The organism is Leptospiraceae bacterium (genome assembly GCA_024233835.1).
GTDB lineage: Bacteria > Spirochaetota > Leptospiria > Leptospirales > Leptospiraceae > JACKPC01.
Genome location: JACKPC010000001.1, coordinates 922,743 through 980,413, shown reverse-complemented (window position 1 = coordinate 980,413; position 57,671 = coordinate 922,743). Strand labels below are relative to the sequence as shown.

General features: G+C 37.1%; 49 protein-coding genes and 2 tRNA genes (2 of these 51 cut by a window edge). 28 read left to right on the top strand and 23 right to left on the bottom strand.

What is annotated here, in order from left to right:
• Together H7A25_04525 and H7A25_04520 are read left to right on the top strand one after the other, a co-directional pair.
• Positions 1 to 329, top strand: the end of a protein-coding gene (locus tag H7A25_04525; protein MCP5499141.1) for an SH3 domain-containing protein. It extends 1,105 nt beyond the left edge of the window; the window shows 329 of its 1,434 coding nt (coding positions 1,106–1,434); the start codon falls outside the window, past its left edge; the stop codon is at positions 327 to 329.
• Between the two features lie 14 nt (positions 330 to 343).
• Complete coding sequence (locus H7A25_04520; GenBank protein ID MCP5499140.1) at positions 344 to 2,188, top strand: OmpA family protein; 1,845 nt, start codon at positions 344 to 346, stop codon at positions 2,186 to 2,188.
• Between the two features lie 28 nt (positions 2,189 to 2,216).
• Here H7A25_04520 and H7A25_04515 read toward each other — a convergent pair whose 3' ends face one another.
• Positions 2,217 to 3,305: a quinone-dependent dihydroorotate dehydrogenase gene (locus tag H7A25_04515; protein MCP5499139.1), complete on the bottom strand. Its 1,089-nt coding sequence runs from the start codon at positions 3,303 to 3,305 to the stop codon at positions 2,217 to 2,219.
• Positions 3,306 to 3,535: 230 nt separating this feature from the next.
• Here H7A25_04515 and H7A25_04510 point away from each other — a divergent pair, with 230 nt between their 5' ends.
• Positions 3,536 to 3,814, top strand: a complete 279-nt coding sequence (locus H7A25_04510; GenBank protein ID MCP5499138.1) for a hypothetical protein — start codon at positions 3,536 to 3,538, stop codon at positions 3,812 to 3,814.
• A gap of 62 nt (positions 3,815 to 3,876) precedes the next feature.
• On the opposite strand, the gene H7A25_04505 is transcribed toward H7A25_04510, so the two are convergent.
• Positions 3,877 to 4,203, bottom strand: coding sequence for a divalent-cation tolerance protein CutA (locus H7A25_04505; protein MCP5499137.1), 327 nt, complete (start codon positions 4,201 to 4,203; stop codon positions 3,877 to 3,879).
• 105 nt (positions 4,204 to 4,308) lie between these two features.
• On the opposite strand from H7A25_04505, the gene H7A25_04500 reads away from it, so the two are divergent.
• On the top strand, positions 4,309 to 4,665 hold the full coding sequence (locus H7A25_04500) for a TIGR04452 family lipoprotein (GenBank protein ID MCP5499136.1): 357 nt from the start codon (positions 4,309 to 4,311) through the stop codon (positions 4,663 to 4,665).
• 5 nt (positions 4,666 to 4,670) lie between these two features.
• Here the strand turns inward: H7A25_04500 and H7A25_04495 are convergent.
• Both H7A25_04495 and H7A25_04490 read right to left on the bottom strand, forming a co-directional pair.
• Positions 4,671 to 4,752: transfer RNA gene (locus H7A25_04495), tRNA-Tyr, on the bottom strand.
• A 44-nt stretch (positions 4,753 to 4,796) separates the two neighbouring features.
• Positions 4,797 to 4,869: transfer RNA gene (locus H7A25_04490), tRNA-Thr, on the bottom strand.
• A gap of 105 nt (positions 4,870 to 4,974) precedes the next feature.
• On the opposite strand from H7A25_04490, the gene H7A25_04485 reads away from it, so the two are divergent.
• From H7A25_04485 to H7A25_04470, 4 genes are all read left to right on the top strand, one after another.
• Entirely contained in the window at positions 4,975 to 5,367 is a 393-nt protein-coding gene (locus tag H7A25_04485; GenBank protein ID MCP5499135.1) for a hypothetical protein, read from the top strand.
• Positions 5,368 to 5,438: 71 nt separating this feature from the next.
• Positions 5,439 to 6,257 carry a transketolase gene (locus tag H7A25_04480; protein MCP5499134.1) on the top strand — a complete coding sequence of 273 codons (819 nt, stop codon included), beginning with the start codon at positions 5,439 to 5,441 and terminating at the stop codon, positions 6,255 to 6,257.
• 9 nt (positions 6,258 to 6,266) lie between these two features.
• The gene (locus tag H7A25_04475) at positions 6,267 to 7,154 is read left to right on the top strand and encodes a transglutaminase (GenBank protein MCP5499133.1); all 888 of its coding nucleotides are present in this window, start codon (positions 6,267 to 6,269) and stop codon (positions 7,152 to 7,154) included.
• Between the two features lie 2 nt (positions 7,155 to 7,156).
• Positions 7,157 to 8,113 carry a polyprenyl synthetase family protein gene (locus H7A25_04470; protein ID MCP5499132.1) on the top strand — a complete coding sequence of 319 codons (957 nt, stop codon included), beginning with the start codon at positions 7,157 to 7,159 and terminating at the stop codon, positions 8,111 to 8,113.
• Positions 8,114 to 8,148: 35 nt separating this feature from the next.
• Here the strand turns inward: H7A25_04470 and H7A25_04465 are convergent, their stop codons facing one another.
• Entirely contained in the window at positions 8,149 to 9,036 is an 888-nt protein-coding gene (locus H7A25_04465) for a hypothetical protein (protein ID MCP5499131.1), read from the bottom strand.
• Between the two features lie 249 nt (positions 9,037 to 9,285).
• Between H7A25_04465 and H7A25_04460 the strand changes: the two genes are divergently transcribed.
• The gene (locus tag H7A25_04460) at positions 9,286 to 10,188 is read left to right on the top strand and encodes a lipase (protein ID MCP5499130.1); all 903 of its coding nucleotides are present in this window, start codon (positions 9,286 to 9,288) and stop codon (positions 10,186 to 10,188) included.
• Positions 10,189 to 10,272: 84 nt separating this feature from the next.
• On the opposite strand, the gene H7A25_04455 is transcribed toward H7A25_04460, so the two are convergent.
• From H7A25_04455 to H7A25_04445, 3 genes are read right to left on the bottom strand one after another with little or no spacing between them, the layout of a single operon-like run.
• On the bottom strand, positions 10,273 to 12,042 hold the full coding sequence (locus tag H7A25_04455) for a response regulator (protein MCP5499129.1): 1,770 nt from the start codon (positions 12,040 to 12,042) through the stop codon (positions 10,273 to 10,275).
• Positions 12,026 to 12,922 carry an alpha/beta hydrolase gene (locus tag H7A25_04450; protein ID MCP5499128.1) on the bottom strand — a complete coding sequence of 299 codons (897 nt, stop codon included), beginning with the start codon at positions 12,920 to 12,922 and terminating at the stop codon, positions 12,026 to 12,028. Before H7A25_04450 ends, H7A25_04455 begins: the two co-directional genes overlap by 17 nt.
• A 37-nt stretch (positions 12,923 to 12,959) precedes the next feature.
• The gene (locus H7A25_04445; protein MCP5499127.1) at positions 12,960 to 15,950 is read right to left on the bottom strand and encodes a DUF2339 domain-containing protein; all 2,991 of its coding nucleotides are present in this window, start codon (positions 15,948 to 15,950) and stop codon (positions 12,960 to 12,962) included.
• Positions 15,951 to 16,130: 180 nt separating this feature from the next.
• Between H7A25_04445 and H7A25_04440 the strand changes: the two genes are divergently transcribed.
• Positions 16,131 to 16,838: a cytidylate kinase-like family protein gene (locus H7A25_04440; GenBank protein MCP5499126.1), complete on the top strand. Its 708-nt coding sequence runs from the start codon at positions 16,131 to 16,133 to the stop codon at positions 16,836 to 16,838.
• Between the two features lie 99 nt (positions 16,839 to 16,937).
• Here the strand turns inward: H7A25_04440 and H7A25_04435 are convergent, their stop codons facing one another.
• The 5 genes from H7A25_04435 to H7A25_04415 all read right to left on the bottom strand — a co-directional run bounded on the left by H7A25_04435 (position 16,938) and on the right by H7A25_04415 (position 21,857).
• The gene (locus H7A25_04435; protein ID MCP5499125.1) at positions 16,938 to 17,840 is read right to left on the bottom strand and encodes a hypothetical protein; all 903 of its coding nucleotides are present in this window, start codon (positions 17,838 to 17,840) and stop codon (positions 16,938 to 16,940) included.
• Between the two features lie 106 nt (positions 17,841 to 17,946).
• Positions 17,947 to 19,320: a nucleotide sugar dehydrogenase gene (locus tag H7A25_04430; GenBank protein ID MCP5499124.1), complete on the bottom strand. Its 1,374-nt coding sequence runs from the start codon at positions 19,318 to 19,320 to the stop codon at positions 17,947 to 17,949.
• A 118-nt stretch (positions 19,321 to 19,438) separates the two neighbouring features.
• On the bottom strand, positions 19,439 to 20,431 hold the full coding sequence (locus H7A25_04425; GenBank protein MCP5499123.1) for a CoA ester lyase: 993 nt from the start codon (positions 20,429 to 20,431) through the stop codon (positions 19,439 to 19,441).
• Between the two features lie 145 nt (positions 20,432 to 20,576).
• On the bottom strand, positions 20,577 to 21,509 hold the full coding sequence (locus H7A25_04420) for an ornithine carbamoyltransferase (protein MCP5499122.1): 933 nt from the start codon (positions 21,507 to 21,509) through the stop codon (positions 20,577 to 20,579).
• 117 nt (positions 21,510 to 21,626) lie between these two features.
• The gene (locus H7A25_04415; protein MCP5499121.1) at positions 21,627 to 21,857 is read right to left on the bottom strand and encodes a disulfide oxidoreductase; all 231 of its coding nucleotides are present in this window, start codon (positions 21,855 to 21,857) and stop codon (positions 21,627 to 21,629) included.
• A gap of 151 nt (positions 21,858 to 22,008) precedes the next feature.
• Here H7A25_04415 and H7A25_04410 point away from each other — a divergent pair, with 151 nt between their 5' ends.
• The gene (locus H7A25_04410) at positions 22,009 to 23,388 is read left to right on the top strand and encodes a phenylacetate--CoA ligase family protein (protein ID MCP5499120.1); all 1,380 of its coding nucleotides are present in this window, start codon (positions 22,009 to 22,011) and stop codon (positions 23,386 to 23,388) included.
• A gap of 1 nt (position 23,389) precedes the next feature.
• On the opposite strand, the gene plsX is transcribed toward H7A25_04410, so the two are convergent.
• Together plsX and rpmF are read right to left on the bottom strand one after the other, a co-directional pair.
• Positions 23,390 to 24,394 carry a phosphate acyltransferase PlsX gene (gene plsX / locus H7A25_04405; protein ID MCP5499119.1) on the bottom strand — a complete coding sequence of 335 codons (1,005 nt, stop codon included), beginning with the start codon at positions 24,392 to 24,394 and terminating at the stop codon, positions 23,390 to 23,392.
• 5 nt (positions 24,395 to 24,399) lie between these two features.
• Positions 24,400 to 24,600: a 50S ribosomal protein L32 gene (gene rpmF, locus H7A25_04400; GenBank protein MCP5499118.1), complete on the bottom strand. Its 201-nt coding sequence runs from the start codon at positions 24,598 to 24,600 to the stop codon at positions 24,400 to 24,402.
• Between the two features lie 201 nt (positions 24,601 to 24,801).
• Between rpmF and H7A25_04395 the strand changes: the two genes are divergently transcribed.
• The 3 genes from H7A25_04395 to H7A25_04385 all read left to right on the top strand — a co-directional run bounded on the left by H7A25_04395 (position 24,802) and on the right by H7A25_04385 (position 28,239).
• Positions 24,802 to 25,401, top strand: a complete 600-nt coding sequence (locus H7A25_04395; GenBank protein MCP5499117.1) for a hypothetical protein — start codon at positions 24,802 to 24,804, stop codon at positions 25,399 to 25,401.
• A 7-nt stretch (positions 25,402 to 25,408) separates the two neighbouring features.
• Positions 25,409 to 27,052: a 2,3-bisphosphoglycerate-independent phosphoglycerate mutase gene (locus tag H7A25_04390; GenBank protein MCP5499116.1), complete on the top strand. Its 1,644-nt coding sequence runs from the start codon at positions 25,409 to 25,411 to the stop codon at positions 27,050 to 27,052.
• Between the two features lie 149 nt (positions 27,053 to 27,201).
• The gene (locus H7A25_04385; GenBank protein MCP5499115.1) at positions 27,202 to 28,239 is read left to right on the top strand and encodes a hypothetical protein; all 1,038 of its coding nucleotides are present in this window, start codon (positions 27,202 to 27,204) and stop codon (positions 28,237 to 28,239) included.
• A gap of 56 nt (positions 28,240 to 28,295) precedes the next feature.
• On the opposite strand, the gene H7A25_04380 is transcribed toward H7A25_04385, so the two are convergent.
• Positions 28,296 to 28,769 carry a hypothetical protein gene (locus H7A25_04380; GenBank protein MCP5499114.1) on the bottom strand — a complete coding sequence of 158 codons (474 nt, stop codon included), beginning with the start codon at positions 28,767 to 28,769 and terminating at the stop codon, positions 28,296 to 28,298.
• Between the two features lie 299 nt (positions 28,770 to 29,068).
• On the opposite strand from H7A25_04380, the gene H7A25_04375 reads away from it, so the two are divergent.
• The 3 genes from H7A25_04375 to H7A25_04365 all read left to right on the top strand — a co-directional run bounded on the left by H7A25_04375 (position 29,069) and on the right by H7A25_04365 (position 32,281).
• Positions 29,069 to 30,370, top strand: a complete 1,302-nt coding sequence (locus tag H7A25_04375; GenBank protein ID MCP5499113.1) for an adenylosuccinate lyase — start codon at positions 29,069 to 29,071, stop codon at positions 30,368 to 30,370.
• A gap of 124 nt (positions 30,371 to 30,494) precedes the next feature.
• A complete protein-coding gene (locus tag H7A25_04370) occupies positions 30,495 to 31,706 on the top strand; it encodes an MFS transporter (GenBank protein ID MCP5499112.1) in 1,212 nt (403 codons plus the stop codon).
• Positions 31,703 to 32,281: a tetratricopeptide repeat protein gene (locus tag H7A25_04365; protein MCP5499111.1), complete on the top strand. Its 579-nt coding sequence runs from the start codon at positions 31,703 to 31,705 to the stop codon at positions 32,279 to 32,281. Before H7A25_04370 ends, H7A25_04365 begins: the two co-directional genes overlap by 4 nt.
• 7 nt (positions 32,282 to 32,288) lie before the next feature.
• Here H7A25_04365 and H7A25_04360 read toward each other — a convergent pair whose 3' ends face one another.
• Complete coding sequence (locus tag H7A25_04360; protein ID MCP5499110.1) at positions 32,289 to 34,112, bottom strand: hypothetical protein; 1,824 nt, start codon at positions 34,110 to 34,112, stop codon at positions 32,289 to 32,291.
• Positions 34,113 to 34,136: 24 nt separating this feature from the next.
• Between H7A25_04360 and H7A25_04355 the strand changes: the two genes are divergently transcribed.
• The 5 genes from H7A25_04355 to lpdA all read left to right on the top strand — a co-directional run bounded on the left by H7A25_04355 (position 34,137) and on the right by lpdA (position 44,617).
• Complete coding sequence (locus H7A25_04355) at positions 34,137 to 37,094, top strand: SpoIIE family protein phosphatase (GenBank protein MCP5499109.1); 2,958 nt, start codon at positions 34,137 to 34,139, stop codon at positions 37,092 to 37,094.
• A gap of 2 nt (positions 37,095 to 37,096) precedes the next feature.
• Positions 37,097 to 38,881 (top strand): serine hydrolase, encoded by a 1,785-nt coding sequence (locus tag H7A25_04350; protein ID MCP5499108.1) that lies wholly within the window; start codon positions 37,097 to 37,099, stop codon positions 38,879 to 38,881.
• 124 nt (positions 38,882 to 39,005) lie between these two features.
• Positions 39,006 to 42,152 carry a PAS domain-containing protein gene (locus tag H7A25_04345; GenBank protein ID MCP5499107.1) on the top strand — a complete coding sequence of 1,049 codons (3,147 nt, stop codon included), beginning with the start codon at positions 39,006 to 39,008 and terminating at the stop codon, positions 42,150 to 42,152.
• A 56-nt stretch (positions 42,153 to 42,208) separates the two neighbouring features.
• Complete coding sequence (locus tag H7A25_04340) at positions 42,209 to 42,874, top strand: transcriptional regulator (protein MCP5499106.1); 666 nt, start codon at positions 42,209 to 42,211, stop codon at positions 42,872 to 42,874.
• A 318-nt stretch (positions 42,875 to 43,192) separates the two neighbouring features.
• On the top strand, positions 43,193 to 44,617 hold the full coding sequence (lpdA, locus tag H7A25_04335) for a dihydrolipoyl dehydrogenase (protein ID MCP5499105.1): 1,425 nt from the start codon (positions 43,193 to 43,195) through the stop codon (positions 44,615 to 44,617).
• A gap of 45 nt (positions 44,618 to 44,662) precedes the next feature.
• Here lpdA and acs read toward each other — a convergent pair whose 3' ends face one another.
• The gene (acs, locus tag H7A25_04330) at positions 44,663 to 46,627 is read right to left on the bottom strand and encodes an acetate--CoA ligase (GenBank protein ID MCP5499104.1); all 1,965 of its coding nucleotides are present in this window, start codon (positions 46,625 to 46,627) and stop codon (positions 44,663 to 44,665) included.
• A 296-nt stretch (positions 46,628 to 46,923) separates the two neighbouring features.
• Here acs and H7A25_04325 point away from each other — a divergent pair, with 296 nt between their 5' ends.
• A complete protein-coding gene (locus H7A25_04325; protein ID MCP5499103.1) occupies positions 46,924 to 48,054 on the top strand; it encodes a cytochrome c554 and C-prime in 1,131 nt (376 codons plus the stop codon).
• Here the strand turns inward: H7A25_04325 and H7A25_04320 are convergent.
• Positions 48,043 to 48,915 carry a metallophosphoesterase gene (locus H7A25_04320; protein ID MCP5499102.1) on the bottom strand — a complete coding sequence of 291 codons (873 nt, stop codon included), beginning with the start codon at positions 48,913 to 48,915 and terminating at the stop codon, positions 48,043 to 48,045. The genes H7A25_04325 and H7A25_04320 overlap by 12 nt on opposite strands.
• 1 nt (position 48,916) lies before the next feature.
• On the bottom strand, positions 48,917 to 49,171 hold the full coding sequence (locus H7A25_04315; GenBank protein ID MCP5499101.1) for a hypothetical protein: 255 nt from the start codon (positions 49,169 to 49,171) through the stop codon (positions 48,917 to 48,919).
• 78 nt (positions 49,172 to 49,249) lie between these two features.
• On the opposite strand from H7A25_04315, the gene H7A25_04310 reads away from it, so the two are divergent.
• Positions 49,250 to 50,089, top strand: a complete 840-nt coding sequence (locus H7A25_04310) for a hypothetical protein (protein ID MCP5499100.1) — start codon at positions 49,250 to 49,252, stop codon at positions 50,087 to 50,089.
• A 9-nt stretch (positions 50,090 to 50,098) separates the two neighbouring features.
• Here the strand turns inward: H7A25_04310 and H7A25_04305 are convergent, their stop codons facing one another.
• Both H7A25_04305 and H7A25_04300 read right to left on the bottom strand, forming a co-directional pair.
• Positions 50,099 to 51,394 carry an MFS transporter gene (locus H7A25_04305; GenBank protein MCP5499099.1) on the bottom strand — a complete coding sequence of 432 codons (1,296 nt, stop codon included), beginning with the start codon at positions 51,392 to 51,394 and terminating at the stop codon, positions 50,099 to 50,101.
• Positions 51,395 to 51,482: 88 nt separating this feature from the next.
• Entirely contained in the window at positions 51,483 to 52,445 is a 963-nt protein-coding gene (locus H7A25_04300) for a PD-(D/E)XK nuclease family transposase (GenBank protein ID MCP5499098.1), read from the bottom strand.
• An 88-nt stretch (positions 52,446 to 52,533) separates the two neighbouring features.
• Between H7A25_04300 and H7A25_04295 the strand changes: the two genes are divergently transcribed.
• Positions 52,534 to 53,883, top strand: a complete 1,350-nt coding sequence (locus H7A25_04295; GenBank protein ID MCP5499097.1) for a beta-glucosidase — start codon at positions 52,534 to 52,536, stop codon at positions 53,881 to 53,883.
• A gap of 60 nt (positions 53,884 to 53,943) precedes the next feature.
• On the opposite strand, the gene H7A25_04290 is transcribed toward H7A25_04295, so the two are convergent.
• Entirely contained in the window at positions 53,944 to 55,269 is a 1,326-nt protein-coding gene (locus H7A25_04290) for a hypothetical protein (GenBank protein ID MCP5499096.1), read from the bottom strand.
• A 173-nt stretch (positions 55,270 to 55,442) separates the two neighbouring features.
• Here H7A25_04290 and H7A25_04285 point away from each other — a divergent pair, with 173 nt between their 5' ends.
• The 3 genes from H7A25_04285 to H7A25_04275 all read left to right on the top strand — a co-directional run.
• Positions 55,443 to 55,904, top strand: coding sequence for a hypothetical protein (locus H7A25_04285; protein MCP5499095.1), 462 nt, complete (start codon positions 55,443 to 55,445; stop codon positions 55,902 to 55,904).
• Between the two features lie 76 nt (positions 55,905 to 55,980).
• Positions 55,981 to 56,895 carry a hypothetical protein gene (locus H7A25_04280; protein ID MCP5499094.1) on the top strand — a complete coding sequence of 305 codons (915 nt, stop codon included), beginning with the start codon at positions 55,981 to 55,983 and terminating at the stop codon, positions 56,893 to 56,895.
• A gap of 64 nt (positions 56,896 to 56,959) precedes the next feature.
• Positions 56,960 to 57,671, top strand: partial view of an OmpA family protein gene (locus H7A25_04275; GenBank protein ID MCP5499093.1) — the beginning only. The gene runs 2,678 nt beyond the window's last position; the window shows 712 of its 3,390 coding nt (coding positions 1–712); it begins with the start codon at positions 56,960 to 56,962; its stop codon lies beyond the right edge, outside the window.

Genomic DNA, 57,671 nt, shown 5'->3' with positions numbered 1-57,671 from the left:
ATATATTAGAAAAATCTAACCAATCGTATCGAATTATATCTTCCAGTTTAAATGGAGAATTAAAGATTGAAGATTTTGATATGGATGGAATTCCCGAAATCATAACCGTAGAGCACGGCAGGGGAGGCTCTTTTTATAAGTTTATGGCCTTTATCGATGGGAGTTATAAAGAATTACAATCCTTTGAATCTATGGGTGGTGAAGGTGAGTTACAAATTCAGGATAAGTCTATAATCGAAACCCGATATAAATGGAAAGACGGAGACAGTACTCCACAAAAAGAAGTAATAACTTATAAGTATCAAAAAGGTAAATTGATACAATTATAAAACGAGAGGTTACAATGAAGAAATTCCTTTTTCTGATTCTTGCGAATCTACTCTTTCTTCAGGGTATTTTTGCCAAGGAGTTTGTTTTGGTAGGAAAAGTAATAGGTGGAGGTATGTACTTTGAAACAATTGCAGGAGTAGTGCATCCTTTACGTTCTACATCGATGACAAATGAGCTAATGGAGTTAACGGGAAAGAAGATAAGACTTCTCTGTGAAATAGAACAGGAAACCTGCAATCCTATTCGATACGAAATATCTCCTTTCACCGACGAACAAAACCTGAAAGCCTGGACTTTAAAACCCATTCCTAAATATGTTTACAGACATATGACTGCTTTTAACCCAACCGTTACACCGGACGGGAATAAACTTTTCTGGACGGTTTTAGTAGAAGGAGGTGGAAAAAGTACACAAAAGATATGGTTTTCAGAAACAGATAATTACGGACTCTGGAAACGGGGGAGAGAAATGGGTTCTCCTTTGAATAATGATACTCCTTCAGCTGTAATATCTGCTTTACCGGGAGGAAATGAATTGATTGTTTTCGGAAGTTTCTTAGAAAATGATATGTTCGAAGAACTCAAAGTGAAATATAACAATCAAAAAAAAGATCTTGTAAAAACCGCCAAGTCCATGTCCGATCTAAGAATAAAATATTCCGTACTCAAAAAGGAATATAAAAAACAATTAGAAAAGATTCAGAATAGAGTTCCTCTTTATAAAAGTCATAAGACTCCGGATGGATGGTCAAGGCCCAAAGCAGTGGATTTCCCGGAGTTTTATAACTTATATCGTAGTTCGGATAATCCTCTGCATCAGGTATTTGGTGGCTCTGCTTTTTCCAACAATGGAAGGGTTTTAATTTACTCAGCCAAGCATAATGATTCACACGGTAAGTTGGATTTATATGTATCTATTCAGGGTGATGATGGAAAATTCAGCATAGGAAAAAATTTAGGTAACTCGGTGAATACAGATGCAGAAGAAATGGCTCCCTTTTTAGCGTCCGATGATAGGACTTTATATTTTTCCAGTAATGGAAGAAAAGGACTTTCTGTTTATTATTCAAGGCGAGTTGGGGATGGCTGGGAAAATTGGACTCATCCTAAAGAGATTTCCAAAAATTTGGAAGGTGTAAACTTTTTTACAATACCGGCCAAAGGAAACTGGGCTTATATCAGTCGTAAAGGTGAGCTTATGATGGCCTCTTTACCGAACGAATTAAATCCTCAACCGGTTATCCTTGTAAAAGGAAAAGTTATTGATGAATACGGTCAACCCTTATCAGCAGATGTTCATTATGAATCTTTAGTAACTTATGAACAAAAAGGTTCTACTGTATCAGATCCGGAAACAGGAAAGTTTAGTTTGATCGTTCCATACGGGGAAAGATATGGTTTTTTTGCTGAAAAGCAAAGTTACTTACCGGTTCATAAGAATATTGATTTAAGAAATGAACAATCAGATTATAAGGAAATCCAGGTTGTGTTAGTACTTCCGCGTATCGCAAAAGGTAAAGAGATTACAATCAACAACCTGTTTTTTGAATCCGCAAAGTATAATATAACCAAGGCCTCTGAGCCTGAACTGGATAGACTTGCGAAAATCATGAAAGATAATAGTACTATGAAAGTTTTGATCGAAGGTCATACGGATAATACCGGTAATGAAAAAGAAAACCTTGACTTATCCAAAGCCAGAGCTCGAGAAGTCGCACAGTATTTGATTCAAAAACATAGTATTAAAGATGATAGACTAACCGTAGTAGGTTACGGTCAGGAAAAACCGGTAGTATCTAACGATTCAGAACAGAATCGCAGTAAAAACCGCAGAGTAGTATTTAAAATTATCGAGTAAAACAAAATCTTCTAACCTGTGAATTAGTTCACAGGTTAGAAGCGGTTCCTACCAGTTCTTCAATGCTTCTTACACCCTGTTTCATCATAAAAGAATCCAGATAAGATAAGATTTTATAGGGCAAGAAAGGACCTTCATATACATAGCCGGTATAAATTTGGATAAGATTGGCTCCTAATTGAATTTTTTCAAGAGCATCTTCCCCTGAAAATATACCACCCACACCGATTATAGGTGTTTTACCCTGTAACTTTTTATAAGCAAGTCGTATCGTTTCATTAGATCTTTGTCTTAAGGGCTTACCGGAAATGCCTCCGGACTCTATAAGTCTATTAGTATGCAATACTTTTTCATTGATAGTAGTGTTAGTAAGTATAACTCCTCCTAAATTTAAACTTTGAACAATTTCTAATAGCTCTTCTATATCTTTATCATTTAAATCCGGTGCAAATTTAACAAAAATGGGTATCTGAAATGATTCAGATAAACCCTTTTGTATACCCTGTATAAGCTTATAAAAAGAATCTTTCTCCTGCAAATTACGCAAACCCGGTGTGTTTGGTGAACTTATATTAATCACCGCATAATCAGAAAGGGGAATCAGTCTTTTAAAGGTCTTTAAATAATCCTCCAGGGCATTTTCTAAAGCCACTACCTTTGTTTTCCCGGCATTAATACCTCTGGGTATTACTTTTTTTTGAGTATTTAAGATGTGAAAAGCTTCTTCTGAGCCCGGATTATTAAAACCCATACGATTTATTAAAGCAAATTCTTCTTCGTACCTAAAAATGCGGGGTAAAGGGTTTCCATCCTGCTTCTCTCCGGTGATAGTACCTACTTCAATAAAGCCAAATCCTAAACGAGATAGGTAAGGATATAGCTCACCGGTCTTATCAAAACCCGCAGCTAAACCTAAAGGATTAGAAAAATGTAATCCTTTTAGCTCTGTATGTAAACGTTCACTCTTATACGTACAGCTTTTAGATAAAAGTTTTATAAAAAAAGGTACTCCGGATAAGGTTTTTAAGCTTTTTAACATAGAATAATGAGCCGTTTCCGGATCTTTACGAAAGAAAAAGGGCTTGATAAGCTTCTTATATAATTGATCTCTCAGCATATTTCAAACTTGTTATAATATTTATTAAGGTAAATCCTTTTTTATAACTGTATAAAGCCTTCAAAGTTTAAAGATAGTAAAGTTATAGTGCATACATAACGAAAGTATTTATAGATTAAATATTTTTTTTTCGCTGATGTATTAAAAGACTTTACATTATTTTATATATGTATTAGTTATGTCTCTATTATACATAGTGAATCCATAAACAAATCCTGGAGGAAAACTCAATGGTTTCTAAAAAGAAAGCAGCATCAAAAAAGAAAGCACCATCTAAAAAGAAGGTAGCAAAGAAAAAAGCAGCTACTAAAAAGAAGGTAGCAAAAAAGAAAGCAGTAGGCAAGAAAAAGGCAGCTTCCAAGAAGAAAGCAGCCGGTAAGAAAAAAGCAGCATCAAAAAAGAAAGTTGCTAAGAAAAAATCTGCCGGTAAGAAAAAGGTAGCTAAGAAAAAAACAGCTAACATAAGAACAGCTCCTGAAGCCGAAGAACTTCCTGCTGAAACTGTATAAGAAAGACTTATACAACTCAGGAACTTATACCCAACCCGCTTTTATAGCGGGTTTTTTTATATTTAAGCTTCACTTTTTGTTTCCGAACTTATCCACTGAAGAAATGCAGGGTTTCCTCCATCAATTTTTATACGCAGTATGCAAGGACAACTATAAGAATGCAGACTTTTTATCTTTTCTTTCACTTCTTCAAAAAGATTTTCTTTTGTTTTTACAATAAGAATAGTTTCTTCACCATATTCCACCTTCCCTTCCCACCAATACATAGATTGCATTCCTTTAATAAGGTTTGCACAGGCTACTAATCTTTCTTCTATTAGTACTTTCGCAAGCTTTTGGGCTTCTTCTTCCGATGAAGTGGTAATATAAATCAAACAGTATGTGTCCATGATTTCTCCTTCTGAATAGATTATTATCTATTATACAAAAATAAAAATCTTTCTTTGATTGCATTAAAAATAGCATAGAATAAATAGAAGGAAAAGGCTGGTAATATGATAAAAATTCTATTGTTTGTATTCATATTTATAAACTCTTTTCACTGTGCTTTATTCGATACCCTGGGAATGAGCTATCCGGAAGCAGTAAAAGGTTCTGAAGCGAAAGATATTATCCTTCATAAGGCCATTATGGGAGCATCTATGGATGCAGATAGCAGGGACAATGTATATAGCTTTATTGCGGATAAACTTGCCGGCATTGAAATAGATGCTTATTATGATAAAAAAGCAGTAGATCGATGTGCAGAAGAAGCCATGTTGATAAACCTTTTAAGCCTGGATATAGGAGGCTTACATTGTGATTTGAAAAAGCATAAGGTTTTGATTAACTGGCCGATTCCGGCTCTATAGAAATATGGGCAGGGGAGGATTCGAACCTCCGAAGGCTGAGCCGGCAGATTTACAGTCTGATCCCGTTGACCGCTTGGGTACCTACCCTTATTAGGAGTTGACTGCCACTTAAGAAAGTACACAGCCTATCGAGCTGCCTAAGGGACTTGAACCCCCAACCTGCTGATTACAAATCAGCTGCTCTACCAATTGAGCTAAGGCAGCAAAGCAATAGTCATTCTTATTCATCTCTTTATTTTGTCAATTAGAAATGATAAATAATAAAGTACTTGAAGAAAAAAGAGTCAAAAAATGTCCTGAAATCCTATCATGAACCTTCTAATGATACATACGGGAATGAGTTTTTCTGTTTTTTCTTTTTTCATAGCTTATATCTATCGCAAAAAAGATTTGAAATTACATATAATTTTTAATTCAGCAGGAGTTTTTTTTAACCTGAGCTCTGCCATTTACTTACTTCTTATAAAATACTGGCTCGGAGGTTTAGAGAAAGCCCGGATTTATCCCAATGCACCTGCTGGCATGATTCAATTTCACCGGCTTGTAGCCGGTATCACCCTTATTCTTATGCTGGGAATGGCTTTTACGGGTATAAAACGCTTTCGGAAAATACACAAAGGCTTGCATTTTATTTTTATCCCCCTATATCTTTTCGTATATATTTCAGGACTTTTTATCTTTACAAGCAAAGCAAACTTATAAATGTATAAATTGTTAAAAATCAAACTGAATTCGAGGTAAAATCTATCTCCTGATTGGAATAGAAAAGTTGAATGAACACTGATGATTTAAAAAAGAAAGCAAATGAAATCAGGCAAGAAGTAATCAAAATGGTTACAGAAGCAGCTTCCGGACATCCGGGAGGTCCCTTAGGCCTTGCTGATATTTTTTCTGTTCTATATTTTCACACATTGAAGCACGATCCTTCTAATCCAAATATGGATGAAAGAGATCGATTAATTCTTTCGAATGGCCACGTTTGTGCCGTTCGCTATGCAGCTATGGCTCTGGCCGGTTATTTCCCCGCTGAGGAACTCCTGACCTTCCGGAAGTATGGTAGCAGGCTTCAGGGACATCCGGCAACCAGATACTTAGAAGGCCTGGAATCCTCAAGTGGTTCTCTGGGTCAGGGACTTTCTGTTTCAGTTGGTCTGGCACTTGCGGCAAGACTTCAGCAGAAAGAACACAAAATCTTTACCTGTATCTCGGATGGAGAATGTGGAGAAGGAATGACCTGGGAAGCCGTCCAATCCGCTTCTCACTACAAACTTGATAATTTGATTGCCTTTATGGATAGAAACCATATCCAGATTGATGGTTTTACAGAAGATGTTATGAAGTTAGATCCGCTCGATAAGAAGTTTGAAAGTTTTGGCTGGTTTGTTTTACAGGCAGATGGACACAATATAGAAGGGATTAAGGAAGCTTTTAGAATCGCAAGAAACCATAAGGGTTCTCCCTGCATAATCCTTTTTAAAACCGTTCTCGGCAAAGGAGTATCTTTTATGGAGAATAATCCCAAATGGCACGGAAATCCTCCCAGTAAAGAATTAGCAGAAAAAGCACTGGAAGAATTAAGGGGAGCCGTCTAAACTAGTACCATGTTACTGCCTTTCGAAGGACCAAAAGATTATATCCCTATAGAAATAAGCGAATTAGAAGCTTATTTCTATAGTTTAGATCTATCCAATAAACAGGAAAGGCTGGAAGCTATTCTTAAAATCGCAAAAAAAATCCCCTGGACTTATAGAATTCCGGATGTAATTGATAAGCTTTCGGATCCGGCTCTGCGGGCTATATCAAGACAATACTCCTCTGAAATTCACTTTCAAAGGACCTTATATTGCTTAAAAAAACTGGCTCTTTCTGAAAGAAAGTTTGACTATAAAAGTCTTGAAGAGGGAGCTTTTCTTATTTCAACAGCAACCGACAGCTCAGAAAATTATGAAGATTTTCAAAGGAGCCTGGACAGGATATCCGCAAAAGTAGAAGAATTATATGATATAAACCGAGTTATCCTTACGGATTCTATTAAGCTACATTTGCTATCGAGAGTTTTATACCAGGAAGAGGGTTTTACAGGAAATAAGGTAGATTATAATAATCCGGAAAACTCCCTAATAACACTTGTAATGCAAAGAAAGTTAGGAATTCCCATATCACTTTCAATTATTCAATTATTAATTGCTTCCCGTTTAAAACTTCCGATTTACGGTGCCAACTTTCCTTTGCATTTTATGCTATACTATGAATCCAAGGACTTCAAATCTTATATAGATCCTTTTCACGGAGGAGTTCTTGTAAATCGTGATATTTGTAAGAAATTCTTAGAAGCCAATGGTTTCCCAACTGCACCGGAAGATTATCATAAGCCTTCTACAGTCTCTATACTGAAACGAATGCTGAATAATCTCATACATAATCATCGAAAGATGGGGAAAATTGAATTGGAAAAAATTTACTCCAGTCAACTATTGGCTTTACAGTAACTATGCCTTCAATCATTCAAACACGTATTCTCATACAGAAATTTGATAAAAAACTGGATAAGATTATCCATGAAGATATCAAGCTATTAAAAGATATAAAAAAGTATGTTGTTTCTTCCGGTGGAAAAAGGATTCGCCCGATTACTCATTATTACTTTACTCGTCTTCTGGGTTATGAAGGGGAAGAATGGTTGGATGTAGGAGCCATTGCAGAACTCATTCATTCGGCCAGTCTTCTTCATGATGATGTGGTAGATAAATCAGATACTCGAAGAGGAAAACCTACAGTAGGAAAGCTTTATGGAAACAAGGTTGCCATTCTTTCCGGTGATTACCTATTAGCCAGTGGTATCGAACATTTAAATAGCTTACAAAAACCTGCCCTTATGGATTCGTTTACCCGGGTAATTCGTTATCTGGCCGTTGGAGAACTCATCCAAATGCAATGGGAGCGTAATCCGAAAATAACGCCTGCGATTTATGAACAGATAATATATGGAAAAACCGCTTCTCTTTTCGGTGCAGTTTGTGAAACAGCGGGCATTCTGGCTAATAGTTCTCAAAAAACTATAGAAGATTTAAGAAAATTTGGTGATTCAATGGGAAGGCTTTTCCAGGTAAGGGATGATTATATTGATTATTTTACCGATGAAAAATCTTCCGGTAAAACTTTTATGAAAGACTTCTATAACGGACTTTATACGTATCCGGTTATAGTTTTAAAAGAAAAAGCAAAATCAGCAGATAAAAAAGAAATTGATCTACTCTTTAAAAAAGACGAAAGAGACAGGATAGATGCAAAAAGAATACAGGAGCTATTTCAAGTTTATGAGATTAAAGAAATACTTGTTTCTGAAATTCAGTCCTGTATTGAAGAATTGATTAATTATGTAAAAGAATTTGGAGATAGTAAGCTAACCGAAACCATTATAGAAAAAATATCGGAACTTAAGGTCTAGACTTTTTACAGCAGGTGAGCCAGTGCTGGTTTTTCTTACTTTCGAAAAATATAAACATACTTTAGTTTATCAGAAGGAACTACTTCTTTTATTCGTTCTTCTAAATCTATTTTTTTAGAAGCAACACCAACAACAGTAGATTCGTATACAGCATAATAAGCCGGATTGATGTTTATGTTTTTGAGACTCTTTTGGATTCTTTTAGAATAAAGCTTTCCGGATAACTGATAATATAGGGTCAATAGTTCCTCATCATTTCCTATTATCTCCCATATTTCATCCCAGTACTGCTGTCGGTTTTTCTCCGTTTTAAGATAGGTCGTTAAGAGATCCATTTGTGCTTCTTTGTTTGCTTTTCTATTATGTGGTAAAGATTCGATAATCCCAAAATTAGCCTTATTTCGGGTGTATTCCTCCAAAAAGGATTTTTTGATACCCGCACCCAAAAATATATTATATGAGCTTATCACTCCATCATAGGTAATTTTTCCGGCAAAGGGTAATAAAATTGTATTTACGATACGTGGTTGGTTACCCATTAAATAATCGATTTCATCCCTGAGTCCGTAAACACCAAATAAATGTGCCCTGAGATCATTACGATTCGTTTTCTCGGCTCTGAAGACCGCATATTTTTTTAAAAACTTTATAAGAATAAATTCTCCTACAATAAAGTGCTCTCTCCATTCTTTCAGAATTTCTATATAACTATCCGGAAAATGAAAAGGATTTGTTTTTATAATTTCGCTAATATAATCTTCTTTAAATAACTTATCACGTATTTCTATCTTTAGCTCCGGTTTTGCTAAATCGAAAAAGTTTTCTTTTGATTGAGAACTTTTGAAGAACTTTTGTCCTGTATGAAAAAGTAATTCACCATAAATTTTTTGAAAATCCTGAAATTCCTGCTGTGACAATATCATAACTGTTTCCCTTTCTTTACCGTTTTTTTATTGTTTTATTTCACTTTTACAGAAGGCAAGTGAAATAATCTTTTCTCAGATCAAGAAGGAGTTTGGAGATTAGTATATTACCGATTTTAAATATTTTTTTGACATTCACGTAAAAAAAATCAAATTATGATTGCAGAGTTTTATCGCATAACGTAATATGATGAAATCAAGTAAAATTTAAATGAAAAGAAAAATTGGAGAATGAAAATGAAAACTCGTATTACAAGCAGTCTGATGATTGCCTTCTTAGCCTTCTTCTTATCAGCAAGCAGTGTATCTGCCGGTTCTCTTTCCGGAATGTGTATCGTTCTGGTACACGGTATCCTCGGTTTTGACGATACAAATGGCCTTGCCAATGGCCTTGTTAAATACTGGGGCGGAATGGATAACTACCTGAGAAACCAGGGAGCTAAAGTAGCTACTCCCGGAAGTTCTGCTATGGCCAGCCTTGAGACCAGAGCCAGCCAGGTTAAAACCTATTTAAACACCTGGATGCCCGCTAACGGATGCACAAAAGTACATCTAATGGGCCACTCTCAGGGAGGACTTGTCTCTCGTTATCTGGTTACCAAGCTAAGTTACGCAAGTAAAGTGGCTACAGTTACAACGATTGACTCTGTGCATAAGGGTGCACCGGTTGCCGATTTCACTCTAGCTGTTATTCCTGGCTGGTTAGAACCGTTTGCAAATGTTGTACTTTCTACTTTTGCCAAACTGATCTACAGAGATGGAAGACCTCAGGATGCCATTGCAATGGGTAAATCCCTTACAGTTGCTACCCTGAAAACGTTTAATAGTAATACACCGAATGTTTCCGGAGTTAAATACTTCTCTTACGGAGCAAGTATGGCCTGGGCAGACCCGATTCAACACCCTATTATGGCTCTTACTTACCCGGCTACCTGGGCTGGTGGACTGTTCTATGGTTTAGGTTCTGCTAATGATGGTATAGTACCTCTGGAATCACAAAAATGGGGAACATGGAAAGGCACTCCTTCTTCTTATTGGTATGCTACAGGCTTAGATCACCTGCAAGTTACCAACTTCGAATGGAGTGGACAGGGTTACTTTGACGTTCAAGGACAGTACTTGACTATGTCATTAAACGCAAAAAATAATTAAGACAAAGCTAATAGAATTGCAGAAATCAAATTCTGCAATTCTATTTTTTCTCAGGGTTTAGGGAAGTTTCTAGTTCCCGATATTTTACACCTCAGCACAGTATTTTTTTATAACCTTGTAAACTGTTTCTGGTTCATAAGGTTTGGTCAGATAATCATCCACTCCTGCCTGTAAAGCTTTCTCCCTTTCCTCTTCGAGAACATTGGCAGTAAATGCGACAATTGGAATATTTCTTTTTTTGGAAGATTCGAAGTTTCGAATATTTTTAGTCGCCGTAATTCCATCCATCACCGGCATTTGTATATCCATAAATATTATATGGTAATCCTTATCTTTTAAGTACATAATGGCTTCTTCTCCATTAAAGCAGGAATCATACAATACATTCTTCTTTTTAAGAATCTTTTCCATAAGATAGGTGTTCAAATAATTATCTTCTACAATTAATACTTTTATATCAGAAAAGCTAATATGCCTGTTAGAGTTATATACTTCAGTTTCCCTCGTTTTCTTTGTTTCTTCGTCTGAAACTGCCGGCAACGCAAGGTTGAAATAAAATTTCGAACCTTTTCCCATACGACTCGATAAGTATATTTCAGAATTCATTAAATTAATAAGTTTTTTTACAATAGCCAGACCCAGACCGGTTCCACCGTATTTTCTCGAAGTATTGGAAGAGACCTGTGTGAATTTTTCAAAAATTTCCAGAACTTTATTTTCCGGGATTCCGATCCCTGTATCAATTATAGAAAAGTTAAACTCATATACTTCATTCTTTATATTCCTCAATTTGACTTCTAATTTCACTTCACCCGTCTCTGTAAATTTAATCGCATTACTTAATAGGTTCAATAGAATTTGAGTCAGACGAGTTGGATCTCCGAAATAATACGAGGGAATCTCCGGAGTAATGCTTGAAGAAAAACGCAATCCTTTCATGTCTGCTTCATAGCCGAGAAGCTTCATTACATTCGTAAGTAACAAGGGAAGATTAAATGCTATTTTTTCGAGACGTAAGTTACCGGCTTCCATTCTGTTATAATCCAGTATATCATTAATTATTGTTAATAAATTTTTTCCCGAAAATTGAATGATTTCTAATAGCTCTTTTTGTCTGGAGCTTGGATTTTCTTCTAATAAAAGTTGCACAAAACCCAGAACGGAATTCATAGGTGTACGAATTTCATGACTCATAGTGGATAAAAAGAGAGACTTACTATTGACTGCGTTTTCGGCTTTTATAATACTTGCATTCAGTTCCCTTTCTCTTTGGATATTCAAAGAAATAAAATAATAGATAAACAGAATATTCATTAGAATAGAAAATATAAATGAACCCATAAAAATAAATTCCAGACTATCACGAGATATATCGTGATAATAGAATATATCATTTTTATAAAATATAAATAATCCAATAAACTCCATAATGCTAACGATGATAAAGGTATATAATATTTTCCATTCCTTGATAGAATAAAAACAAAATGGTGTTATTGAAGCAGGAATCAAAAACAAATAGATGCCTGAATGAAAGCTTAAAAAGTAATTTATAATAAATATCTGGGAAAACCCAAAAAAAAGAGTTATAACCTTACTTAGATTATATAAATATTTTGAGTTTAAATATAGAGGAATAAACCAGAGAATACAAAAAATAAAATTATTTACAGATAGAGCAAATAGGTCAATATACAGATAGTATAACAAATAAAAGGTAGTTAAAGGAATTAAGGAAAGAGACATCCTGTTGATCAAAATAATTCGTTTTGTTTCTTCAGAACTTAAATGACCCTTAACACCAATATACGAAATATGATATATAAGATATTTTAAACTATTTCTGATACGCATTATTGTTTAATACTATTGTTTTTAAGAACTCTTCATAATAGCCTGCTGCTTCTTCTGCCTTTTCCATCATAGGAACATGACCGCAGTCTTTTAATACTATAATTTTTGCTGAAGGGATTCGACTCTGAATCGAAATCGTAGCCGAAGGATGTAAAACTCTATCGGTGTCCCCCCATAAAACCAGCAGAGGAGACTGAATCTTTTCCAAATTTTTTTCTAAAAAGAATATATCCGCTCGAATATCTTTCATTACTTTTTTATTAAACTCTCTATCTTTTAGGGCTCTTTCACCCAGATATTCTGAAATGCTCGAAGGCATGGCCGGTGGATTAAAGAATATATACTTTAATAAACGCTCATAATCCTCCGGGGAATTCACAAGCAAAGGATTGATTCCTTCCTTAATTTTAAGTTCAAAATCACTTCGTTCCGGGCTTCTCAAACCTGCCGTTGCAATAAATAAAAGGCTTTGCACATCCTCCTGAAAAAGAATGGAATAAGTTCCGGCAATAGCTCCCCCCATAGAATTTCCAACAATATGGAATTTTTTATTAGGAATAAGTTGGTGTAATAAGATATGAATCCGCTTCGCCTGTTCCTGTATGGAATAATTTAGATTTGTATCTCTCTTATTCTCGCCAAAGCCGGGTAAATCAATCGCAATCAGTCGATGTGAATCCTTAAGCTCTGCCGCAAACTTATTCCAGTTATCCTTATCTGCTCCGAAACCATGAAGCAATACAATTACCTCATCACCTTTTTGGTTATCAAGAAAATGATAACGATAAGAGTCAATATCCAAAGTTGATACTTGCCAACCGACTCGCATACGGGAGCGCTTAATAAACAGGTTGAATACTTTATCCGAACAGGCTGTCATAAAAAATAAAACTCCTAAAAAAATATAAATATGACCTTTAAACTGTTTCTGTTTTCTTCTCAGTAACAAGTTTTTCTACCTCTTGTCTGTGTTCAGCGTATCTTTGAAAAGCTATATAAGCCGGATAAGAAATTCCTAACAGACAAATAAAATATAAGATACGAATAATCCAGCTTGAAATGGGAGGTTCCATTATGGAGTAAGCAAATTTTTCATTCTTCATTTCTTTTTCAGCAAGAAAATCCTGAAGTTTTTTACTACCGGAAAAGGTGCTGGAAAAATCAAATTTCGGCTGCTGCATGTATCGATTACCATAGTACAAGCGTAATTTCCCCTGACTGTTTATATTTTCAAGCGGAAAAATAATTTCCATACCGGGACTAAAAACTTCAAATCGTTCTAGTTCGAGGGGATTATCGTCTCCATTTGCAATCTCAAGCCTTAAAATTCCGCTTACATTATGGGGCAGTTTTATAATTTGGGCTTTATCATCTTCCACTTTTTTATAAAGTGTAAGACTCGTTATATATGAAAAACTTTTTTCATGCTCTCTCTGCTGGTATAAGGTAATCTTGCGACGAAAGCTTCTTTCTTTAAAACTCAAGTGAAGTTTATTATACGGCCAGTTCCCCGGATTATCATAATAATAAAAGGTTCGATTCACGGGTTTTTGTTTTATCCGTAGTTCTTTCAGACTGATCTCCCTTTTTGTTTCATACTGTTTTTTTTGAGGTATGTAATAAATATCATGGAAGAGAAGCCGTGTTTTCGAATCCGTTTCGATTCGAGCAAAGCTATAGTTTCCAGGACTTATATCCAACTTCTTCTCTTTTGCTTCCTGTTGCCCGTACTGATAAAAAGAATGTGTATTTGCATTTTGCCATTCATTGACTTTTTCTCCCAGTGAAACAGTTAGAAAAAATTCATAATTCTTATCTTCGCTACTGAGTGAAATCGAGTGATACTGAGTTCCCTCCGGATTTTTAGGAAACGAAAGAACATACACGAAACCTTCTTTTGTAGCTTTTGTAAAAATAAGTTTAACGGGATTTTTTCCTTCCTCAGCCTCTTCAATAATAACATCCCTTGTTAAAAAAGGAATTAGCTTTTGATTAAATACTAATCTTCTATCTGATAAGCCGGAATGCGATACAACTTCCTTATCGAGAACAAATCGACCGTATTTTATCTTAGAATCGGAAGTTTCCCCTACTCTGAAATCCTTATAGTAATGAAAGGAAGCTTCCCGGAATGTCTCGGCAAAGGTTTCACCCGGAACCAAAAGAAAAGGCAAACATAAGAGTAATAAAATATTTTTACCCTTCTGATTTCCCGTAATAAATTTAAAACCAAATTTTTGATATATTATACTTAACATAACCAGTCCCAGCCCGAGTCCAAACCAGGCAATAATTTTAATCAGGAGATTGAGTTGCCAGATATCATAGGCATAGAGTTTTAAGACCAGGAGTATCGATAAAATAATTCCTGAGAGACGGAAAAAACGATAGCTTTTTAAAAAACCAACAAAAAGAAATAGGAAGGCATAAAAAGCAAGAACATAGGAATAAGCAACTATACGATAATGTAGAGAATCTAGCTGGTAGTGGACATCCACCATAGTTCCGATTACAGGATGAAATAAAGCAGAAAAAGCAAATAATTTTTGAGTACGGGAAAGAGTAAGGTCTCTTCCCCTGTAATAGATATATGCACTCAGTAGTCCCGCAAATAGGTAAAGGGCAAAGGAAGGGTTTAAAAGAAAAATGTAGTTATATTTATAGTTTGTATATTCATACAGGCGAATAAGTGAAACCAACCAGGGCAGGATAGAAAAACGAAACAGGGCTTTATCTTGAAAATTCAGTGCAAGGTAAGATACAGAAGCCGAAAACGCAAGATAAGCAAAGGTAAGCCATTTTCCTTCAGCGAAATCCGTAATAGAGCTGATACCGAGAGCCATGAAGAAAAAAAGTAGAACAGCTTCGAGTGCCGGAAAAGACTCAGCAACAAGAACAGGTTTATTTCTTTTCTCATAGAAATGTCGAAAAGCTAAAAGGGAAGCAGCAAACAATAAAAAGAAATGTGGATTCAAATCAGGATGGAAAAATTCAAATAAACGATAAAAAGAAAGGGCATAATTTATAATAAGAAGTATAACTAAGAGTAAGGATGATTTATATATCTTGCGGCTTGCATACGGAAAATAATAGGTTTCTCGAAATCCGAAAACTCCAAAACTTAAAAGCAAGTATAAAAAGGGAAGGTTAAAAGTACTTTCTGTAAGATTTTCAGACGCCCAGGAAAAGAATATAACAGAATTAGAAAGAAGAGCAATATAGGGAACAAATCTCCAGTCGAAAGGCTTTAAAACATAGAGGTAAATAAGATTCACAATTCCTAAATAAGTAAATAAGAACTCGTACGAGTTTTCTCCGGATGAAAGTAAAATCGGAGAAAGTACAGAACCCATATAACTGAAAAAATATAAGATCTGATTCGAAGTATAACGAGATAGAAGAGCTGTCCCGAAACTTAAAACTACAAGATACGCAAAGGTTTCTTCCACTTCTATCAGACTGTAGAAATGATAAGCGGAAGTAATGCTCAAATAAAAAATAGAAAGACCCGTACCAAAAATTGCAGAGGGAAGGGCTTTGAGTTGTTTTTTTAATAAAAAAATACCGGATATACAAGTAAGTAAACCAAGAATCAGACCTATATAAATTCTTCCGGATTCATTGATCCATTCGTGATCGAAGGCAAACTTGATAAACCAGAGGAAGGCAAATAAAATGGTAATGAGACCAAATTTCCCTAAGAGGTTTCCGGCAAGAACCATTTCAAAATCTTCTTTTAAAATGGATGGAATCCAGCTTCGCTTTGGCTTCGTATCCGAAGCCTGAGAGTCAAAGTCTATAAAAACATTTTCTTCTAACAAGCTGAAGTCTTTTTTTAACTGAGAAAGTTCGGATTCGAGTTTTAGAATCCTTTTCTGGAAATCCTCTAATTTTGATTTTGCCTGCATATCAATATTCTTTCGAAGATTAAATCAAAGGCAAGTAGAATAATTTTCGAGCAAAGTAGAAAAAGTATTTCTTATGATATTTAAGAACTTACAGCGAGAGAAAAAAAATTGCTAATTAAAGCCCCGTTCATAAGTTATCCTTAAAGGTGTAATGCCTGTTCACCGGGGAGATAAATTGTAATGTCAAAGAATTTTGTATTAGACTATATTCACGAAAAAGTAAAAGAAACGAAAGAGAAACATGCAAAAAAACCGCAGGCGCCAATTATTACAATTTCCAGAGAATTTGGTTGTCCGGGAGTACCTCTTGGAAACGAACTGCAAAAAGCCCTTCAGGGAAAGAAATTGAAATTCAGTTCCTCAAGCGAATGGGAAGTTTTAGATAAAGAAATTATTACTTCTGCTGCTAAAGAATTGGATTTGCCGGCTAACCTTGCTGAAAAATATTTTCGTGCAGAACATTCTAATAATCCCTTGGAGAATTTGTTCCGCTCGATTTCCGACCACTATCTACCCTCTGATCTGGAAATCAAGAAGAAGGTAGCAGAAATTATCCTGACTATGGCTGATAAAGGCAATGTGATTATTCTCGGTCGTGCGGGAGCCATGCTAACCCATGAAATGGACAATTCTTTCCATGTAAAACTTTACGCTCCTCCGGAATGGCGAGCCCAACAGATCATGAAAATGAAAAACGTTTCTGAAAAAGAAGCTATGAACCTGGTAAAAATGGTGGATAGAGAAAGGGTATATATTCGTAAGTTTTTTGCAGGAGAACAGCAATCGGACGATTTCTTTAATGTTACCTATAATTGTGACAGGATGAACATTGAAGAAATTACCTCTTCTGTAGTTCACATCCTCGAAAAAAAAGGTTTCTTTGAGTAAAAACACTCCCTCGTCGGGACATCCGAAGGGTCTGTCTAAAAAGCGGTCGATGACTTTTTAGACGGCCCCTTATTTCCGCTCATTGTCTATTGAAAATTATCAATGGTCCATCAGCTTCTTCAATCGTTCAATTTCCTGAAGTAGGGCTTCATTCTGTTTTAAGGCCTGTTCCTTTGCCTGACGTTCCTTCTCAACCTTTTCAGATAGAGTTTCGATACGTCTTTGCTGCTCTGTCATTTCATCGAGAATACTGTCTTCTATGTCCATCTTTTTGCGGACTTCCGGTTCTTCGATAGCCTTGTGCAGCTGACGAATCAGGGAATGGTATTTTTCCGGATAACTCTCTTCCCGAATACTTAAAATGTGGTGTTCCCTATCTATAGCCGTGCTCTGGTCAAAGATACTGAGGAGAGTTTCCAGTTCATTACGTCGTTTTTGACTTAAGGAAGGAATTTGTACAATATAGCTATCATGACTCAGACTTTCAATAAAGCTTTCTTTCTTTTCGATCTTCTCTCCTGTTACCAGGTCCCGAATGTCCCGTCTGACATGAATCACACTGGCTTCGGTATGGTCAAGTTTATGACCAAGAAAATAAATGCTGATGATAGGAAGTCCTACTTTTCGAGGATGGCCTTTGATGCTTACTTCCTGAGTGTTTTCTTTGTCTGAGTATTGACTACCTAAATAGGTACGAAACCGCATGATGTCTGTGGCGAACTTCGCTTTCTGGATTTCTATCAGGACAATCCTATAACCCTCTTCTGTCCTGATTTTCGCCTTGAAATCGAGTCGATAAACCGTGAAGGAATAGGCAGAAGCGGTCTTTTCCTTCAGCTTCTCGGCTATGGATTCGGAGGTAAACTCATTATAGGAAAAGTCCAGATCCTCAATTTCTTCATCGATGATGGAAGATATGAGTAGCTTTGCTATTTTCTTATCTTCTAAAAGATAGCGAAAAACTACATCATAGATAGGATTGGCAATCTGCATAATGGTCAAATTTACCACTTCACCAAGAAAAGAAAAGCAGAAATTGCCCACCTGCAGCCGGGTTTATGCTTCGACTTCTTTCGCAGCACTATCACCGGCTTCAAGAAAGCCTGACTTAAAAACGAACGATGGGTCGACTTCCTATCTGATAAACATTAAATCCGATTTCGCTCATTTCCTTTTTATCCAGCATAATCCTTCCATCAAAGAGAAAAGCCGGTTTTTCCATGGACTCATAAATTCTCTTATAATCCAGAGTTTTATACTGCTTCCAATGGGTGTTAATGATAATGGCATGAGCTCCTCTGGCTGCTTCATAAGGATCTTCCGTATAAACTACATCATCATCAATTCCTCGCATATCGAAACGGGCATTATCCAGGGCTTCCGGGTCTGTGATATGCAAAATAGCCTTTTCTTCTAAGAGTTTTTTGCAGATAAGAATGGCAGGTGAATCACGGGTATCATTTGTATCCGGTTTAAAAGCAAAGCCAAAGATGGCGAGTTTCTTGCCGGAAATTGTATTAAACTGGCTTTCGATAATTAATTTCACGAAACGCTTCATCTGGTATTCGTTCATGTCCACGACACTTTTCCAGTAAGCGGCTATTTCAGGCAAGCCCTGCTGAGTACAGATATATACAAGATTTAAAATATCTTTTTTAAAACAGGAACCTCCAAAACCCACACCGGCTTCCAAAAACCGCTTTCCTATCCTCTCGTCCATTCCCACAGCTTTGCTAATCTCTTTTATCTGTGCGTTGGTACTCTCACAGAGAGCAGAAATAGAGTTAATCGAAGAGACCCTCTGGGCCAGCATAGCGTTAGCCACCAATTTGGATAATTCACTACTCCAGACATTTGTCAGTAAGATATTTTCATCCGGAACCCAATTAGCATAAACAGCTTTCAAAGCTAAAGCCGCTTCTTTTCCTTCTTCCGTTTCTTCACAACCGATTAAAACTCGATTCGGATTTTCGAGATCCTGAATAGCCGTTCCCTCTGCCAGAAATTCCGGATTGGATAGAACCTGGAATCGTTTTCCACTATCCGAATGATTAATAATTCTGGATATAGCTTCTGCGGTTTTTACCGGAACCGTACTTTTTTCCACAATAATAGAACCACTTCGGGCATGTTTCAGAATATCTCTTGCTGCCAGTTCCCAGTAGCTTAAGTCGGAAGCCATTCCGCTTCCTTCTCCATAGACCTTAGTAGGAGTGTTCACACTGACAAAAATGATATCTGCTTCTGAAAAAAGCTCCGGATGAATCAACTCAAAAAAAAGATTCCTTCCCCTATTGCGAAAGACAATTTCCGAAAGTCCGGGCTCAAAAATAGGAAGTTCGTCTGAGTTCCACTGGGCTATCCTTTCCTTACTCAGGTCGGCTACCACCACCTTGATGTGCTTACACTTATCTGCAATCACCGCCATTGTTGGACCACCAACATAACCCGCACCGATACAGAGAACGTTCTTAATTTCCATAGTTTTTCCTTGTCTTTATGTTTTACATGAGGGGTTTAGAAATGGGTAGGATAGGAACCGGACCTGCCGGAGAAAGAAAAACTTTGCAGGCCCGATGATGAAAGGAAGAAAATTTTGCTTAGCCGAAGAACCTCTTATCAACGTCTTCCGGAAGTTTTTCTCCTGTAACTTTTGCTTTCTGAACCAGTTCCCAGAAATATCTGTAAGTTGCTCTATCGTGTAACTCACCATCATGTTGGATGGGACCCCAATCAGCATCCTGAGCTTTAATCAAAATATCACAAGCTTTTTTTACTTCGCTTAAATCGGGTGACATTGCATCTACAATAGCCTGAACCTGGGTAGGATAGATAGACCACATACGTTGAAAACCAAATTCCTTATGGGCTCTTCTGGCATCTGAATAGGTCTGATAAGCATTTTTTAAGTCAAGAGTTACGTTATGTGCGGGAACTACACCGTTACCGAGAGCAGCTGCCACCATATTAGCTTTTGCATTTCTTAGAAGAACGTGATCAAACTGGCCGGGGCTTTTCATGCAGGAGTTCGGAATAGCACCATGATGACCTGAAATAAAGTCCATCAGACCGAAGTCCAGAACCTGTAACCAGGGAAGTGCTGCAATTTCTTCAACATCAGCAAGGGCTCCGTGTGTTTCAATCAAAACGTGGATCGGAATTTCTCTTTTAATGCCATTCTTTTTGCAAGATTCCTGGATGTATCCTATCATCTCTTTTACCTGGGATGCTTTTGTAGGCTTGGGAATGGTAATATACGCCATTACATTTCCTGCACCGGGAACAATAATATCTACATCTTGCTTCCAGTACTGGTTGGTATAGTCGTGAATCCGGATACCTGCCATTTTATGCTGGTTGAGCTCTGAATTTTGCATCCGCACAACCATTTCCGCATGTTCTTTCTCTTTCCCTGTCTGGGCACCATCCTCACAATCCATAGTGATGTCAAAAAGGCCACCCATTTTATTCTGGAGTTCAAATGCCTTCGTGATGAGTTTTTCAGAACCTGCAAAGTGCTCGCACACAGGAATAATAGGGTAAGGTTTCTCACCGGAAAAAAGCGCTTCTTTTGGATGTTTTAAGTTTGCCATGGTATGTTTTCCTAGTCTGTTTGTTTGATATGGAAGTTTATCCCGTCCTGGGAATTAATAATGAACACTTCAATAGTATAAGCCATATTGGTAAATAAAAAAACTTGGATTCCCCCCCTCTCAAAAGACTGGGAAATATCAGTATTTAAGCCTGAAGAAGTTTAAGAATTACAGCTTTTTGTGCATCCAGTCTATTTTCCGACTGGGGGAATATAATAGAGCGCTCTGATTCTACCATTTCCCTTGTAATTTCATAACCGGAATGAATAGGCATATCATGCATGATTTTTGCTTTTGAACCGCTCATCAGCTCTTTATTGATCTGGAATGGCATCATAAGTTCGATACGTTTTTCTTTTTCTTCCTGATAGGCCGGATCATTGAAAAACTCCATATTCACCCAGGTGTCCGTGTACACATACTCTGCATCTCTGACGGCTTTTTTAGGATTAGATTCCCAACTCAAAGTCCCTTTTTCTTCCGCTCTCTTTATCAGGTTTCTGTCAATCGACTCCTCTTCGGCAATAGGAGTAACCAGTGTCAGGTGAAGTCCTATGGCAGAAGTAATGCCAATAAGAGAATTTACTACATTATTATGAACCCCTATGTAACAAAGATGAGCTCCTTCAGCTTTTCCCCTATCGAGGTGAATGGTTAAAATATCTGCCAGCGATTGGCAGGGATGATATCTATCGCAACAACCATTAATTACCGGCACCAGAGAACCCTTCTTTAGAAGTAAGAGGTCTTCATGCTTTTTCATCCGGGCCATAATGAGAGCTACATTTCTCGACAGATAATGAGCTTCGAGGTCAATATCCGAAAGCTGGAAGTTTGATTTTAACCAGTCAAGATAGATGGCATGTCCTCCCATTTCCGTCATCCCGGCTTCAAAAGAAACTCGTGTGCGTGTTGAGGTTTTTTGAAAAAGCATAGCCAGAGTTCTACCGGCCATGTGACCTGAAAAAAGTACCCTGTTATTCTTTACATAAACAGCATAATCTAATAGTTCCCGGATTTCACTATCAGTCCAGTCATTCCAGGAAATAAGGTGTTTTATTGGTTTTTCTGTATTCATGATATTTTAAGTGTCTATAAAGTAAATAAACAGGGGAAGCCCCTGTTTATAATTGAAAACGAATAGAAATCCGCTTCTTTTTCCTACAAATTTAGAATGGTTTATAGAATCGAGGTCTTATTCTTCATCCTCTTCATCAGCAAAAAGGTTATTCAGACTATCGAGAAGCACTTCCGCTTCTACCCCGTATCCCTGGCAAACCTGTTCAATGGTTTCAAACTCATTAATTGAACAATGGGAACAACCCCCTAAATGATAACTGGAAAAAACAAGTCCAGCTTCCGGGTGCAGGGCAATTGCATCTCCTACAGTCATTTCCTTATAAAACCTTTGCTTTGTTGCGTCCATAAAAGCCTCCTATAAATGCTTAGACGGTAGAGATATATAGCAGAATGCAGATAGTTTCCCTGTAAAGGATTTTTTGTACTAAAAAAAAATCTCTCTTATAAACTTTCTTTTTTCTTGAATATTCTTAAATCCGGATATATCATAAAAGGATATGATCGATGAGATTCCGGAAGAACTCCTCAGCAGAACTCCTCTTTTAAAACCTGAATGGGTAGCTATTTTTAAGAAAATAAAAGAGCACCCGGATTCGCCTGCCTGGAATACTTCTTGCGGAGACAGAATTGCATCCTCAGATTTACCGTTTATTTATAATTTTAAAAAAGACTTATACAACAGGAGAAGCCCTTCCTTCTATCCAGAGGATAGCCTTCTCATCCATCTTTCTTCCTTAAGAAATCGAGTTTTACATTTTCAGGATGCTTTGCAAAATCTCAGACTCGAGAAAGATTTTTTTAAAATTCCTCCTATGAGCCGAAACGACCTCACCGGTACACTGGAACGAATTGTACCTTTTGATGCAGACCTTCAAAGACTAATCGTAAATCCTACCTCAGGAACAAGTGGTCATATTATCCAGGCTCCCAATCACCCGAAAGCAGTCGGCTGTTATGATATTATGCTACAGTACGTCTTATCCCGCTATGGCATAGATTGGCAGGATAGTAAAAATGGACTGGCTTGTATTTTGTTATGCTTTCAAGAAAAAACCATTACGTATGCGACAGTTCATAGTCTCTGGGATGGAGCAGGTTATGCAAAGATCAACTTGAAAGATAGCCGGACATGGAGAAAGTCTTCCGCTCCAAATGCTTTTATACGGGAAATGAAACCTCTCATTCTTGCGGGGGACCCCATTTCTTTTTCAGCTTATCTGGAAAATGGCTTTTCTTATTCTCCGCGAGCCTTTTTATCTACAGCCCTGAAAATGAGTCCTGCTTTACGGAAAGAACTGGAAGCAGTTTATCATGCCCCGGTTATAGAACTTTATTCTTTAAATGAAACCGGCCCTATAGCTTACTCCTGCCCTCAGAACCCTGAAGTCCTTCACCAGCTTCCTATGGATATATACATAGAAACCATCGCAGAAAGTGCTGAATTTGGGGATGGAATTGGAGAAATCACCCTGAGTGGCGGACGGAACCCCTATCTTCCCCTACTCCGTTATAAAACAGGTGATTCAGCCTTACTTGATCGCAGTTCCTGTGCATGTGGAGAACTCTCTCTGCAAATAAAACACCTCGAAGGAAGAAAATTTGTTTTATTTAAAAATCAATCCGGCCAATTTATAAATCCCATTGATATTTCAAGAATCGTTCGAAACTATCCTATGATTCAGCATAGAATGCTTCAAAAGAAGGATGGTAGTTTTGTCCTGGAAATTTTGCCACTGGGCGAGGATACAGAAAGCTTTTTCTTAGGTTTAAGAGAAGAACTTTTAGCTGTGCTGGGAAAAAAGGAAAAACTGGAAATTATCTTTAATATGAAACTGGGAGAAGATAAAAAAGTAATTCCTTACGAGATTGAAGAATAAATTAGATTTTATGGCGAATCAGGTTTTCTGAAATTCTTACATTCACATCATTTCTGGCACATTCTGTAGCTACACGGATAGCATTCATAGTGGCAAGATCATCCGAGGAACCATGTCCGATAACACAGATACCATTGACACCTAAAAGCATAGCCCCGCCGTATTCGTGGTAGTCCAGTCTTTTTCTCATGGCTTCCAGGGTAGGTTTTAAAAGCAAAGCCCCGGTTTTAGCCAGACTTGAATCTTCAATATTCTTTTTAAATAAGGTAAAAAAAGACTTGGCCAGACCTTCTGTAGCTTTCAGGACAATGTTTCCGACAAAACCATCACAAATCACTACATCCACTTCTTTACCTTCCCCGTACAGGTCTCTTCCTTCGATATTGCCTACAAAGTTAACAGAAAGTTTTTTCAAGATTTCAAAAGTCTTGAGACTTAATGCACAACCTTTTTTATCTTCCTCACCATTTGATAAAATACCAATTTTAGGGTTTTTCACTCCAAAAATTTCTCGGACATAAACCTCTCCCATAATAGCAAATTGGGCTAAAAATTCAGGCTTACAGTCTACATTGGCCCCTGCATCAAGGAGTAGAATAGGACTCCCCTCTCTCTGGGGAATAGGAGCGGCTATGGGAGGACGGAGTACGCCTGTGATTCGACCGAGATAGAGAAGTGCTGCAGCCATAGTAGCACCGGTATTCCCGGGCGAAAAAAGGCCTACACATTCGCGATTGGCTACAAGCTTGATAGCCTGTACAATGGATGATTCGGGCATCGAACGCACAGATACAGCCGGAGAATCGTCCATAGTGATGATATCCGGCGCATGTACAATCGAAACCCTTGACGAGTCATATTCTAAGCCTAATAAAGTTTCAATGATTAATTCTTCATTACCAACGAGTACAACTGAAGAGCGGAAATTGTTAACAGCATCTATCGAGCCCCTGATAATAGGCTCAGGCCCGAAATCGCCGCTCATAACGTCTACGGCGACCCACATACTAATTATTCTTCAGTTTTCGGCTTTTTTTCCTTGGGAGCCACTTCTAACTTATTCTTATAGTGACCGCAAGCCGGACACACCCTATGAGGTAAAATGAAGGAACCGCAACTACTGCATGGAACTAAATTAGGCTTCCCTATAGCGTGGTGAGATCTTTTTGATCTTACTTTTGATTTTGATTTGCGTCTTTTGGGAGCTGCCATTGATTAATCCTCTTCTAGTTTAAAAAACCTTTAAGATTTAGTCATACTTTTACATAATCCCTATTCCTCAAGCAATTTATTGTACCGAAAATTATTTTTTCAAATAGATGAATCCGCTGCTTTTTTATGATTTTTTCAGTAAATCCGAACAGAATAAAAGAATAGAAATTATGCCAGCCTTCGATATTCTTGCTATATACTATGAAGCTTTTTCTTAGCCTTTTCCTTCCATTCACATTGCTCTTTGCGAATGTTTTTATTTATTTCTATACTTCCCAAAAAATTCAAGCTTATACGAAAAACCCTCCTTTTTTAACCTACGATTTGAGTCATTCGAATCGAATCAATCGTCTTTCATCAGTAAATCATCTTTTGGATAGAAACCCTACAAGCCTCTGGATTAAAGAAAGAGATAGAGGGGAAAAAGATGAGTTCGATCTTATCCTCGAACTTCGCTTAAGTCATTTTTATAAACAGGGTCGTTTTTTACCCAAACAATATAAGCATTTAATTATAGAATCCTGCGAAGAAGTAAGTCCTGATACACAGATTGATATAGAATTGTTTACACATGAAGCCATCAACGTTGATAGGGTTTTAAGGTTGCCTTTAGAGAAAGTTCTAAAGACTTTTTCAGAAAAGTTAAAACCAAAGATAGAATTAGATGTATCTGAAGTCTTGCAGTTTTCAGAAAGTACGAATTATCCGGACAATATTTATATTATAGGAGTAAAAGTCAGGGTTCCTGCCATAGCCGGGAAACTAAAACCCTGCCTTTCCGAAATTTATCTTGAAGAATGAGGAGTTTATGAATTTACAAAAGAAAAGCAATGTAGATACAGCCAAACAGGTTTTGCTTGTAATTTTAGATGGCGTTGGTTATACCGAAAAGGGTGTAGAGTTTGGAAATGCTGTAGCAAAAGCCGATATGCCCGTATTAAAATCGCTCTGGGCTAAGGAACCTACCATACAAATCAAGGCACACGGAACGGCTGTAGGAATGCCGAGCGATGATGATATGGGTAATTCTGAAGTCGGACATAATGTTCTCGGTTGCGGAAGGGTTTTTAGTCAGGGAGCCAAATTGGTGAATCAGTCTCTTGCATCAAAAGATATGTTTCACGCTGAAACCTGGAAAGCACTGGTTGAAAATTGTAAAATAAAAAGAAGTACCCTGCATTTTATCGGCCTACTTTCAGATGGCAATGTCCATAGCCACATTTCTCACTTAAAACAGATGATTGAGCAGGCAAAAAAGGAGGGAGTGGGAACTGTTCGCATCCACGCTCTTTTGGATGGACGTGATGTACCGGAAAAGTCTGCTTTAGAATACACAGAACCTTTTGAAGAATTCCTAACTTCTTTAAGAGATGAAAACTTTGATGCAAAAATCGCCTCCGGTGGAGGTAGAATGACAATTACTATGGATCGCTATGAAGCCGATTGGCAGATGGTAAAACGAGGTTGGGATATCCACGTTCGCGGTGAGGGAAGGCAATACGGTAGTATTAAAGAAGCTATAGAAGCCCTGCGAAAAGAAGACCCAAAAGTGATTGATCAGTATCTTCCCGGTTTTGTAATTTCCGAGAACGATAAACCACTTGGAAAAATTGTTGATGGGGATTCAGTAATCTTTTTCAACTTCAGGGGAGATAGGGCTATTGAACTTTCTATGGCATTTTCCTACGAGGATTTTGATAAATTCGACAGGGGTAAAAAACCGGATGTTGTATATGCAGGAATGATGCAATATGACGGAGACTTAAAATTACCCGAAAAGTTTTTAGTTTCTCCACCTGCTATAGATAGAACCATCAGCGAATACCTGGCTAAAGCCGGCATAAAACAATATGCAATTTCTGAAACCCAAAAATACGGACACGTCACCTATTTCTGGAATGGAAACCGCTCCGGATATTTTGATAAAAATTTGGAAGCGTATAAGGAAATTCCTTCTGACATTATTCCTTTTGACCAGGCTCCGAAAATGAAAGCCGCTGAGATAACCGAAGAACTTATAAAGGCAGTAGAAAGTCAAGAGTACCCGTTTCTTCGAGTCAACTATGCCAATGGAGATATGGTAGGTCATACAGGGAACTTCGATGCCACTGTTGCCAGTATGGAGTTTTTAGATACCTGTTTAGTAAAACTTATGGAGAGTGCAAAGAAAACAGAAACAGTTGTTCTTATAACAGCCGACCACGGAAACTCTGATGAGATGTACCAACTCGATAAGAAAGGGAATGCAATGTATGATAGCAAGGGAAATCCGGTTCCAAAAACCAGTCATACCTTAAATCCTGTAAACCTGATGCTTTTTGACCCTGTAAAAAGATGGAACTTAAAAAAAGATAAAGAGGCCGGACTCGGAAATATTGCGGCTACTATCCTTGAACTTTTGGGTTACGAAGCTCCGGAAGGTTATCTACCTTCATTATTAGAAAAAGCTTAAGAGAAAAGCTACCCGATGACGTGGCTTTTCCCCGGGTAGCCGTAAGTATAGGGCAGGGCCTTTTTTCCCGGTCGGATGCGATAGCTCGTACCGAAGCATAGCGTCCGGCTGAATGGGGAACAAAGCAGAGAAAGGGGAAATCTACACAAATGAGACTACAGATAACTATATTTCTACTAATAGCTTCTATTTTCCCCTTATTAGGGCGGGAGATTCATCTGAAAATTCAATTTATGAATATAGAAGACTCGAATCTGGATCTAAAACATAATATTCTAATAGAACCGGTTTACAGAGAAACAAGACACATTCCTTTCCTTACCTACGAAACCTCAAGGGGTTCTCACGGAATGCCGGGGACTCCCCTTCCCAGGGAAGAAAAGAAAATAAGATTCGAAACACTTATAAAGAAAGATAGTTCTGCCATTTTAGAAATTCTTAATTTGTCAGATTCTATTCCCTCACTCGGAGGATATAAATTAAAAAAAATATTATTTGAATATGAATACCAAAAAACTCAATCGAAACAGATTGAGATTGAGTTTCCGGATAAAAATGAAAAAGATAAATTATTAGAAGATAAAGGATTAAGAATTTATCACGCATTCAATAAGCAAAGCTTTTTTATCAATAAGTATCCGGGATTCCTGAAACATCTTTATATTCAAATCGATTGCACCGACTTTGTTCCCATTGAAATGAATAAGGGAGACTATTACTGGGGAAAGCATAATTACAAATATAAGGAAATTAAGGATAATATATATACCTATGAACGAAATTCTGAAACTATCAAAATACAGGATAAGGAGTATCTGAGTTACATAAAACAATTAAAAGAAAATAAAGAATATCACTTCTATTTTCGAATCCATAATAGACAAGCGGAAGGCTTTGAATATATAATTTTAGATAAAAAGGAATTTTTAAAATTTCCTACAAATAACAGTCCTTATATATCAAACTCAGACTGGCTTACATTAAAACAAAAAGATTTAAGCAAAGAGTTAAACCATATTAATTCTGAGATAATTGATGCAGATTCAGAAATGGATAAATACGGATACGAAAGAGTTGTGCATACAAAACTTGTTTTTAAAAATGAAAAAACAAAAGCCCGTGTATTTTTAATAAAAGCAAAAACCCATACAAATTTCAATGGATACTATACTGTTATCCTTGACTAATCCTGTATTTTACTTTCAGTTCTCTGCGTTTTTTCTCATATATTGAACAAAAATTTTCATTGGGTGGCACCACCTTTTATCCAACAATAAATGGCATCGTTCAATATTTGAGTAGTAGCTTTATGCATTCGTCCGTTAGGAATTACAACAAGATATAAGATACTATTTTCGGGGTCTCCAATTTCAGAAAAATTTATAACTGATTTATAATCAGAAATATCCAGATCACCCCTATAAAGACTGTTATTGTGGCAACTTCCGCACTGTGTTATTGAACCAGCACTCGCTAAGGAACTAAACGAAGGTTTCGAATCTGGACAATTTCCAGATGCTTTTCCTATTTCAATAGGAGATACGGAAACTTGTTCTGTATCAGAAATTTGTTTTAACAAATACATAACTACTTGTGCCTGAGTATTAAGTTTGCTTGTTTTTTCCATATCCGTTTGCCCTGTACAGCCATAAGAAAGAAGGATAGCCAAAAAAGAATAAACGAAAAATTCTAAAAACCAAAAGATCAACTTTAGCATTTTGTAATTATTTCCCTGTTATATTACAAGCTTATTAAGAAGTTATGAAATTAAAAAAATATTAACTACTCAGCTATTCTTTATAGAAAATGCTCTATTTTCAGCCGGACGCTGTGCTTCGGCTTACGCTCAGCAACTACATCCGGCTGGGAAAAAGGGCGCCGGCTGAGCGTGCTTCGACTCGCCGTTGGCTCGCTCAGTAACCGGATAAGTCGAAGCCAAGCGCGAAGTATCGCCCGTCGCCTAAAATGGAAAAACTATTGTGCAAATACCGGGTTTTAAAATTATCATGAATAATCATGATAGATAGATATAGTAACCCGGAAATAGCTAAAATCTGGACTTTAGAGAATAAGTTCTTGATCTGGAAAGACATCGAAATTCTCGCCTGTGAAGCAAGGATGAAGAAAGGCGAGGTTCCGGAAGCTGATTTTGAGGAAATCAAGACCAGGGCAAACTTCAAAGTGGAAGAAATATTAGAACTTGAAAGTACCCTGCATCACGATGTAATTGCATTTTTAACAAATATGGCCTCCTATATCGGCCCTGCTTCCCGTCACGTTCATTATGGCCTCACTTCTTCTGACATTGGAGATACTGCCCTCTGTGTGCAAATGAAACAGGCAATGGATTTGATAATCAAGAAGACCGAAGTCCTTTTAGAGACTACAAAAGGAAATGCCATCAAGTATAAAGACCTCGCCTGTATAGGAAGAAGCCATGGAATTCATGCTGAGCCTATGACTCTCGGTTTAAAATTTGCTTTGTTTTATTCGGAAATGCAGAGAAACCTCGAAAGAATGAAGCAGGCCAGAGAAGAAATATCTGTAGGAAAATTTTCAGGGGCCGTGGGAACCTTTTCCAACATTGAGCCTGATCTGGAAGCTTTCGTTTGTGAAAAACTAGGTCTTAAACCCGATCCCATTACTACCCAGGTCATCACCCGTGACCGTCATGCCTTCTATATGAGTGTTTTGGGAATTACAGCTTCCAGCCTCGATAGGATGGCAACCGAAATTCGTTTACTCCAAAAAACCGAAGGAAGAGAAGTGGAAGAACCCTTTGCAAAAGGTCAAAAGGGTTCTTCAGCTATGCCTCATAAGAGAAACCCGGTAGTCTGTGAAAGAATTTCCGGTATAGCCAGGGTAATACGTTCCAATGTCTCTGTTGCTTTTCAAAATATGCCTCTCTGGCATGAAAGGGATATTTCCCACTCCTCTGCTGAAAGAATTGTTTTACCTGATTCTACGATTGCACTGGAATACATACTCGACAAGATGAATTTTGTATTAAAAGGTCTGCATGTTTATCCGGATGCCTGTGAAAGAGTAATCGGCACTACCAGGGGGCTATTCTTCTCCCAGAAAGCTATGCTGACTCTTATTGAAAAAGGAAAAATGAGCCGGGAAAAGTCGTATGAAATCATCCAGAAACATGCGATGAATGTCTGGGCAGATCCTAAAAAATCTCTTATGCAGGAGCTTTTACTGGATAAAGAAGTTCAGGAAGTAATTTCAAAAAATGAATTAGAATCTGTTTTCTCTGTAGAACCTTATCTTAGAAATATAGATTTTATCTATAAAAGACTCGGTCTTTTATGAGAGAATGATTTTTTAGTAAAGAATCATTCTCCGAAAAGTTACATGATTACACCATCGGGTATTGAGTTTGTTAGCAGGCATCGTATCCGATGGAATTTAAATAAGTGCTTGTAAGTAGGACGAATTGCTTTATCTCTTATTTTTATTTTTCTTCTTTTTCGGTCTGGGTTCTAATTTTTCCAGCCTTTCTCCCTATTTTCTCTCTAACTTTGAAGGTTCTGCCAAATGGCTTTTCTTTAGTATGCAAATTGCTCTTCCCCTCGGTAATTTTTTATCGGGCTGGCTATCCGATAGGGCCGGGAAAATCAGGGTCTTTCTTTTAATCGGTTCTTTTTGTGTAATTCCGGCTCAATTTTCTTTGTATTCTTTTCCGGATAGTTTTTTCCTTACCGCTATTTCTGCATTTTTCTTGCGATTTCTCCTGACTGCCAATTACCAATGGTTAAGTATTGCCGCTATAGAAAATTTGGGAGAACATAAATTCAGCCGTGTTCGTTCTGCCGGAACCATAGGTTTTTTACTCGTTCAGGCACTTTTATTCGTATTAACCACCCGGATAGGTGGAAAAGAGGCTGTATTAAACAGACCCGATGAAACAGGTAGACTCGGAAGTCTCTTTTTTTTATTCTGTCTACCCCTCGCATTTTTAATTCCTAAAAAAAGAAAAACAGCAAGACCTTTTCGATTTGGAGATGCAGTAAAGCTTTTACAAACAAAAGAGATTTCCTTTTTCTTTTCTGTTTCCTTTCTATATTATTTTGCCTATCAGGTTTCAGATAATTATCTCGGTAAGTTTTTACAGGTATCGGAAGGACTAAATTTTGTTTTTTTATCCTGGGTATTTGCGGTTATCTTAGAAATTCCTTTTTTATATTATCTCCCTTCTCTTATCCAGAAAAATGGAAATATTTCGATATTTTATCTTTCTCTTATATTTGGATTTATTCGATTTACTATCTTAGCTTTTGCTTGCTTTTATCCCTCGAAAACCTTATTTCTAACCGCGCAATTCCTGCATTCCATTCTTTTTGCCGGTTATTATATGGGAGCAATTTATTGGATTCGAAAACACAGTCCTCCGGAAATTTATGGTTCGGTCATAGGACTCTATACAGTATTTTCTCTCTCTTTCGGGGTTATGCTCGGAAACCTTTTTTATGGAAACCTCTTAGAAAAAAAAGTATCAGAAAGATTTATTTTTTTTATAAATCCGAATCCGAGTCTTAAGGCTTTACAACTTTCCAACTTTTTTAGCCTGTTTTTTTTAACCGCCAGCATTTTTCTTTTACTTCTTCTTGCTTTTTTTATATACAGAAGAAAGAATAAGACAGTATGAAATATCAAATACCTACATTCCTAAAAAGAAGTTTTTCTTCTGCTTTAAGAAACTCGAAAATTTTCTTTTTCATATTTCTACTCTTTCCCTATACAAGCTCTCTATCTGCCTTGCAAACAGATACCTGCAATAAAATACGAAAAGAATTGGAATTGTTAAAAATTGAAACGGATTTCCAAAATAGAAAAAAGCAGGCCGATTCCCTGTCCCGTCTAAAACGTAAAACTCCCGAAGAAGAGTTTAAAACCTGTGCCTGGAATTATCTGGGTGAAAATACAGAGCGTTTGTATTGGTTCGGTCTTTTTTTATTCGACCCTTATTATACGCAAAATCCGGATTATCGCTTTGCAGAAAAAGTTTTGCAAAAAGGGCTTACACTTTCTATAAAAGAAAACCAGCCGGGACAGGCGAGTTTCTATCACCTGATAGGACAAGTTTTCCTTCGAGAAGGAAAGAAGCAACAGGCGAAACCCTATTTTCAAAAAGCTTTTCAACTGGCTGAGAAAGAATACCCGGGAACGATTCCGGCTGTTGAAGAAGATTTTTACGAGAAGATTGAGAAACTGCTAAAATAGATTTTCCTTAAGGAGGAAGTAAGAGACAGTTCTCGTTTGACAATTCACAAATATTTGCATGTTTATACGGAAAGGTTCCTTTTCGTATATTAAAAAAGAAAAGCTCCGGCAGGCTAAAGAACATTCCCCTTCCTCCCTTTAGTAGATGTTTTCCCCGGTCAAAAGGAAAGCTAAGGGTTCCGTATACAGTTTGAAGTCCACCGGCAAGCAAATTAAAGCTCCCGAATACAGGTCGGAAAAATAATGTGTCGTCTGTAAAAAACAAGAAGAATGAATCCCGACTATGAAATTGATAGATACTCGAACTAATTGTATTTGACTCCTCTAAAAAAGTTTTCACTATACCAAGTTTTTTTCGAATTCTTTTTACTTCTTCTCTACGCAGGGATAGAATTTCTTTCGAGTCCAACAGAGGGTATTTTTTTTCTACTGAAGCAAAAGCATAAAAGGGAATAAAATTAAACTCTTCATTGGCTTTAATTTCATTTCCTATATAAGAACTATTGAATGTATTATTGATGACCCGAAATAGTTCGGTAGTGCAATTGGTTTGTAAGAGTCGGAAAGGATATTGCTCCTGTAAAATTTTTCTATAGCTATCATAGCGTTCTTTAGCCTCTCTTTTTTTTAAACCGAGATTCAGATCCTTTCTCAATCGTATCTTATGCTTAAAATGTTTATCCGGAAATGCACGATGATTTACCGGGTACAAAATCCCTCCCTGCTGCCCGATATATAAGAAACGATAGGCTTTATTGAATAATTCTTCTAATAGAAGGTAGCGATATATATGGATTTCTTCGGATGCACTGAAAACATCTAAAGCTTTTTGCAAATCCCCCGCCAACCTCGCTTTATGTGTCTTAAAAAGCTTTAACCATTCAGGATCAATAGGAAGTCCTGCTTCCCGGTTTGCTTCATACATGGGAAAAGTCAAATTTCGATTCTTTAAAGAAAGACAGGCTGCTCCAAAACGGGATAGGGCAATAAAAGCTCTTTCAGGGTCAGGATTTTTTGTCTGTATAGCTTCCTCGAATTCACTTTTCCAAATTTTTTTCCATTTGATAAAAAAAATTTTAATTTTTGCAAAATCAGTTATAGCTGTAAGATGAAGAAATGAATTTTCATTGTATTTTCTTTGACCGGAAAGAACAAGAAACAAGTGATAAAGCATGAGTTTTTGTTTTAAACTATACAGAGAAATCCCGGAAAGAGAAGGATAATGCAATTCATTCTTCTTCTGCGGGATAAAATTTGTTTCGTATGGAAATTCATCTAAGTCTTTTTGTATTTTGGAGAGCTCTAATGAAACGTTCTTACGATTGTAATTATGTCCGATCAATTCTTTCATACAGGCATCCGGCAATTCTTCTTCTATATATCCCACAGAAGGAAGTGAGAGTTCTGCCTGCTTTTCCTCCTCAGCTTTTGCAAAAAAAGTTTTTTCTTCTCTTAACCATTGAAGAATTTGAAGTTGTCTCTTTCTCGCAAGAAACAGACGATTGAATTCACTTTCAAGAAGAATATAGTCTCTATGTGAGGCCTCAATTCTGGCAGAATAGATATTTCGATTTTCAAGAACTCGATAAATTCTTTGGAAATCTTTCCATTTCTGTCTTTCGAGATGAAATATCCCATCCGGATGAAACTGAAAATGAAAAATTTTCTCTCCAAATTGAATGGCAGAATGCCCTCCGCTGGAATCACCTGTATTTGCATCTATATAAAGATAATGAAAGGCTCTTTTTTCTTCTGAAAAAACAGAAAAAGAAAAAATTAAAAATAGTACTATGTATTTATTCAGGCTATGTATAGAATGGGGATCAATCATTGTACTTCAGGAAAACTCTATTTAATGGATTGGTTAAAATTTTCGTATCATTCTCCTCCTCTTTTATATGATTCTATCATTGCTTTTCTGACTACCGGTTTTTTAATTTTTCGTAAAAACAAGACTCTTTCGACATACTGGCTGGCCGGTTTCTTCTTAGGAGACATGCTTCTTTTTACGGCTTATTTTGCTTCCTTTTCTATTTTTGCAGACTGGGGGGCTTTTCATCGTTATGTATCCTGCCTGGTAATGTTTGGCAATGCCTCTCTGGTAGCCTTTTCCTATTACTATCCGAAAACTGAAAGACCCAGGGAAGCCTTTGTGGTCACCCTCCTTTCTTTCCTGGTAGCAAGTCTCGCTTACGTTCATTTCATCTGGAACACCTGGAAAATGGAGAAGATCTATAGTTTTGAAGCTCAAATCTATACCTTTGATTTTGGTGAAGAGGTAGGACTTGTCATCATGCTTCTCTTTCTTTTGGCCCTTATCAATCTCTTACGAAAAACGGTAAGATATTCCGGTTACGAGGGAAGATTTTCTTCTTTACTACGAAGACCCGTATCTATCTTTTCCTTGCAATATCCGCGTTTTCTCTTTGGAAAATTTTTAGTCGGACTTATAAAAATCATCAAGCCGGTAGGAAAAGAAGCTGAGGCGGTTCGTGGTTTTGCTATCCCGGTTTTTGCTCATATTCTCGTAGCTCTATTAAATGTTTTTGTGAAAACAGACCGCATTTCTTATGAGCTCTACTCCTTCTTATTTGCAACGAGTACCATGTTCATACTTTATAATATGGGTACGGTCTACATCAATAATTCAACCGAGCCTACTACTTTCAGGGTAAAGCTGGTGGGAATCAGCCTCGGAACCATTCTCTTTTTTATTGGTATTGTAGGAAATTTAACCCTCTACGCTTTAGAAAAAGACTACGATGAAAAACGTCTTTTAGAACTCGGAATGCTAAAGAATAGCATTCAGGCGGGTAACTTTGACCGAATGGGAAAAAATGTAAAATATGTTTTATCCAGTTCTGACTTAGAAGGTAGATACAAAAAAAGTTACACTATCTTATTTGAAGGAGAACATGGCTTTACACCGGAAGAATTACTGCAAAGTGAAGCCAAAGAAATCGCATTTAAAACCAGGCATCTAATTCCCAAATTAAAGAAAAAACTTTTAGGTTTATCTACAGAAGAATTAGAAAAAATCGCTTTTGATAGTTTAAATGCCATTACCATACAAAATGAAAAGCGTAGTTTTAGAAAAGTTGGAGACCGCTTATATACCGCTTATCGTTTTGAAGCCAATGAAAAAGTCTATGAAATAGGTTTTGACTATTCTCAGTATAGAAGTTATATCCATGATATATCGAAGTTACTAATAGCCACTATGCTTGCTGCTACTATACTAATTTTGATATTTTATCCTCTTCTCTTTTCGGCAAGTCTTGTCAAACCTCTCGATGCCCTTCTGGAAGGGGTGCGCAGCGTAAATAAGGGTGTCTTAGAGATTGATATTCCCATTAGGGTTCAGGATGAGATAGGTTATTTATCCCGATCCTTCAACCGAATGGTGAAATCGATCCGTCTGGCCAAGGTAAAGTTGGAGGATTATGCCAATAACCTTGAGCATAAAGTACAGGATAGAACGAAAGAAGTTCAGGCCCGCATGGAAGAAATAAAAGCTTTAAAAGAGCATCAGGATGGAGATTATTTTTTAACGTCTCTATTAACCAAACCTCTTTTCATCAATTCGAATAAATCGGAAAATGTTCTCACTACATTTTTTATTAAACAAAAAAAGCAGTTCGTCTTTCGGAATAGACAGGGAGAATTGGGTGGAGACCTCTGCGTTACGGGAAATTTAAGGTTAGGAAAAGAATACAGCTATAAGCGTTATATTATGGCAGTAAACGCAGACGCTATGGGCAAGTCCATGCAGGGAGCAGGTGGTGCCCTGGTGATGGGGGTTGTGATTAATTCAATTATGGCCCGCTCGGCTGCGAATAATAGGATTCTGGATAAAACACCGGAAGAGTGGTTAAAAGACACCTATAATGAAATCCACTCTATTTTTAAATCCTTTGATGGAAGTATGGTAATCTCTGCCACACTTTTTCTCATCAGTGAAGAAACCGGGAAATCCTATTTTATCAATGCAGAACACCCCTTTACTATTTTGTACAGGGACGAGAAAGCCGAGTTTATTGATGATACCATTTATATACGAAAACTCGGCCTTGATATAAACAATGAATTTTTAATCCAGGAGTTTCAATTCAAGAAAGGAGATGTTGTTTTTCTGGGTTCGGACGGAAGGGATGATATCCGACTGGATATAGATTCTCGCTTGATAAATGAAGATGAAACTTTAGTTCTGAAACATGTAGAGAAAGCAAAAGGAGATTTAGATCTTCTCATTACCGAAATTGAAAAAGCTGGTGAAATCACCGATGATTTATCCATACTACGAATTGAGTTCTTGCATCCGAAGGTAGAAGAAACATCAGAGGAGGATGTAATAACAACCTATGAACTCAGTTTAAACGAAAATTACGAAAAAGCCAAAGAATTAGTCCGTCAGGGAGATTTAGAAAATGCTAAATTATTATTAGAAAAGGAAAGTCCTTCCGGCATCAACAGTTTTAAAGTATATCGTCTCCTGGGTTTAATTTGTTTAAAACTCAAAGAACACGATACCTGCATTTCCTCTTTAAACCGGGCCCTTGAACAACAAGCCGATGATTTGGAAATCTGGTACTACTTATCTGTAGCATATAAACGTACAAAGGATTATGATAAATCTATAGAAACATCTTTAAAAGCTTTAGATTCGAAAGAGCATGAAATCCCGGTTCTTTTGAATCTCTGTGATTGCTATCGCCTAACCGGAAATACAACAAAAGCAGTAGAATACCTCGCTCTTCTGGATAAGAAGGATCCGGGTAATCCTCTCGCAGAAAAAATTCGTCAGAGGTTATAAGTATGAAAATTTTAAAACCCATAGTATATTTTTCACTTTTCATATCCCTTTTGTCCTGTTCTTCTTTTCCGAATAAACCGGAAAAAGTGGAAACAGGAAACTATAGCTTTGCAAAAAAGTATCTTGATTATCTCGGTAAAGAAGCTATGGATAAAAATAAGATACGGGGTTTAGCTATAACAGTAATGGATGAAAAGGAAATATTGTTTGAAAAAAACTACGGAGAAGAAAAGGAAGATACGGCCTTTACAGAAACAAGTCCTTTTCGGATTGCCTCTGTCAGTAAACTATTTACAGCCCTTTCCATCATGCAGCTTGTTGAAAAAAAGAAACTGAACTTAAAAGATCCTCTAAAAAAATACATACCCGAATTTCGTTTAAAAAATGGTTCCGAGTCTAAAATTACTCTTGAAATGTTATTAGCTCACCGTTCCGGTCTTCCCTCTGTAGCTAAGGATTTTTATATCAATGAAGGAGTAGATAAAGCGGAAGATATCCTTGTCACTCTTTCCGGAATGGATTTGATTGCTGAACCGGGAACTAAATTTCAATATTGTAATACCTGCTATAATCTTTTAAGCAAAATAATTGAAAAAGTTAGTAAACAGAACTATGAAGATTATATAAAAAACCAAATATTTATTCCTCTGGAGATGAATTCTTCTGAAGTTTTCCTGAAAGACATAAATTCTGTTTACGGATATGAACGCTTGAAGCTTTTTTCTGCAGAGAGAGTGAAAAACTTTCCGATTCGAGATAGAGGAGCCGGCTCAATTATATCTAATCTTTCAGATATGAAAAAGTTCTTACAGTTTTTACTTGCTCCGGAAAGAAAACCAGGTATCGTGAAGTCTGAAAGCTTGCAGAGAATGTATGAACTTTTATTTCCCGATTCTTCCGAAGTAAGATTTGGTAAATATGGAATCGGCTTTATGGTCAATCTCTTAAAAGTTCAAAATTCCGAATTAAACGTGGGGCACGGAGGAGATCTCCCCGGTTTTACCAGTGCCTTATTCTATTTACCCCAGGATAAACTGGGGGGTATTGTTTTTGCTAACACGGGAACTGCCAGAATGGCAAGGTTCAAACTTTTGAATGAAGGTCTTTCCGCTTTCCTGGAAGCGAAAACAGGAAAAGAGTATAAGCTTCCGCAAAAAGAAGAGCGTAAATTTGTTCCCTTAGACGATAAAGAATTATCTTCTCTTGTTGGATTTTACCAGGGAGCAGGTATTGCTTTTTCAATAGAAAAAGAAGGAAATAGTTTAACTTTTTTTAGTCGGGGGCAAAAACTAAATTTACAGCACTTAGGGAATCAAAATTTTGGGATATATATTAAGTTACTGGGTCTTTTTAACATTGACTTATCTCCGGCTTTCTTTCTTTCCGATTCTACAAGTATAAAGTTTGAAAAACAGGAATCAGGAAAAATTCGTGCAATCTTGCAAATGAAATATGCAGGTTTTCAAATAGATACTATTTCCGAAAAAGTAGAATGGGAAGAAGACCGTGAGTTGTATAAGGATGTGCTTGGAAATTATTTAATAACAGAAGATAGTTTAAGGCATACAGATAAGTCTTTTTTGCCTGTTAACAGGATACAACTTCTAAAAGTAAAAGATAAGCCTCTTTTAATAAGAAATTTCGCCGAGAAGCAAATGATGGCAGAAGTATACGGAAGCTACGAGTCAGCAAATACTTTCTTTCTTCCGGAAATCGGTCATATCTACCAGGAAGGAGATCTTATCAGGTTTTCCGGTTTAGTTTACAAAAAAGAAAAGGCGAAATAAATCTAAACATTACACATGCCATACCGAATTTTACTGATAAGCAATTTTTGTGTATAAGAAATACTTGATAATTCTAAAGAAGCATTCATATTGTAATCAAGGAATTATAAGGTAGATTTTATTCATGTATGAAAGTATTAACAATTTAATAAGTTCCGGTAAAATATTAAAAAATTCACCTTTCGGCTACGCCCTTCATAAAATTATCTTAGATTCTTCAGGCAATACTATAGATTATGAATTTTTAGATGTAAATACCTCATTTGAAATTTTTACCGGCATAAAGGCTTCTTTTATTATTAATAAAAAAGTAACAGAAGCCATTCCTTTAATCACAAAAGATGATTTTAATTGGATACAATTCTATGGAAAAATTGCTCTCGGTGAAACTCAGACAAAAGAGTTTGAACAATTTTCCGAAGCCCTTGGAAAATGGTATAAAGTTCATGCTTATTCACCAGACAAATATTTTTTTGTTACTTTATTTGCTGATATAACAGATGAAAAAAATATAATAGAGGAAAAATCAGAAAAATTATTGGAAACCTCCATTTTTTTAAGCCAAACAAATGAGATGGCAAAAATTGGAGGCTGGAAGTATGATATTGAAAAAGAAGTATTATACTGGACAGAGCAAACATACATCATTCATGAATTAGATTTTTCTTATATTCCTACTCCTTCCAACGCAATTATGTTTTACAAAGAAGGAAAATCCAGAGAACAAATATGGACTGTATTCAATAAATGTATAAATGAACAGATAGCTTTTGATGCTGAATATGAATTAGTTACAGCCAAAGGACGTGATTTATGGGTTCGAAGCATAGGAAAACCGGTTTTTAAAGATGGAAAATTAATTCAGATAGCAGGAACCATTCAGGATATTACCAATAAAAAGAAATCAGAGAAAGATTTACAAATTCTTTATGAGAAACTTAAAGGATTCAAATTTGCGATAAACCAGGCCAGCATTATTTCAAAAACAGATATAGAAGGTTATATCATATATGCAAATGATAACTTTTGCCGGGTAAGTAAATATTCGAAAGCAGAGCTAATCGGAAGTAAACATAATATTATAAATTCAAAATATCATTCCAATGAGTATTGGACATCTATGTGGGATATAATTACATCCGGTAAAATATGGAGAGGAGAAGTTCGAAATCAGGCAAAAGACGGAAAATATTATTGGGTAGATACCTACATAGTACCCATAAAAAATAATGAGGGAGAAATATATGAGTATCTTTCTGTCAGGAATGAAATCAGCGATAAAAAGAAAATGGAAGAAGCCCTGGTTAGAACTCTTGAAACTTTAAATGAAACTCAGAAAATCGCTCATATAGGTAGATGGGATTATGATATCCAAAATAACAAATTGATTTGGTCAGAAGGAGCCTGTCAGATTTTTGAAATATCTCCTGAAGAACAACCCTCATCCTACGAGGCTTTCTTACGATATGTTCATCCCGAAGACCTGCAAAGGGTAAATGAAACCTACATAGATTCTATTCAAAATAAAAAAGAATACAAAATCACTCATCGTATTATCACAAAAAATGCAGCAATTAAATGGCTAAGTGAAACCTGTAGAACTGATTATAATGAAGAGGGAGAACCGATTCGTTCTATCGGAACCGTACAGGATATTACCGCCTTAAAAGAAGTTGAACTCTCTTTAATACAGGCCAAGAAAAATGCAGAAGCAGCTGTGGAAGTGAAAAGTCAATTCCTTGCCAGCATGAGTCATGAAATTCGCACTCCCCTGAATAGTGTCATTGGATTTGCAAACATATTAGAAAAAACATACCTTCAACCTTTACAGAGAAAGTATTTAAATAATATTACAACTTCCGCTCAAACTCTGCTGGATATTATCAGTGATATTCTTGACTTCTCAAAAATGGAAGCCGGTAAATTAGAGTTAGAAAGTATTGCAACAGATATAAATGTATTTTTATCCGATGTTCTGGATATGATTCTATTTTCAGTTAATAAGAAAAATTTAGAATTCATCCTGGATGTTCCACCCGATTTTCCGGATCAGATTCATATTGACAGACTGAGACTTAAGCAGGTTTTAATAAATCTTTTAAGCAATGCTGTTAAGTTTACCGAAAGAGGTAAAATTGAGCTTGCCCTCAGATACAGGCTACTTGAAGAAGAGAACAGGGTTATTGTAAAATTCTGGGTAAAAGATAGTGGCATAGGTATATCTAAAGAGAATCAATTAAAACTCTTTCAACCTTTCACACAAACAGATTCCTCTATAACCCGAAAATATGGAGGTACCGGTCTGGGATTGGTCATATCTAAAATGATACTAAACGAAATGGGATCAAATCTATTCCTGCTTAGTAAAGAAACTGTTGGAAGTAAATTTTATTTCAGTTTTCAAACCCAATGTAAATATGAAGATAAAAAAACTCAATTTTCAATAATTAAAGAGATCCATCTTATTGGGAATAGTACAAAGAATAATAAAATACTCAATAATTTATTAAGATATCATAATATACAGTTAACCTATCATAATGAAAAGGAAGGTCTTGACTTTTTAAAAAATTCAAACTCTTTAAATATTTTCCTGATTGATTATAATTCTTTAAATTTAAACGGAGAAACATTTCTAACCGAATTAACCCGCTACCTCAATGATAATATAGTGACTATATTAATACATAAGAATAACGATTATGAAACCCTGAATTTTAATAAATTATTTCATAAAAATTTTTATCATCTAACGAAACCCCTACAGTCAAAAGAAATTATAGACCTTTTAAAAAAAATAGAAGCAGCACTCAGTTCTCAGGAAGAAAGGATAAGTTCTCAAGAAAGCCTGCAAATAGACTACGAGTCCCTAATTATTAACCGGGATGAAAACATCTTGATTTTGTTGGTTGATGATGTCGAATTAAACATGATCCTTTTAAAGGAATTTATTAAATTATATTTACCCAATGCTGAAATAATTGAAGCTGTGAATGGTCAGGATGCAATAGAAATGTATGAGACCTATCTACCCGAATTTGTATTTATGGATATCCAAATGCCTATTGTTGATGGATATAAAGCGACCAGGGAAATAAGAATTTTTGAAAACCAAGTAGGGAGAGAACATATACCAATTGTAGCTCTTACTGCCGGTGTAAGAGATAATGAAGTTGAGCTTTGCCAGGAAGCAGGGATGAGCGACTTTCTGAAAAAACCCATAAACCAGGCACAGCTACAGGATTTATTACGAATATATTTCAAAAACTAAAAAACTTTGTGTGCCCTAGAAAGCAGGAACCAATTACAGATTTAGAAAAGAAAAATATGGGAAATAAAATAACCGGTTACAGAATTTACAATGCTGAACAAAATCGTAGGACAAAAAGGAATGATTTACCTGAATTTTATCCTGATCTTCCGGAGAAAAAATATAGCATCATTTATGCAGATCCACCCTGGGACTATGGTGGTAAAATGCAATTTGATAAAAGCAGTAAGAGTGCAGATAAAATAGATCTGAGTAAAAATATTTTCATTAGTTCGGCTAATTTTAAATATCCAACTGTTAAAACAAAAGATTTAATGAGAATTCCCATATATGAAATTGCAGATAACGACTGTTTACTTTTTATGTGGGTCACAAACCCTCATTTAGCTCAGGGCATAGAACTGGGAAAAACCTGGGGTTTTGAATATAGGACCGTAGCCTTTGTCTGGGATAAAATGAATCATAATCCAGGGCAATATACTTTATCTTATTGTGAACTTTGCCTGGTGTTTAAACGAGGCAAAATACCCAGACCCAGAGGGGCAAGAAATGTAAAACAACTTATCAGAGTTCCCAGGACTGAGCATAGTGAGAAACCAATTGAAGTATTAAATAATATTGAGAAAATGTTTCCGAAACAAAAGAAAATAGAGTTATTTGCAAGGAAAAAAAATAAAGGTTGGGATGTTTGGGGATTAGATGTTCGAGAAGTTTATGAATAGTCATTTCGAAATAGATCTCTGTTCTTATAGAGGAGAGCATAAGGATTTTTGAATAATTCTACAGTCTAATTTAGAAAATTAGATTTATCTATTTCAAAAATTCATCAGGATCTAAACTGGTATTTTTAAACTTTCCTTATATTACCTCCTATATCCCTTTTAAACTGAAAAACAGTGCTGTTCAATACTGGAAAATCGGAGTTTTTCTATAGCAGGTGACTTAAGCTCAGACTTGTAGAAATACAAAAATGTCGAGAATATCCTTGACAGTTTGTGATTTTAATTAGAATAATATTCAAAATACAGAAGGGGTTTTATATGTCTGAGATATATGAAGTTGTAGTTATAGGGGGTGGTCCCGGTGGTTATGTGGCAGCTATTCGAGCCTCCCAATTAGGATTTAAAACAGCGGTAATCGAAAGAGATAAGTTGGGAGGAATCTGCCTGAACTGGGGTTGCATACCAACAAAAGCCCTTCTTCAGAGTGCTCATCTCTTAGAAGAAATGAAACGCTCAAAAGAATTTGGTATCCTGAGTGAAAATCCCAGACCGGATTTTCCTGAAATAATACAGAGGTCTCGAAATGTAGCTGCCCAGATGTCAAAGGGTGTAAGCTTTTTAATGAAAAAAAACAAGATAGATGTGATTGAAGGTAATGCGAAGTTTAAAAACCGTAATACGATGATACTTGAAAAGGAAGGGAAGTATTCCGAAGTCCAATCTAAATATTTTATCCTCGCTACCGGTGCCAGGGCAAAAGAATTTCCGGGGGTTCCCTTTGATAATCACCGTGTGATATCCAGTAAAGAAGCAATGCAGTTAAAAGAAATTCCTCAGAAACTTGCTGTTATTGGTGCGGGTGCTATAGGAGTGGAATTCAGTGACTTTTATGCCTCTATGGGTTCTGATGTAACTCTCATTGAATTTTTACCGAGTATTCTTCCCAATGAAGATGCAGAGATATCCAAAATTTTAGATCGCTCATTAAAAAAACGTAAAATAACTGTAAAAACGTCTACAGCTGTAAAAAGTTTCTTTCTTAAAGATAATTCTGTAACATTACAAATGGAAAACTTACAAAAAAAAGATTCGCAACTGGAAACTTTAGATTTTGATAAAGTATTGGTAGGAATCGGTCTTCAGGCCAATACAGAGAATCTACAATTAGAGGAATTGGGAATCGTATTAGAGAAAAGTTTTATACAGGTCAATTCGAAATACAACACAGCAGTTGAAAATATTTATGCAATCGGTGACTGCATCGGTCCTCCGCTTCTGGCTCATGTGGCATCTTTTGAAGGGATCAGAGCGGCAGAAGCCATAGGAATCAAAGAAAATAGATTTCCGGAAAAAGATTACGAAACAATAAACTATGAAATGATTCCCGCTTGCACCTATTGTCATCCCGAAGTGGCTTCTGTGGGTTTGAGTGAAGAAAAAGTAAAAAAAGCAGGTATAGAATACAATGTGGGCAAGTTTCCTTTTTCAGCCAGCGGTAGAGCCCAGGCTATGGGAGATACTACCGGAATGATAAAAATTATATCAGAGAAAAAATATGGAGAAATAATAGGCGCCCATATTATCGGCCCGAATGCCTCGGAATTGATTCCGGAAATAGTATTAGGAGGCTCCTATGAATTGACTACAAAAAATATAGCAAATACTATTCACGCCCATCCGAGTTTAGCAGAAGGTGTAATGGAAGCTGCTGCTGCCGCATTTGGAGAAGCGATTAATATTTAAGAAAGCGAACGCCTGTGGTTCGCTTTCTTTTAGCTAAGTTCTATTTTAGCTGTGATATTTTTTCTTATCGTCTATCAAAACTTCTACAACAGAAGGATCTGCCAGTGTAGAAATATCTCCGAGAGAGTCATATTCTGCACAGGCAATTTTACGTAAGATTCTTCTCATAATCTTGCCCGAACGTGTTTTGGGAAGAGCGGAAGCCCAGTGGATAACATCGGGTTTCGCAATTTTACCAATTTCCTTAGAAACAAGTTCAATCAGGTCACGTTTTAGTTCATCGTTTGTATGCACTCCTTTTTTAACTGTAACAAAAGCATAGATAGCCTGTCCCTTGATATCATGAGGAAAGCCCACTACAGCAGCCTCAGCCACCGAAGTGTTTAATACAAGAGCACTTTCGATTTCAGCAGTACCAATTCGGTGCCCGGAAACATTCAATACGTCATCTACCCTTCCTGTAATCCAGAAGTATCCGTTTTCATCCCGTTTGGCTCCATCGCCGGTGAAGTAATAGCCCTTAAACTGACTGAAATAGGTTTGCTTAAAGCGTTTTGGATCGCCATACACTCCCCGCATCATCGATGGCCAGGGACCTTCCATGCAGAGGTTTCCGGAAACTTCTCCTTTTTCAGGAAGTTTATTTCCTTCGTTATCTAAAAGTACAGGCTTTATTCCAAAGAAAGGAAGTGTGGCGGAACCCGGTTTGGTGGCTATAGCACCGGGGATAGGTGTTATCATCATGGCTCCTGTTTCAGTTTGCCAGTAGGTATCTACAATAGGACATCTTTCTTTACCAATATTTTTATTGTACCATTCCCAGGCTTCCGGATTGATAGGCTCTCCGACTGTTCCGAGGATGCGCAAAGAAGAAAGAGAATGTTTTTTAACGTGTTCGAGTCCTTCTCTGGCTAAAGCACGAATAGCTGTTGGAGCGGTATAAAATATATTCACCTGGTATTTATCCACAACTTCCCAAAATCTTCCGGGATTCGGGAAAGTAGGTACACCTTCGAACATAATCGATGTGGCACCGTTCGATAGGGGTCCATATAAAATATAACTATGGCCGGTTATCCAACCAATGTCTGCGGTACACCAGTAAGTGTCTTCTTCCTTATGATCAAATACGTAATGAAAAGATAAATTAGTTCCTACTAAATATCCACCTGTAGTATGCAATACCCCCTTGGGTTTTCCTGTTGAACCGGAAGTATAGAGGATAAATAGGGGATGTTCCGAATCAGCTTTGTAGGGTTCACAGGTATCGGAAATTTCATGATCCTTCATGAGAAAATGATACCAATGGTCTCTTTTTTCATTCCATTCGAGATTGGCCTCCGAGCGGGTTCTTCTAACTACAATTACATTATCTACTTTAGATTCTGCATCTTCAAGGGCTTTATCGACATTTATCTTCAAATCAATAGTCTTTCCACCCCGAAAACCTCCATCAGCCGTAATGATTAAAGATGGATGACAATCATCGATACGACTCGTCAGGGCATGGGGCGAAAAACCACCAAAGACGATGGAGTGAATTACGCCGATTCGCGTACAGGCCAGTGCAGTAATCGCCAATTCGGGAATCATCGGAAGATAGATTAACACACGGTCTTTAGGTTTCAGACCCATTTTTTTCATTACATTGGCAAAACGACAGACTTCCCTGTGTAGTTGTTGGTAAGTATAAACTTTGGATTCCTCGGGATTATCTCCTTCCCAGATAAGGGCTGCCTTGTTTTTCCTGTAAGTATTCAAATGCCTATCGAGACAATTATAAGACACGTTTAACTTGCCACCTTCAAACCATTTCGCTTTCCCTTCCGCAAAATCATGGCTCAGAACTTTTTCCCAGGGTTTGAACCAATCGAGGCGCTCTGCCTGCTTTGCCCAGAATTCTTCCGGGTTATTTATAGATTCTTTATATAATTTCTGGTAGTCTTTCAGGTTCAGATTTGCCTGCTTAATAAACTCATCGCTCGGTTGAATTACTCTTTGGTTTGCCATTGGGCCCCCTTTTATTATATAAGGTTAAGTTAAAAAAATAAGATGTAATTTTCTACTCATTTTTTTCGCATACAGAATCTTTTCCGGATTTCAAAATATTCCCTCTAAAAACAACGCGAACTACTCAAAGTTAAGGCATTAAAAAAGACTTGTAAAAAAGGTTTCTCAAGATAAATGGAGTTAGTTAAATTAATATATTTTTACTTGACTTTTTTAAACAAAAGCTTGACAGAAAAATAGCTGCATAAAATTTTATAAATGTTCCGTTTTAACTCTAACGGTGTGTGTGACAAACTCTGAAACTAATACTTCTTATTATCCTAATATTTCAATTTTCTTGTAAAGAAAAAAATCCTCATGGTTTTGACAGAGGTTTAAAACCTATTTCTATCCCCGAATCTACCCTTTCGGCCAGTTCCTGCCAGGAATGTCATGAGGAACAGTACAAAGATTGGAAGATTTCCAGGCATAGAGCTGCTTTTACCAACAGTCTTTATACCGAAAGCCATAAGAGAGAACCCTTAAGCTGGTGCACAAACTGCCATGCTCCTCTGATGAAAGCCGGAGGTGATGTGGAGAACATTAAAGATAGACTATATACTGAGGAAGGGGTTTCCTGTATTGTCTGCCACGTTCGAGAAGGAAAAATCCTCGTAGCAAAACTTCCGAAAAAGATAAGCGAGCATCGCTATATCGAAGCCGCGTATATGCAGTCCTCCGAGTTTTGTGCTTCCTGTCATCAATTTCCCTTTCCGGTCGGAACGGGTATGGAGAAAAACAAAAAATTTCATTTATCTACCCAGGCCATGCAGAATACCTATGAAGAATGGAAAGAGAGCTACTATGCGGACAAGAAAACCTGTCAATCCTGCCACATGCCGGAAGCAAAGGTCGGAAAATATAGTTATAAAAGTCATAGCTTTTTAGGTGGGCATTCTAAATCTTATCTTTCCGAAACCTTCGAAGCCGAGTTTTTTTCGGTAGAAGAAAACAGGCTTCTTCTACGACTGAAAGCAAAACAAATCGGTCATGCCTTTCCTACCGGTGATTTATTTCGAACTCTGGAAATTCGTCTTTTGGATAAGAATAAACAGGAAATATGGACACATAAATTAAGATACAAGTATATTCAAAATCCGGAATATCCCAAGAATCCAAATATTTCTGCGAAGAAATTAGAATCCAAAGAGATTCTTCTTCCACCGTATGCCAATGAAGATTCGACTTATGAAAAAAGTTTTGCTTTATCCAGATCGGATCTGGATAAAATTCGTTACTACAGGTTATTAATGGTATATACCCATGAAAAAAATAGTCCGGGCAATGAAGTTCCCCATGAAGACAGAGAACTCCTATTTTTAGAGAATGAATTTAAGCTTCAGAAAAACACAAAGGAAGATGTAAGCGAACCTAAATCAGAAGGATAGGAGTTCACCCTTTTTAAAATCTCTTGTTTCGAAGTTATAGACAAATCTTTCTACATCAACTTTATCCTGTTCGACCCTGACAAGATGAAATCCGCAATCATGATGGGAATCAGAAACCCGGGTGCTTGAAGCCGAATTTATAATGGTAAAAGGAAGCTCATCTGTTGACTTTTTCGTATAATTCGTATGATGATGCCCGTGTAGATAAACAAGAGGAGGAAAGGTCTTTAATTTTTCGAGCCTTCCTTTTTTGTCTTTTAAACTGTGGTTTTCCGGTTCGGGTCGGTAGCTCGGGTTCCAGAGCGGATGATGACAGAGGAGAAGATAGCTCTGTATACCCTTTTTTCTTAAAAAAATAAATGTGGTGTCTATAACCTCATCGTGTATTTCCCCACAGGCTTCTGTCAGGGAACGTGGCTCGTTAGAATCCCAGCCAATTACGTATAAATCCCGGAAGGTTTTATATCTGAGAAAAAGTTTCTCATTTTCTGCAAAAGATATGCCTGTATACCTCGAGAAATATTTTTCAAATAAACGAACCGGTTCTATGGATTGTTTCGTATAACGGTCATGATTTCCCGGGATAACAAAAGTTCTTTCATCCAGCACCGGTTCTAAAAGCTCCCTCGCTCTTTCAAACTCTTTTTCTCCCGATACATTGGTGAGATCTCCCGTTATAAAAAGGCCGTCATATTCTGTTTTTGAAATAAAACGAAGAAGTGCTTCTCGAATTTCCTCCGGGTGCTTATGTCTTCTACGAATGTAAAAGTTGATATAACCGGCTATCATCTTATTCCGCAAAGAAAAAAGAGGAAGTGCAGTAGGAAAGTGCAGGTCAGATATATGAATAAAGGTTTGCATTTTAAAAGCCTATTTCTAAAATCCCGAGGATTTCCCCTTTGAGAACTTTAGAACCTTTTGGAACTCGAATTTCTTTCAATATACCCTTTACCGGGGATTCAACGGGGAAGGAAGCTTTTTCGGTTATCAGTTCGAGGACTTCTTCTCCCTCTTCGATAAGCTGCCCTTCCTTTTTGTACCACTCGATAAGCTCAATTTTATCGGCATCTCCAAGGTCCGGGGTTTTTAGTTCAAGAAATTGACTTTTTTTCTCCATATTATCTCCAGAGGCTCAAAACATACTTGCATTGGAACTTTGTTTTTGTTATTGTACATGGTATTCGATAGGACTTATATGGCAAATCAGAAAAAAATACTGGGCAGTAAAGAAATCGAATCGAGATTGGATGAATTCATTCAGAGAAACTATCTGCACCTCCACATTCGAGGCCTTACCCGCGATACCCGTGACCTGGTTTCAAACCTTGTAAATGGTATCCTCGACAGAATCGGTGCCGATCCTCTGTGTTCTTTTCACTTATTTAGCGGACTTATGGAGGCTCTTTTAAACGCTTTAAAAGGTAATTTAAGGTATATTATCTATAAAGACGAAATCCTTAAAAAGCTAATTGAAGTTGAAAAGTCCAGAGAGGAATTAGATCAAATTCTTCAGGTTATTCTGGATACAAGTCCCTTGCGCGATGCAATGCAGCGTTATATCATACCTGAAAAAATTAAGAAACTCGTTCAGACCATCCTTTCCCTCGAAGAGAAAATCAGAGTGAAAAAGGTTGAGCTAAAAGAAGGGGATAAGGACCTTCTTTTCTCGATTCGACAAAAAATTAAAGAGGACGATGCGAAGATTGTGCTAAAGGTATATCTCGATGAAGAACACCTGTTAATCGTCGTGAAAAATGATGCACCGGTTATGGATACCGACCTCGAAAGGATCGAAGTTACGCGTCGTAAGCACTATGAACTTTATAAAGAGGGAAAATCTGCGGAGTTTTTCCGACCGGAACACCTCGATGAAAAAGAGAGTGCGGGTTTTGGTATAGCAATGATAGACGAGGGTTACTACAATATGAATTTAAACCCCTTAGAATTATTTTCCTATAAAACCGACAACCGAACCACTACCGTATTTTTAAAATATCCCCTTCAAAGACTTCAAGAAGGGGTTCCCTTTATGTAAACAAAGGGGTTAACTAACCCCTTTACTTTTCTCTCCCAGTTCTTTCATTTCTTTGTCCAGATTTTCTACATCCCGACCAAAATATAAGCTGGCGACGAAAAGAAATATGGAACAGGGTAACCAGAAGGTAAAAGAAATTCCAAGAGCGTGGGTAAGCCCCAGGTAAACAGCAAGCTGTCCGGCTACAAATTGACCGATTCCATAACCCACCGCGTCTGTCAGGTTAAATATAGAAAAAATAGCTCCCCTGTCTTCGGGTGGATTGGTGCTTAAAAGCATATTTCGCATATTGGCTCCGGTGACTGTCGCAAAAGCGGCCCCCAGAAGACCGAATAGGCCCACTAATACCGGATCAGAGGGGATAAAATATACAAAACCGACAGTGAAAAGCATACCAATAAACGTAGTAATAGAGGAAAAAAGGGGTTGGTAGGCTGCTTTCTTTTTAAATAAGCTTCCCCCGGCTATACCTCCAAGGATTCCTCCCAGAACGGCACCGATACCGAAAACAGCGTATATATTCGTGGCAGTATTTACATCAAAACCCTTAGTTTCGGTTAGAAATTTCACGAGTAAAATTAAGGCTCCCCATGGAATAGTTCCAAATATACCCTGTAAAAATAGAAGGAGGTTAGTTTTGAGAGAAACGAGTTTCGAATAATCGGAAAAACGAATACTTCTGGGATAAGAAATTTCACCTGATTCGATCAATTCTCCGATTCCGGCTTCTACCGCTCCCTTTCTGGGCTCCGGAACAAAAAAATAGAAAAGAGGAACCAGGAAAAAATTGGGTACGGCTACTAAAATAAAGGGGAGTCTCCAGCCATAGCCTGCTCCGAGACAGTACCCTGCAACAAGGATGCCCAGAATTCCCCCGATACCCCAGCAGGTTGTAAGAATAGCGGCCGCAAGTGTCCTCTGATTTTTATCAAAGAAATCCCCTATCATGGAAAATACGATAGGGAAAGCGGCTCCGACCCCGAGACCGGTCAGGATGCGAAGAACATAAAATGTTTGGAAGTCCGGGGCATAGGCGCTTAGAAGACAGGGAACTTCTGCAAGGAGAACGGAAATCGCAAATAGTTTTTTGCGGTTTACCTTATCAGAAAGATAGCCGAAGACAAGGCTTACCGCAGCGCCAAGGACAGAAAAGAATAAGGACATAAGACCGATTTGGCCTGAGTCTACCTTGTATTCAATTTCTATTTGCTTTAAAACAGCACTGATAATATTGTTATCTGCGGTTAAAAAAATGATGTTTACGGCCATTAAGAAGGCTATCCAGTAAGGAAATCGTTTTTCCAAAAGTATTCTCCTTTATTTAATACCAGCTTCGCAATGCTTTTTATTAAGTCCGAAGCAAAAAAGAAAGTTAACTCGGAAGAAATTTCGTTTAAAGCAGTTCTCGAAATTCTTCCTCCTTTATGCCAAACATATTTGTAATTTCCTGAGGAGTAAATTTTTCGGATTGAATGATAGTCCGTATAAATTCCTCTCTTTTCTTTTTTTCTTCTTCTGCTCTTTGTTTCTCCTGTTCTGCCCTTTGCTTTTCCTGTTCTGCTCTCACTCTTTCTCTTTCTGTTTTCTTTCTTTCTTCCGCACGACCTTCCTCACGGGCTGTTTCCATTACATCCAGCTCTGAGGCCAGATTGGACAGATACTTCTCATACTTACGCCTATCTCCTTCCGGCATCTTCATCAGATTGAGTTTTTCACGGGCCCTGTTGATATTTTTTGAATGAAAGGAATCTTTTACCTCGCTGTGCTTTATCATGTAGATCCACTCATCTATGGGGCTTTCGATTATATCTTCAAATTTCTCTACGCGAATCAAGTAATATTCCGGGAACACATTTTTCTCTTTTAGACGAAATTTGGGTTCAAAGACCTCCGGCAAATAGACCCTCTCTCGAACGATAAGTGGTTTATGGGTATGAACACCCCTGAACTCTGTATTTCCGTAGTATATATAGTCATCACCTATGCCGAGATCAAAATAGAGGATGCTGATGGATAAAACCTTTACCACATTCCTATATAAATCTCCGGAAGATAGGTTTTCTACGATTACTTTAGAGGTGCCGTAAAGGAGTCTTTCTAAATAATGTGTTTCCCGGTTGTTCTGAATTTCTATGATGAATTTGCGTTTTTCTTTGTCCTCTACGAGCAAGTCAACCCGGTTGAATTTATCATTTTCATCTTCCCGATTGGATTCACTTTCGGCCAGACTGAGAACTGTAATATCCTCATTAAGAAGAGCCGAGAGAAACCCTTCCAGAATGTCAAAGTTAGACTTATCCCTCAGCAGGTATTTCATAGCCCAGTCAAAACGCACCAGCTTATTCTCAGAAATCATAGGGACAATTTCACCCGGAGTCAAACAAAAGAGCAAGTATAATATTTTAGTTCTTGCCGCCAATAAGCCCTCGGAACAGCCTTTTCCTATGCAAAAATTGGAATTTCCTAAAGAGTTTGTCTGGGGAACAGCAACCGCTGCCTATCAGATTGAGGGTTCACCCAAAGAGGATGGTAAAGGAGAATCTATCTGGGATAGGTTCAGTCACACAAGGGGAAAAATTCGTACAAAAGAGACCGGGGATATCGCCTGCGATCATTACAAACGATATAAAGAAGATATTGCTTTAATGGCAGAACTGGGTTATTCCGCTTATCGCTTTTCTGTATCCTGGCCGAGAATCATGCCAAATGGAAAAGGTCCTGTTCAGAAAAGAGGTATGGATTTCTATGATAGGCTGGTAGATGAGCTAAAACAGAAAAATATAGAACCCTTCTTAACCCTTTATCACTGGGACTTACCTCAAAAGCTCCAGGAAGAAGGAGGCTGGTTGAATCGCGATACGGCTTCCTATTTTGCTGACTATACTGAAGAAATGGTAAAGAAGTTAGGCGATAGAGTGAAATTCTGGATTACCCTGAATGAGCCCTGGATTTTTACTGTGCTCGGTTACTTCCTGGGTGTACATGCTCCCGGCCTTAGAAAAATATTTCGATTCTATAAAGTTGCACATAATGTTTTATTGGCTCATGGTCTTTCTCTGGCTAAAATTCGTGCTGTAAATAAATCCGTTCGAGTAGGAATTACCAATGCCCTTTCTCCGGTTCATTCTCATCGTCTGGATAAATACAGTCATTCAGTAACTATTGCAAATGCGGTGATGAATCGTCTCTGGATGGATCCTATCTTTTTGAAAAAATATCCGACTGCTATTGAAAGAAAAGTTTTGGCTCAGAATAAAGGGGATATCCATCCGGAAGATATGAAAATCATTTCTGCTCCGATTGACTTTTTAGGAGTTAACAATTATTCGAGAACGATAATAAAACCCCTTCCTATACCTGTGTACCCGTTTGTACCGGTTACAGCTTTTTATCCCGGAGTAAAGCTTACCGAAATGGGCTGGGAAGTTTATCCGGATGGACTTTACCAGATTTTAAAATGGATAAAAGAAGAATATGGTAATCCTCCTGTTTATATCACGGAAAATGGAGTAGCATATAAAGATAAATTAGAAAACACGAAGATAAGCGATCCGGAAAGAATTGATTTTTTGAAAAAATATCTTTCTTCCGTACATAGAGCTATTCTGGAAGGAGCAGATGTTAGAGGTTATTTTGTCTGGTCATTTATGGATAATTTTGAATGGGCAGAAGGAAACGCAAAAACTTTCGGGCTCGTACATATCGATAGAACTTCTTCTGACTTAAAACGTTATGCAAAAGATAGTGCTTACTGGTATAGTGATGTAATTAAGCAAAATGGCTTTCAGTTCTGAACCGAATTTTTTTCATGATAAACAAAGTCCGGTCTTATTTCATCCGGACTTGTTTTATTTTTATTCACCTGCCGGGTCGCTATTGATCCATCTTCCTGAATAGATAATATTACCTTCCTTGTCATAGAGAACTCCCCGGCCATTATAAAGGTCTTTCTCAAATTGCCCTTCATAACGCTCACCATTGGAATACTGCATTACTCCTTCACCGTGTGCTTTATCATTTAGAAAATCTCCTCTATATGTATCTCCATTAGGAAAAACTAAAATTCCATAACCCTCTTTTTTTCCATCTTTAAAGGTTCCGGTAAACTTACTACCATCCGGAAGAGTAACAGTAGTTTTACCACTAAATTTACCTTCATGGAAATCTACGACTTTGGATTCCCCGGTGGATAAAGTTATTTTTCCTTTTCCTTCAAATTTTCCATTTTTAAATCCCCCTTCATATTTATCACCATTCGGAAATACCATAACTCCCTGACCTTCAAAGGTACCGCTTATGAAGTCCCCGGTGTATTTTTTTCCATTGGCAAACTTGTAAACACCTTTCCCGTGAAATTTTCCTTTAATAAAATCTCCTTCAAAATAAGCTTTATTCGCAAAAGAGATTTTTCCTCTCCCATGATAGTTATAATCCTTAAATGCTCCTTCGTACCTTACACCACTTTTAAAGGTGAATACACCAAAGCCGTCAAAGGCATCATCACGAAATTCTCCCGTATATTTCTTCCCATCGTGATAAGTATATTCTCCTCTTCCATGTCGTTTATCGTCTATAAATTGCCCTTTATATACATTCCCATTGGAAAATTTATAAATACCATAACCATGTTTTTTTTCTTCCTTAAATTCACCTTCATAGATGTCTCCGTTAGCATAGTAAACAATACCTTTTCCATTAAACTTGTCTTTGTAAAAGTCACCAATAAATTTATTTCCATTCGGGTAGCTTAAAGTGCCTTTGCCGTGTTTTAAATCATCTCGAAATTGTCCTTCATAGAAAGCTCCATTTGAAAAAGTATACTTACCTTTTCCATTAAAGCGGTTATTGATAAACTCTCCCTCATATTTATTTCCATTTTCAAATTCCATCATCCCCTTGCCGCTGAGTCCTCCATTATTGAACTCACCTTCATAACGGGTCGCATAAATATAAGCAGGAGTTCCTTCTTTCATATCCACATTTTTCTTTCCAAAAACCAGAACACCTTTCCCGTGGAATTTACTGTTTCTAAAACTACCCGTGTATGTATCTCCGCTTGCAAACTTCAGAGTACCGGAACCATTTTTGCAATCACCCTGTATACAATCCGCTGCAGAAATGGAAGCTCTGCTAAAAAAGTAGATACTAATAAGAAATAGAATATTGAACCATTTTCCCATGATACACCTCCCTCGAATTCATAGTATCCGAGCTTTTTATGAAATCAAGTGAAAAGTTGGACTTCAAGAGGAAAGGAAAAGTGAACTTTAAAATAAAAAAGATTGACCTCTGTAATTTTTTTTTCCAGTAGTAAGTCTATTTCTAATAAAAAAAGTCTTTTCGGAGTATCAGCATGAAAAAAATTCTAATAACATCTTTAACTCTTATTCTTTTATTTACGAGTACTGCCTGTACCAGGAAAAAAACGGAAATCGATTGGGTAACAACCATTTTGTTTTACATCATCAACCTTCCGAAAGTTCAGGCGAATGCCCTTTGCCGCTTATATCCAGATGGAAAAACGACTTCAACTGTATACTGCAAGGAATTCCATGCCGGTTTTGAAGATACGAGTACTGTAAACTGTGATGCTTCTACCCTGGCAACAGAAGCGGGTTTTGCATCCGGAGTAACCTATGTTGCTGGCAAAAAAACTATTGAAGGTTGCCCAACAGATGGAAAGGTTGCTTCCTGTATAGTAAAAAATAAGGATGGTTTAATTACCAATCGTTATGTTTATTATAGTAATGAAAACGCTTTTACTGCAACTTCCGCACAAACTCATTGTACCTCAATAAGTGGAACCATGGAGTAAGAGAAAAATTATCCCCGGTTTTTTTTAAATACACTTGACTCATTTTTCTTCATGACGTTAAGATAGGCTTAACGCCATGAAGAATCTAAACACTTATTTTATCTTATTTTCCCTCTTTTTTTCTATGTTATCTTCATCGATCCTGGCTCAAAACTCAAAGCCGGCCCCAGCGAAGGAAGATGAAGCTCAAAAAATAGATGAGCAGTTTTCTGACCTGAAAAAAGATGTTGATGCTACTATCAAGAAGCTCATTGCCCGTTTGAAGGAGTCCCAGGCTGAAATAAACACCCTGAAAGCTGATAAAGAAACCGGCTTAAAGGAAAAAGCGGAACTTCAAAAGAAATTAGATGATTCAACGAAAGCTTCTGACGAAAAGTCCCAGAAACTTGAAGAAGCACTAAAAAAGGCCAATGCAGAAGTTTCAGCTCTTAAAAAAGAGAATGAAAAAGTTCAGGCTGAGACGGTAAAAAAAGAAGCTGAATTAGCTAAAACCAAAAAGGAGCAGGAAACCAAAGCAAAAGAGATAGAAAAAAAAGTTGCTGAAAACAATGACATTCTAAAGCAACTTGCACTCATCAAGCAGAAAAATGAAAAGCTAAATGAAGATGCTCGCAAGACATTTGAAAAGCTTCAAAAACTGGCAAAATCCGACGAGAAAGCTAAAGCCCTGGAATCTGAAAATAAAACTTTACAGGCTTCTTTGGCCCAGAAGGATAAGCAAATTGAGGCTCTAAAAGCTACTGAGTCCGACAATAAAAAACTCCTCACAAACCTCGAACAATCAAAAAAAGAAATAGAAACGCTCAAAAAACAGGTTGGGGAGCTACAGAAACAGAATGAGCAAAATAAAGCCCTTGAAGCAAAAAATAAAGAGCTTGCCGATAAATTGAAGAAAAATGAAGCTATTATTGAGCAAATTAAAAAGCTGATAAATAGCCAGTCAGCTTCCCATCATAGGACAAAGGCACCCAATGCATTTGCTCAAAATTAATGCTAATGAAAGGCCTATGTTTTCATGAGTAGTAAAGAATTCTAAAATATTAAAGAAGACAGGTATGGACAGCAATAAAAAATCTTATTTTCGTTTACTGGTTGTGGCAATTTCCCTGAGTTTGTTTTCGGGAAATTTGGTATTTGCCCAGGATTCAAGTTCTAAAGACAATACAGCAGGAGAAAGTTCTCTGGATTGGTTCTATTGGAGATCGGAATATAAGGAACTTCTAAATTCTAAAAATGAAATCTCAAGGCAATACAATTCGATTAAAGAACGGTATGATAAAGAAACGGGAGATCTGACAAAAAAGAACTGGGAACTCGAAGCCCGCATAAAGGAATTAGAAACCAGCATTGCCGAACTCGAAAAAAGTGGCGAACCAAATCGAGAAAGAATCGCAGCTCTGGAAAAAGAACTTGAGGATCTAAAAAAACAAAAACAACAATTAGAATCCCAGCTCGCAGCAGAAAAAAACAGGATAAAAAGTCTTGAGTCCCAACTCGCAGCCGAGAAGAATAAAGTAAAAAGCCTGGAGTCACAGGTAGCTGCTAAAGAAAGAGCCTTAAAAGACGGACAGAATAATGCTGCTGCTACAAAAAAGCTTCAGGATGAAATTAACTCTCTAAAAAACCAGTTAGCCGCAGAAAAGAATAAGGTAGCCAATCTTGAAAAACAATTGGCTGCGGAGAAAAATAAAACAGCAAGTCTCCAAAAACAGGTTGCGGATCTCAATTCAAAGTTAGCAAAAAGCGGCTCAGGTTCCAGTGAAGCAG

Bases quoted from the DNA above. Each gene is read 5' to 3' on its own strand.
- H7A25_04520 (MCP5499140.1), top strand. From the start codon at position 344: ATGAAGAAATTCCTTTTTCTGATTCTTGCGAATCTACTCTTTCTTCAG.
- H7A25_04515 (MCP5499139.1), bottom strand. From the start codon at position 3,305: ATGCTGAGAGATCAATTATATAAGAAGCTTATCAAGCCCTTTTTCTTT.
- H7A25_04510 (MCP5499138.1), top strand. From the start codon at position 3,536: ATGGTTTCTAAAAAGAAAGCAGCATCAAAAAAGAAAGCACCATCTAAA.
- H7A25_04505 (MCP5499137.1), bottom strand. From the start codon at position 4,203: ATGGACACATACTGTTTGATTTATATTACCACTTCATCGGAAGAAGAA.
- H7A25_04500 (MCP5499136.1), top strand. From the start codon at position 4,309: ATGATAAAAATTCTATTGTTTGTATTCATATTTATAAACTCTTTTCAC.
- H7A25_04485 (MCP5499135.1), top strand. From the start codon at position 4,975: ATGAACCTTCTAATGATACATACGGGAATGAGTTTTTCTGTTTTTTCT.
- H7A25_04480 (MCP5499134.1), top strand. From the start codon at position 5,439: ATGAACACTGATGATTTAAAAAAGAAAGCAAATGAAATCAGGCAAGAA.
- H7A25_04475 (MCP5499133.1), top strand. From the start codon at position 6,267: ATGTTACTGCCTTTCGAAGGACCAAAAGATTATATCCCTATAGAAATA.
- H7A25_04470 (MCP5499132.1), top strand. From the start codon at position 7,157: ATGCCTTCAATCATTCAAACACGTATTCTCATACAGAAATTTGATAAA.
- H7A25_04465 (MCP5499131.1), bottom strand. From the start codon at position 9,036: ATGATATTGTCACAGCAGGAATTTCAGGATTTTCAAAAAATTTATGGT.
- H7A25_04455 (MCP5499129.1), bottom strand. From the start codon at position 12,042: ATGCGTATCAGAAATAGTTTAAAATATCTTATATATCATATTTCGTAT.
- H7A25_04450 (MCP5499128.1), bottom strand. From the start codon at position 12,922: ATGACAGCCTGTTCGGATAAAGTATTCAACCTGTTTATTAAGCGCTCC.
- H7A25_04445 (MCP5499127.1), bottom strand. From the start codon at position 15,950: ATGCAGGCAAAATCAAAATTAGAGGATTTCCAGAAAAGGATTCTAAAA.
- H7A25_04440 (MCP5499126.1), top strand. From the start codon at position 16,131: ATGTCAAAGAATTTTGTATTAGACTATATTCACGAAAAAGTAAAAGAA.
- H7A25_04430 (MCP5499124.1), bottom strand. From the start codon at position 19,320: ATGGAAATTAAGAACGTTCTCTGTATCGGTGCGGGTTATGTTGGTGGT.
- H7A25_04425 (MCP5499123.1), bottom strand. From the start codon at position 20,431: ATGGCAAACTTAAAACATCCAAAAGAAGCGCTTTTTTCCGGTGAGAAA.
- H7A25_04420 (MCP5499122.1), bottom strand. From the start codon at position 21,509: ATGAATACAGAAAAACCAATAAAACACCTTATTTCCTGGAATGACTGG.
- H7A25_04415 (MCP5499121.1), bottom strand. From the start codon at position 21,857: ATGGACGCAACAAAGCAAAGGTTTTATAAGGAAATGACTGTAGGAGAT.
- H7A25_04410 (MCP5499120.1), top strand. From the start codon at position 22,009: ATGATCGATGAGATTCCGGAAGAACTCCTCAGCAGAACTCCTCTTTTA.
- plsX (MCP5499119.1), bottom strand. From the start codon at position 24,394: ATGTGGGTCGCCGTAGACGTTATGAGCGGCGATTTCGGGCCTGAGCCT.
- rpmF (MCP5499118.1), bottom strand. From the start codon at position 24,600: ATGGCAGCTCCCAAAAGACGCAAATCAAAATCAAAAGTAAGATCAAAA.
- H7A25_04395 (MCP5499117.1), top strand. From the start codon at position 24,802: ATGAAGCTTTTTCTTAGCCTTTTCCTTCCATTCACATTGCTCTTTGCG.
- H7A25_04390 (MCP5499116.1), top strand. From the start codon at position 25,409: ATGAATTTACAAAAGAAAAGCAATGTAGATACAGCCAAACAGGTTTTG.
- H7A25_04385 (MCP5499115.1), top strand. From the start codon at position 27,202: ATGAGACTACAGATAACTATATTTCTACTAATAGCTTCTATTTTCCCC.
- H7A25_04380 (MCP5499114.1), bottom strand. From the start codon at position 28,769: ATGCTAAAGTTGATCTTTTGGTTTTTAGAATTTTTCGTTTATTCTTTT.
- H7A25_04375 (MCP5499113.1), top strand. From the start codon at position 29,069: ATGATAGATAGATATAGTAACCCGGAAATAGCTAAAATCTGGACTTTA.
- H7A25_04365 (MCP5499111.1), top strand. From the start codon at position 31,703: ATGAAATATCAAATACCTACATTCCTAAAAAGAAGTTTTTCTTCTGCT.
- H7A25_04360 (MCP5499110.1), bottom strand. From the start codon at position 34,112: ATGATTGATCCCCATTCTATACATAGCCTGAATAAATACATAGTACTA.
- H7A25_04355 (MCP5499109.1), top strand. From the start codon at position 34,137: ATGGATTGGTTAAAATTTTCGTATCATTCTCCTCCTCTTTTATATGAT.
- H7A25_04350 (MCP5499108.1), top strand. From the start codon at position 37,097: ATGAAAATTTTAAAACCCATAGTATATTTTTCACTTTTCATATCCCTT.
- H7A25_04345 (MCP5499107.1), top strand. From the start codon at position 39,006: ATGTATGAAAGTATTAACAATTTAATAAGTTCCGGTAAAATATTAAAA.
- H7A25_04340 (MCP5499106.1), top strand. From the start codon at position 42,209: ATGGGAAATAAAATAACCGGTTACAGAATTTACAATGCTGAACAAAAT.
- lpdA (MCP5499105.1), top strand. From the start codon at position 43,193: ATGTCTGAGATATATGAAGTTGTAGTTATAGGGGGTGGTCCCGGTGGT.
- acs (MCP5499104.1), bottom strand. From the start codon at position 46,627: ATGGCAAACCAAAGAGTAATTCAACCGAGCGATGAGTTTATTAAGCAG.
- H7A25_04320 (MCP5499102.1), bottom strand. From the start codon at position 48,915: ATGCAAACCTTTATTCATATATCTGACCTGCACTTTCCTACTGCACTT.
- H7A25_04315 (MCP5499101.1), bottom strand. From the start codon at position 49,171: ATGGAGAAAAAAAGTCAATTTCTTGAACTAAAAACCCCGGACCTTGGA.
- H7A25_04310 (MCP5499100.1), top strand. From the start codon at position 49,250: ATGGCAAATCAGAAAAAAATACTGGGCAGTAAAGAAATCGAATCGAGA.
- H7A25_04300 (MCP5499098.1), bottom strand. From the start codon at position 52,445: ATGATTTCTGAGAATAAGCTGGTGCGTTTTGACTGGGCTATGAAATAC.
- H7A25_04295 (MCP5499097.1), top strand. From the start codon at position 52,534: ATGCAAAAATTGGAATTTCCTAAAGAGTTTGTCTGGGGAACAGCAACC.
- H7A25_04290 (MCP5499096.1), bottom strand. From the start codon at position 55,269: ATGGGAAAATGGTTCAATATTCTATTTCTTATTAGTATCTACTTTTTT.
- H7A25_04285 (MCP5499095.1), top strand. From the start codon at position 55,443: ATGAAAAAAATTCTAATAACATCTTTAACTCTTATTCTTTTATTTACG.
- H7A25_04280 (MCP5499094.1), top strand. From the start codon at position 55,981: ATGAAGAATCTAAACACTTATTTTATCTTATTTTCCCTCTTTTTTTCT.